The organism is Bacteroidota bacterium (assembly GCA_016722565.1).
Taxonomy (GTDB): Bacteria; Bacteroidota; Bacteroidia; order 2-12-FULL-35-15; family 2-12-FULL-35-15; genus 2-12-FULL-35-15.
On record JADKIU010000007.1, the window covers coordinates 1 to 57,671 of the forward strand.

Here is a 57,671-nt window from a genome sequence, read left to right on the forward strand (position 1 = left end):
CAAATACTTCCAAAGAACTAGCAGATGCATCTGCAATTCCAACAGATGTTGCTGTCAAAACAATATCATCAACAGCAAACGAAGGATCGGTTCCTGCACCATCATCATTGTTTGTCCAGTTAAAACCAATTTTCACATTTGCATTATTGTTTGCACTAGCTGGCAGTGCAAATGAATAGGCAGTCCACATTCCTTGAGGTGAACATGTTCCAAAAGCAGTTTTTACCATATTGATTAAAAGTGTCCAAGTAGTTCCACCATCTGGTGAATACCATAGACTAGCATCATCTATAGTGGTTGCTCCATTTTCAATATATGCAAATGTGATGGAGATACCTGAATAACCTGTGCAATTAATAACCGGTGATTCCGCTCTTTTGTTTGTTGTTACACAAATATTGAAAGGAGGTCCGCACAATCCACCAGTATTATAAGAAGCGCCATTATCAGCAGGCAAAGCAATCGGTGTTGTTAATGCTGAATTTCCAACATGTAAAGTTGCATCCACTGTTCCGGCACAACCGGTTCCGCAACTTCCAACAGGATTTCCGGCTTCTTGTGCTCCAATAAAAAAGGCATTTGCATTTGCATCATTTGTTCCAGTCGAGGAAACTGTCCAAGCACCATTTGCGCCCGTAAAAGCACTCGCTAATTGACCTTGATTACATCCGGTTCCGAAATCTTCGGTCCAGAATACTTGTGCATTGGCAACCAGTGCAGAAGTACATATTGATAGTAGTAAGTAGATTTTCTTCATGTTAATTTTTGTTTAGTTTAACCAAAGATAAAAAATAATTAGAAGGATTCCAATACTATTTACGGATTAAAAGATTCGTAGTTTTGAAGGTGTATTTAAAAACAAAATCCGGCAGTACGTGTTATACGTATATCTTATCAAAATAAGAACTATGAAAAACGCAGCCTTGATTTTCCTTGCATTTAGCTTAATAGCTTGTAATGGAACCGGACAAACCAACCCTAAACCAAAAAGTACCATGAGCGATTCAAATAAAGTTGTGAAAACAGAAGAAGAATGGAAAAAAACATTGAGTGCATAGCAATACAATGTATTACGGGAAAAAGGAACTGAAATGCCTTTTTCAGGTAAATATTATTTACATACCGAAAAAGGCATGTATGTATGTGCGGGATGCAATTCTGAGTTATTTACCTCCGATACAAAGTTTGATGCCGGTTGTGGATGGCCAAGTTTCTCGGATGTGGTGGATTCAACCAAGGTGGTATATACAAAAGATAAATCCCATGGCATGATTCGCACGGAGATTACCTGCGCAAAATGTGGTGGGCACTTAGGACATGTTTTTGACGATGGTCCTGCTCCTACCGGATTAAGGTATTGCATTAACTCTGTTTCGATCGAGTTTAAGAAATAATCCCTTCGGCTATTGAGAGCTATTCGGCTCGAACTGAATATATTGAAGCTTATTTCGGCTCTGACTGTTGGCAGACAGACAGAGCCGAGAAATCTTCCTCATTATGAGATTCAATTCCCCCTTCCCCTAAACTTTTGGGCATCATTTATGTTTTATACGGGCAGCTTTAAACCTTTTTTTGTTAAAAATGTTTAAACATTATATGTATATACATATAATTTTATATATTTGCAGTGTTAAACTTAAAAAACCCTAAAAAACAATGATTAGAAAAATGACATTTGGCTTAATTGCAGCAGCTGCAATCGGAGCATTTGCTTTTACAACTCCAAAAGCATCCAGCGTAAATTATTCAATTGACACCAAAGCAAGTACTGCTACTTGGTTGGCTAAAAAAGTAACCGGACAACACGAAGGTGGTGTTGCCATCTCTAAAGGAAACATTGTTTCTGACGGAAAAAACATCACTGGTGGTACATTTGAAATTGACATGACCAGCATTACTTGTACTGATTTAACAGACAAAGAATACAACGGTAAATTAATCGGGCATTTGAAGTCAGATGATTTTTTCAGCATTGAAAAAAATCCAACTGCTAAATTTGAATTGACAAAAGCAACCTTAAAATCAGGTAATGATTATACTGTTACCGGTAAATTAACCATCAAAGGAATTACAAACGAAATTACTTTCCCTGCGATGATTAAAATGGATGCTAAAACATTTGTTACTGTTGCTAAAATTATGGTAAACCGTACCAAATATGATATTAAATATGGTTCAGCAAGTTTCTTCGAAGGAATTGGCGACAAAGCTATCAACGATGAGTTTGAATTAAACATCAACGTTGTTGCTTCTGCGAAATAGGTGACTAAGTGACTAGGTAACTAGGTGACTAGGTGACTAGGTAACTAAGTGACTAGGTAGTTAATAGCATAAAAAAAGTCCCTGCTCCAATCGAGCAGGGACTTTTTTTATCTAATCGTATTCTTGATTAGAACGTCTCCCGATAGCTATCGGGAGCGAGGAGAATAGTCCCAATTATGAAAGATTGCTTCCAGTTTCTGCTACAGCGCAGAACTCGCAATGACGCTTCGTAAAATTCCCTAGTCACCTAGTCACTTAGTTACCTAGTCACTTAATAACTAAGTCCCCACTGACAAATAACACCACCCATAATACCAAGACATAGTATCCAGTAGCCGCAATTTACCGCGATGTATTTAAATCCTTTTCGTTCAAAAAGTGCATTGGTTCCCATTACCGGCAAAACAAGGAATAATCCCGCCAAAATTCCATGAAACATTCCATGTTTGAAGGTGCGGAAATTACTTCCATGCTTCATCATAAAGTCTTTGAAATATTTTGCTCCTTCCGAGTTGATAGGATCAGCCATGGTATCCGGAGTTGCAAGGGTTGAGAATACGCCCATTTGGTGAATGGTGATTGGCATAAGCGACATTGCCAATAAAAAACTAAGTACTAATGACACTCCGAAGATGACAGCCATGTTGCCGCCCTTCGTTTTGTCTTCAGTAATACCAGCAGCTTCCATCCATACTTTTCCTAATACTTTCGGATTATACCAAATAAAGCCGAGTATCATCGGGACAAGTGCTGCTAAAAAAACATACAAAAAATTAATTTTTATATCCATGAGTTTGAGTTTTGGTTCAATCAAAAATAAACCAATTGACTTGGTTTTGATTTACCGCCCATCACAAATTATTAAGAATGGAGTGTTTATAACAGAAAGAATTTGTTTTGTCTCTTGAAAGGCTTTGCTATTTAATAATGGTAAGTTTTTGTGTTTTTACGAGTTTGTCATTTACCACTATTTCATACAAATAGACTCCTGAAGAAAGATTGATTAATTCAATTGAATGATTCTTTGTTAAACTTTGCAATTCATTTCTTTTAATTAATTTACCTAATAAATCATACACATTTAATTGTCCCACTTCATTTTCTTTCAAAAAGTATTCGAGTATAAAATTTCCATTACTAGGATTTGGATAAAGTAAAATATCATCAGAATTGAAGTCTTTTACAAAAACAGTAATTGTATCAGCAAAGAAATTGGTACATGCTAATTGATTGGTATCAATTACGGTTAAGGTATAGGTAGTTGTTGCGATGGGTGAGGCAATTGGATTTAAGACATTCGGATTACTCAAACCAGCAACGGGGGACCAACTATAAGTGATATCCGGCCGACCAATCAATCCAAGTTGAGTTGAATCTCCGACACCCAATATTATATCCGCACCTAAAGAATATTGTGGTTCTTCGTATACACTTATATCATCAATATAATAGTAAGAATAATAATCATTATTAAATTTGTTCTGAATTCTAAAAGTATCAGTAAAATTATCATCTCTAAAATTTCCAATCGTAATATGGTTTTCATCTCCTTGCGCTTTAAATACTCCACTAATTAACACCCAACCAGATGTGTCGGCCATCATAACATCTGATTCTACTTGCGGAATATAATATGTAAACACATTGAAAGGAGGAGTTGGAATTGAAACAAAAGGATGAGGAGATAAAGTGTCCTTAGAAAAATATGCTCCTATTTTATTTACAGCCCATGTAGAACTATCAGATAAGGATACACTCAAACGGACACAATAATTTCTATCCTCCTCTAAGGTATTTGTTAACTGAGCAAAAATAAATTCTCGATAATTATAAAATGAGAACGGACTAATACCTGCATATGCATTTCCTGTTTTTGCATATTGATAACCAAAATCATTTTTAGGCACATCATAAACACTAACAGAAATTGAATCAGGAATAATACATTCATTAAAATAATCAGCAGATTCGAAAGAATACCAATCTGAAACATTGTCCATATAATAAACATCCAAAAGACAATCATAATGCATTTCAAAACTTGGGTTTTGGATAAAATTTTGAGCCTTTACTATATTAAATGTAAAGAGCAAAAAAAATAGTATGTAGATATGTTTTTTCATGAAACTAAAACGCCCTCACACAAAGTTAGTGTAAAGGCGCTGGTATTCAAAGCAGTTTAAAAACTATTTTATAATCGTCAATTTATTGGTTCTAATCTTCTTACCATTAACAATAATATCATACAAGTAGATTCCTGCCTCGAGCGATTGTGCATCGACAGTTACTTTTTTTGTACCATTAGCTAAAGTATATGTGCGAATCAACTTTCCGGTAATATCGTATATTGTTAATTTTCCATTTTCCGTATCAAGTAAATTGCATTCAAGTGTCATGACACCATTATTCGGATTTGGATATAGTTTTATGTTGTGTATGTCCTGTTCATTTTCATGAACACTAACAGGTGGCGGAGTTGTTCCTACATAAACATCATCAATGTAGTAATAGGCACCTAACGTATTTATCGTAGTTCCACCAAAATATTGTTTTACTGTACTTGCATCATCTCTAAAATTTCCGATTGTAATATATTGTTCACCCCCATTAGCAACAAAAGCACCATTCACCGCGACCCAATTATTTTTATCATTTAACATATTTCCAGCTGCGTTTTCTACTTGAGGAATTCCAGGAGTCCAAACACTAGAAGGATATGGATCAAACAGTGTATCCGTAAATAAAGCTCCAATATTTTCAATTGCATATTGCATTGTATCACCTAGGCTTACAAAAAATTGAACATAATATGTTTGTGCAGAAACAAGAGGACTTGCCAATTGTACTTCAATATACTCTCTTGAGAATACCGTTTGATAATATGCATACAGACCAATATATCCTCTAGCTGAATGAGCCTCTTGATAACCAATTATATTTTGAGGAACTCCCCAATAATTTGAAGTGTCACAGACATTATAATAATCCGCTGAATAATACTCAAACCAAGGTGGAACATCAATTATAATACCTGTAATAGTAGGGGGGGGGGCACAAATAACCGTATCCGTTTTTTCAAATTGAGGCACAGGTACAAGGTTTTGCGCATAATTTTTAGTTACAAAAATTACTAAAAAGAAAAACAATATTTTCAGTTTGAAAATCATTTAAAATAAACGCCTTTACACAAAGTTAGTGTAAAGGCGCTGAGAATCAAAGCTATTATGGAATATAAAACAAAAATGCCTCATCACTATTAAGCGATGAGGCATTTTATTATCTATAAAATATTTATTGTCCGTGACAAGCTTTATATTTTTTACCACTACCACAAGGACAAGGGTCATTTCTTCCAATCTTTTGTTCGACACGTACCGGTTGTGATTTCACTTTCGGTTGTTCTTCCTCTTGATTGTTGTTACTTGTTCCTACTTCTGTTCGGGTAGTTTGTGTTTGTTGCTGACGTTGCGGTGCTTGCACACGTGATTGCTGAACACTGTTCTGAACTTCGTTCGGTAAATTCGCACGCATCAAGAACGAAACAATCTCTTTGTTTACATCCGTTACCATTTGCTTAAACAATTGGAACGATTCAAACTTGTAAATCAATAATGGATCTTTTTGTTCGTATACCGCATTTTGCACCGACTGTTTTAATTCATCCATTTCGCGTAAATGCTCTTTCCATGAATCGTCAATCATCGACAAGGCTGTTCCTTTTTCCAAACCTAAAACCAATTCGCCACCTTTTGTTTCATAGGCACGTTTTAAGTTCACCACCACTTGCAATGTTTTTATTCCATCACTCAATGGAGTAACAATGTTTTCGTAAGTTGCTGCTTGGTTTTCAAAAACATCTTTGATAACCGGGAACGATTTTGTTTTGATGTGCGCATTTTTTGCATTGTAATGTGCTTCCGCTTTTTCGTACAATGCTTCAACCAATTGTGGTGTTTTTAATTCTGCAAATCCAACTTCATCCACCGGTGATTCAATCGATAATACACGCAACACCTCTACATTGAATCCGTCAAAATCTTTTACTTCGTGGTATTCACCAACAATCGATTCGCAGGTATCGTAAATGGAGTTGGCGATATCAATTGCCAAACGTTCGCCAAACAAGGCATGTCTACGTTTTTTGTAAATTACTTCACGTTGTGAGTTCATCACATCGTCATATTCAATTAAACGTTTACGTGTACCGAAGTTATTTTCTTCTACTTTCTTTTGTGCACGTTCAATGGATTTGGTAATCATGGAATGTTGAATCACTTCCCCTTCTTTGATTCCCATTCTATCCATCAATTTTGCAATTCGTTCGGAACCGAACAAACGCATCAAGTCATCTTCCAAAGAAGCAAAAAATTGTGATGATCCGGGATCCCCTTGACGACCGGCACGACCACGCAACTGACGATCTACACGTCTGGATTCATGACGCTCGGTACCAATGATTGCCAAACCACCTGCTTCTTTTACTCCTACACCTAATTTAATATCTGTACCACGACCCGCCATGTTGGTTGCAATGGTAACCGTTCCTGCTTGTCCGGCTTCCTGAACAATTTCCGCTTCACGTTGGTGCATTTTCGCATTTAACACATTGTGTTTGATGCCACGCAATTTCAACATACGGCTTAACAATTCAGAAATCTCAACAGAGGTTGTTCCCACCAATACCGGTCGGCCTTGTTCTACACATTTTCCAACTTCTTCGATTACGGCATTGTATTTTTCACGTTTCGTTTTAAAAACTAAATCTTCGTGATCTTTACGTGCAATCGGTCTGTTTGTTGGAATTGCAACCACATCCAATTTATAAATATCCCAAAACTCACCTGCTTCTGTTTCTGCAGTACCCGTCATACCTGACAATTTAGAGTACATACGGAAATAGTTTTGTAACGTCACCGTTGCATAGGTTTGAGTTGCAGCTTCTACTTTTACATTTTCTTTTGCTTCAATCGCTTGGTGCAAACCGTCAGAATATCTACGGCCTTCCATAATACGACCGGTTTGTTCATCTACGATTTTAATTTTACCATCCATGATCACATACTCCACATCAATTTCGAAAAGGGTATATGCTTTTAACAATTGGTTGATGGTGTGTACACGTTCCGATTTAATGGAATAGTCGCGGATTAATTCTTCTTTACGTTGTGCTTTTTCTTCCAACGAAGCAGATGATTTTTCTAACGCAGCAATTTCACTTCCTACATCGGGCAATACAAAGAATTTTGCATCTTCTGAAGAAGTAGAAATCAATTCCAATCCTTTTTCAGTTAATTCGATGGAGTTATTTTTTTCGTCAATCACAAAAAACAATTCCGCATCCACTTTGTGCATATCGCGGGATTGATCTTGTAAATAAAAATTTTCTGTTTTTTGTAATTGTTGTCTGATGCCGGGCTCCGACAAAAATTTAATCAAAGCTTTGTTTTTCGGCAAACCTCTGTAGGCGCGTAGCAAGGCAACGCCACCTTCTTTTTCTTTTCCTTCCGACAATAATTTTTTAGCATCGGTAAGTGCCGTGTTTACGTATGTTTTTTGAGCGTTAACAATTTTTTCGATACGTGGTTTCAGCGGAGCAAATTCCTGGTTATCGCCTTTTGGTGTTGGTCCGGAAATAATTAAAGGAGTACGCGCATCATCAATCAATACACTATCCACCTCATCCACGATGGCGTAATTGTGTTTACGTTGTACCAAGTCTTCCGGCACACGCGACATGTTATCACGTAAATAATCAAAACCAAATTCGTTGTTGGTTCCGAAAGTAATATCTGCTAAATAGGCTTGTCTGCGTTCAGGGGAATTCGGTTCGTGTTTATCGATACAGTCCACTGTTAATCCGTGGAATTCGAAAAGCGGACCATTCCATTCAGAATCTCGTTTTGCGAGGTAGTTGTTTACGGTTACCACGTGAACACCTAAACCGGTAAGTGCGTTCAGATAAACAGGAAGTGTACCCACCAACGTTTTACCTTCCCCTGTTCCCATCTCTGAAATTTTTCCTTGATGCAAAACAATACCACCAATCAGCTGTACATCGTAATGCACCATGTCCCAGGTCACATCATTTCCAGCCGCTTTCCAGGTGTTGGACCAAAATGCTTTATCACCTTTGATAACAACCGAGTCACGTTTCGCAGCAAAGTTGCGATCCATATCTGTAGCGGTTACTTCCAGTGTTGGATTTTCCTTGAGTCGTTTTGCTGTTTCTTTCACAACAGCAAACGCTTCCGGAAGAATTTCATCTAAAATATCTTTGTTATTTTTTACGATTGTTTTTTCGAGTTCATCAATCTCCTCGTATAATTTTTCTTTCTCTTCTACTTCCAACTCGGGGTTATCCTCGATTTTTTTGCGGATATCAGCAATTTGTCCGTTTTCTTTTGCAGAATGGTCGGCAATGCGTTTTTTGAATTCGATGGTTTTACCGCGCAATTGGTCGTTGGTAAGCGTACCCAATTTTGCGTATTCAACTAATATCTTGTCAACAATGGGTTGTATTTCTTTTAAATCTCTATCGGATTTGGTTCCGAAAAATTTAGAAATGCTTTTTGTAAAAATATCTAACATATCGTAATCGTTTTAAATAGTGTGCTTCCCGAATTTATCGGGATGTAAAAATAGCTAAATTTTGGCTTTATTTCTCGAAAATTCTTGTTCCGCTGAATGCCTTGTGAACAAAGGGCAAAAGGTCAAAAAAGGGAATTTAAACATCGGGAGGGAATAGTCAAAAGCTGTTCCGTTTATCAAAACCTGACAAATTAACAGCAGAGCGGGAAAATAAAAAACCCTTTGGTTGTTACCAAAGGGTTTTAAGGGTATTCATGTGAATGACTAATATTCATCTTCGTTGAAGAAGAAATCTTCTTTTGTAGGATAATCCGGCCAAATTTCTTCGATGGATTCATAAATCTCTCCTTCGTCTTCAATTTCTTGAAGATTTTCAATCACTTCCATGGGTGCTCCGGAGCGGATTGCAAAGTCAATTAATTCATCTTTAGATGCCGGCCAAGGCGCATCTTCCAGGTTTTTTGCTAATTCGAGTGTCCAGTACATTTTGTTCGTTTTAAAGGTAGAACGCAAAAACTTTTTAGTTGTTACATTCTGAAATAAATTTTTATACTTTTTTTATTACCAGTCTATATTTCTGCAAAAGTAAAAATTAATTCCACTAATCAAAGGCAGAAACTGTCTTTTTTAATAAACAGCTGTTAATAAAGGGTTACAGCGGGAGTACAGGTTTTACGATTATCTCTTGGAATCCCATTTATGTAGTCTTCGACTCCGCTCAGACTGACGCTCTAAATAAACTCAGATGTTCGTCTAAACGTCAGGCTGAGCGGAGTCGAAGCCTTCATTAAAGCATGAGAAACACTTACATTCTCGGTTTCCAAGGAATTTCCTTAGCATTCAGATCGTGTGATAGTTTTCGCGACAACACAAATAAATAGTCGCTTAACCGGTTCAGGTATTTGATAACCAATTCTGAAACAAAATCATCTTCTGAAAGGTGGATGGTGATTCGTTCGGCTCTACGACAAACACAGCGTGCAAGGTGGCAATAAGAAACAGTGGTATGTCCGCCCGGCAAAACAAACGATTTCATTTCGGGCAAGGATTTATCCATTTCATCCATTTCCTTTTCGAGTAATTCGATATCTGATTCTTTTAAATCAGGAATTTTCATTTTTGATTTTTCAGGATCAGAAGCAAGGGATGCGCCAATGGTAAATAATCGATCTTGAATTTCGATTAAAATAAGTTTCGAATGTTCATCAATTTGTTGGTCGCGAATTAATCCGATGTAGGAATTTAATTCATCCACCGTTCCATACGATTCGATACGAAGATGATGTTTCGGAACACGTGTTCCACCAATCAACGAAGTTTGACCTTTATCACCGGTTTTTGTATAGATCTTGAATGTCATGTTAGGCAGTAATTCGATTACTTACAATCGTAATGTTTTCATTTTTATAATCGCGCTCCACTACTCCATCTTTTAAACGAACAATGCGATGCGCATGTTGTGCAATATCTTCTTCGTGTGTTACTAAAATAATGGTGTTTCCGTTTTTATGAATCTCTTCAAACAGTCCCATAATTTCGACCGATGTTTTCGAATCCAAATTTCCAGTTGGCTCATCCGCCAATATGATTGCAGGATTATTAACCAATGCTCTGGCAATGGCAACACGCTGACGTTGTCCACCAGAAAGTTCATTTGGTTTGTGCATAATCCGATCACCCAACCCTACTTGTTCCAACACTTCTTTTCCGCGTTTGATTCGATCGGCTTTGCTGTAACCTGCATAAATCAAGGGAAGAATCACATTGTCCAATGCAGTTGAACGTGGCAATAAATTAAACGATTGAAATACAAAACCAATTTCTTTGTTGCGTACTTCTGCCAAATCATTGTCCAACATTTTTGCAACCGCAAGATTATTTAAAATGTATTCACCACTGGAAGGACTATCCAAACAACCTAAAATATTCATCAAGGTAGATTTCCCACTTCCGGAAGGCCCCATCAATGCAACGTACTCGTTTTTGAAAATTTCCAACGATACCGAACGCAAGGCATGAATTTCTTCTGTGCCAATTTTATAGGCTTTGGCAATGTTTGAAAGTTTGATTATGGACGTCATAGTTAATAATTGAAAACGCTATTCCAACGAATTACGAATTTAATACGAAATGTACGAATTACAAATAATCCAATGTGTGATACAAATTTACTAATTAAACATCACACATTCGTTTTTTCATAGATGATTTGTCACGATCGCTATCGGGATTAAAAGGTGATAACAAAATGTTCCTTCACTTGTTCTTTCCGGAAGAAAACAATTCCCATAAAAAACAAATCGATGGTGACAGATACTCTTTCATGATTTTTGATTTCTTGCCAAGCTTCTTTCATTTCATCTGACCAATTGATGTCGTCAAAAACGAATACCGACTGCTCATTGGCCTTTTCCAAACATTGCTTAAAATAATTGAGGGTAGGCTGTTTGCGATGGTTTCCATCAAAAAAGACAAAATCGAGTTGAGGGATATTTTTCAAGACATCGGGTAAAACATCATCAAAATTTCCAACCACTTGTTCGATATTTTTCAGTTCGAGTTCCTTAAAATTTTTCTTGGCAACGGTAGCCACCTCTTTGCAACCTTCGATGGTAATAAGCTGCGATTTTGAATTTGCCGAAGCCATGTACGCTGTGCTTATTCCCAAAGATGTGCCCAATTCAAGAATTGTTTCCGGCTGAAACTGATTGATGAGGCGGAATAAAAGTTGACTGTATTTGGGCGATTTAGCAGCAGCATGCAAAATGGTTGACACCGATTTGGTTGTATTGTTATTTACGGCAGAGCCGGCACCTAAGTCGATGCAGGTAATTTCTTGACGCGACAGAGAGAGGCTTCCTCTCAACTTTTCGATTGGAAGGTAGGCATAGAATTTTTTCTTGTTATAGATGGTGCTGAGGAGCAATTCGAATACAAAAGGAGAATGTACACCGTGTTCGTTTACAGATTTAAACCTGTAAATCAGATAGTTAAGAATAAAGCCCAGCCTTTTCACTCAGTAAATTTAGCTGAAAAATCGAATGGGTGGTAGAATTATCGGTTGCGGAAGGTTAAAAATACAATTTTATATAAAAGGAAAAACGAGCTATAAGTATTGATTTTAGGGAGAATAAACCCTAAGAGGGAGGAATTCAATGGCATTTATTTTCAAAATAAAGTGTAAAAGTTTTTGTCCTTTATAAAAAGTATTTATATTTGCACCCCGTTTAGAAATAAATGGATTTTCGGGAGCTTAGCTCAGCTGGTTCAGAGCATCTGCCTTACAAGCAGAGGGTCACTGGTTCGAACCCAGTAGTTCCCACGGAAAATTGAAAAGCCTTACAGAAATGTGAGGCTTTTTTGTTTTTAAATATTTTAGAATTTATAATAGTTGTCACGGTTCGTCCCGATAGCCATCGGGACCAGTAGTTCCCACGGAAAATTGAAAAGCCTTACAGAAATGTGAGGCTTTTTTGTTTTTAAATATTTTAGAATTTATAATAGTTGTCACGGTTCGTCCCGATAGCCATCGGGACCAGTAGTTCCCACGGAAAATTGAAAAGCCTTACAGAAATGTGAGGCTTTTTTGTTTTTAAATATTTTAGAATTTATAGTAGATGTCACGGTTCGTCCCGATAGCCATCGGGACCAGTAGTTCCCACGGAAAATTGAAAAGCCTTACAGAAATGTGAGGCTTTTTTGTTTTTAAATATTTTAGAATTTATAATAGTTGTCTCGGTTCGTCCCGATAGCCATCGGGACCAGTAGTTCACACGGAAAATTGAAAAGCCTTACAGAGATGTAAGGCTTTTTTGTTTTTAAATATTTTAGAATTTATAATAGTTGTCTCGGTTCGTCCCGATAGCCATCGGGACCAGTAGTTCCCACGGAAAATTGAAAAGCCTTAAACTAATGCTAACTTACTACCTAACCAACCTCTAAAATTAAAGTAATATTCAACAGTTTTTTCCATTGGGGTTTCCAAAAACAATTTATTTAAATCCAAATGTAATTGTGAAAACAATTTAGCAACATCGTTTTTTGTATCTAATTTACCTGCTTTCCGAATAAATTTTAATAAAAGGGTTTCTGTTTCATAATTACGTTTATTTCTGAGTAATATGCGATATGTAGAACGCAAGGCAGATTCAAGCCCTTCAATATTTTCACGTTCAAAGTAAATAATAATACTTAAAATGCGAGCAAAAATAAGTTCTTCTACTTCTACATCAGCCAAGTCAATAACTTGATTCACATATCGCAGTGCCGCACGAAAATCACCCAAACCAAAATGAGCAACTGCAACTGCATACAAAATATTAATTAAGCCCTTTTTAGAAATGCGTTTTTGCAAAATGGAAAATCTTTTATCCTTAGTAAATACAGCTAGTGCTTCAGCATGATTATCGTTGAGATTGTGATAAGAAATCTCTGCATGCAGAGCTGTTTCGTAAATCAATAATTCAACGGGGCTCATTTTCGGTGAAATCAATTTTTTATATTCATTTAAGTACTTTGTAAAATCAGGAAAGTGTTTATTCCGTAAGCACAATTGTAGATAATGACCAACTTCCACGTAATACGTTTTTTCGGCTTTAGAAACATTATATTGCTCCAATTTCTCAACAAGATCTTTGCGGATATAATAAAACGCCTTTGTAATATCGCCTATAGCATTATAATAATCACTCATCGCTTGGTTGTACATTCCTAAGGCAATTCGAGAAAGGATATGTTTCTCTTGCCACTTCATCATTGGCCGAATATTTTTATCTAAAATTTTTTTCTCATCGGGGGTACGAGCATAATTCTTGGTTCTTAGAAATAATTTTTGATTGTACAATATATCTCCTGCTAACGAGTAATTTTCAATAATTTTCAAAATCTCAAGTCGCTCGCGAGCAAGAGATATTGTTGGATTATAGGACACCGTTATTTTGGAAAATAAAATAACAATTATTTCTTCCGTAATAATATAATAAAGTCGCATGTACAAACCATTAGCGTATGCGAACTGCTTACAATGTTGCAAAAGTTCAGCTGCATCGCTATATAAACCTTTCTGACGAAGAATTTTATACGTTTCCAACTCATCATTTAGCTCGGATTCATAATCTTTATATGAACTATATGCTTTAAGTGCTGCAATTATCTGGGCATAGAGATACGATTTAATCATCGAAAAATTTGAACTATTCCTCGAATCACAAAATTTATTTTGCAATGCTTTTTCATTATACACTTTCTGTTTATCGATTGCATTAAACAGTAAGATGTATAGCTTTTCTTTCTTCCCATGCAAACCCGCAAAAAGTTTGAAATAACGTTTTTCGGCAGGAGTTAAACTTTTTACTAAATTAAAAAGTGATGTTTTATTACCCATCAGGAATTTATTTATTTATTGTGTAATTAACTGTTTATCAAAACTATAAAAAATTATGATACATTAAGAGAACTGACTTTAAAATAGTTATTTGTTTTTTAGTTGTCTTGCTATAAACGTACTTCGCAACATCAAAATCAAACAAATGATTAAACAACCGTTTTTCAAAATCAATGTAATTGTTTTATTGTGTGCTACTTGTGGATTTAATCTAATGGCACAAGAAGAAAAAACAAATCGATTTGCTTTTGGTATAGATGCTGGAACAACAGTTTGTCGTATCTACACCAAAGTAAAACCAGGTTTTACGCTCGAAAATGGGCCAGATAAAAACCAACAACCTAAACTAGGTTTTTATGCAGGTGCGGTTGCTACTTTCAAAATTAAAAAAAGGCTAAAACTTATTTCAAGCATTAGCTACTTGCAAAACACTTATAGCTATGAGCAACCAAACGGTTTTTATTTAAAACCAGATAGCTCCTACGCAGCTATGCATACTAAAGCTAAAGAAGTAATGAACAGTTTACTTTTACTTTCAGACGCACGTTACCACTTTAGTACCAATACATCCTCCTTCTTTTTACAAGCTGGCGGGGCTGCCGGGTATTATACAGGAAGTAAACAACACTATGCTTCATACCTAGATGAAGATGAAAGCTTACTTAACGAAAAGGAAATTAAAGGCCGCTACTCCACTTTTAATAGCTGGAATTACTACTTGCGTATAGGAAGCGGATATAGCCTAAAACTAAGCAAATCATTGGTTGCAACATTACAACTAAATGGAAATTTTGCTTTACGTAATATTCTTTCAGATAAAGTAGCATTTAATGCCAATCACAAAATTCATTTTATTCAAACAGGTTTACAAATTACTTATATACTTTAAAATATGAAACAGTTACACTTAGTATTCTTGATTTTGCTTATAGGACTTTGCATGTGTTTAAGCAGTTGTAGAAAAGAAACAGATGCACAAGAAACAATACAAAACGCATTATTGGAAGCTCATTATCAAGGTAAGGCATGGAGATTGCGCACATTTTTAAGATATAATGAGATGGAATTAAAACCTTTTCATTGGGAAACGCCTTTAACTACTTCAGTTAATGGTATAACTTTAGGTTACGGGCCGTCTGAAAAACGTTTTTTAGCTCGCGTTACATCATCCAATCCAAAAATTCATTTAGAACGAAAAATTGAAGCGGACATCAACAATTGCAATAATGGTGATTACTTAGTAAACGACATTTCCCCTGTTGCCCTATATGATGGGCAAAATGAACCAGAAGCGATAAATGATTTTATTTATTTATCGATTCAGAATCCAAATTTATCGATTTATAATCAAAATATGCGATACTCAAAGCGAAAATGGATGCAAGGTGATATCGTTTCAGATTCATCACACTTTTATTTGGAAGAGTTAATTTTTTTACCCAACGGTGAGTTTGAAAAATACATATTTGATGACTCAGCAGATGTGGTAAATTGTACACCAATAAAAATAACAGGCACCTGGATTTTTAATACCCCTTTTGCAACAACAGTTACCTATAATACTTATGAAAGCGAAATTATTCTAAACTATACAACCTCAACAGGTGCCAATGCGGAATCTGGACGTTATACCATTAAGTTGAATGATTTGGGGGATATTGACATTTATAAAAGCAGCGCAACAAAAAGCGAACGAAAAATTTGCGATTTAAGATTAGTATCATTCTTTTCAGAGTACATAGAACAGGTTGAATATAATGAAACGATGAACCGCTATTTCGGTAGAGTAATTAAATATATTAAAAATTTTTGCGGATTTGCAAATACAGACGATATGATAGTGCTGTACGATGAATTGTTCGTGGAGAAAATACTGAGCTCATATAATAAATCAAATTATGAATTAAATGATAGAATTTGCAGTAATACAGTCACTCAACCACCTCCAACTGGAATTTGCCCGGAATTTTGTGATGAATATACACCTTGCGGAAATCGTACATCATATATCACCGATGTTGATGAAATTCAAATTGGGGGCTCCTTTATTTCAAACTGCAGTGTTTCGGCAGATAGTTCGCTATTTACAGTTTCCAATTTTGCAAACCTTGGTGGTTCACTTCAAATTAACTTAAGCAACTATTTTTGGGATATGTGCCACGACTTTGTCGGATTTACAACAACTATTAATGGGCACACAGTTAATTATCAAAGCATTGTTTCGGAGGCACAAAATCCTGTTAATAGTAACAACCCTTGCATATTAATAAACGCAATTATTGATGGCAATACCCGAAAAATATATATGAACTATTAATCTTCAAAAACAATCTATATGAAAAAAATATTAATTCTTTTAATCGCATTTGCTGTCATATCTGCAAAAGCGCAAACCACAAGTCGTCCAATAGGAACTAATATTGATGAAGTAACCTATTATTCGACACAACTTATGTTTAAAAACTGCTTTTTACAGAGTTCGTACTGGTTTACCACAGATACTACAATGTTATTTAGTACTTGGAATACAGCTACTAATATTCCTATGCGTCCAGATGGTTACCCTACTCACGTACCTTATTTAGATAGTAGCAGCCAGTGGTCGTTAGTGCATACACTCATATTACGAAACATTGGTGGATATTATCCTAGCGGAAACTATTACATCTTTTGGGAAGGTACAGGTCGGGTGTCATTAGAATTTGATAGCGGTAATCATACATTTACACTATCGGGGGGCTCCTTTGCAGTAACCGCTCCCAGTCAAAATGGAATACATGTGATAATTCGTAATTCGCAGTTAAGCGACCCTATTCATAATATTCGTATTGTACATCAAAACGATTTGCCTACTTATCTATCCCAACCTTTTAATGATACATTAATGAGTTTTCTTTCCGATTTCTCATGCTTGCGATTTATGTGGCCAATGGAACCTATGAGTGCTGCTCTTGTAAATTGGAATGACCGCACGCGTGCAGATAATTTTACGCAAGCGAATACGAGTCGCGGAATTGCATATGAATACATTATTCAAATGGCAAATCTTTTACAAAAAGATGTATGGATTTGTGTGCCACACAGAGCAAATGATGCGTTTATTGATTCATTAGCTAATCTTTTTGAAAATACACTTAATCCTAGTCTTAAAGTATATGTTGAATACGGAAATGAATTATGGAATTCAATTTATTCGCAACAGGAAAATTACATACAACAACAAGGCAACACACTTGGTTACCCAGGCCCACTATGGGAAAAAGGTTGGCTTTTTGGAGCTAAACGTGCTGTCGATTGTCATCGCATTTTTGAAAATCATTTTGGCATTAACTCTCCTCGTGTTGTTAAAGTGTTAGCAGGTTTTACAACAATACCCTGGCTTTCTGGGTTTTTATTAAATGCCTATAACAACACTGCATATAACCCCAGCGGAGTAACAGTTAATGCATTCGCCATTGCGCCCTATTTTGGTGGTTGGGTAGCTGATGCAATTGGAAATGCTGGTCAAATAGATAGTATTACAGTGCCTCAAATTGTTGATTCCCTCTACAAAAGCATTCGTTATACTGAAACATCACCAGATATGAATGGGCAAGTTGCTGCGACATCAGCTTTTGGAATTCCGCTAATTTGTTATGAAGATGGTCAACACCTTGTTTCAAATCTATACCAAAACGACACTACTTTAACCAATAAATTAATTGCAACAAATGCTGATCCTCTTATGGAACAAGTGATGTGCGAATATCTTGATTCGGTATACACCATCAATCCTGGAAACTTGTTTGTTTATTACTCTAGTATAAATTATCCAAGTCAATACGGCAGTTGGGGTATGAAGGCAAGTTTATATCACACTGATGCTCAATCACCGAAATATCGTGCAATTAAAAACTGTGTATTAAGTTACGGTATTCCTACCAATATTCCTGAAACGACAACCAATACTAATATTGTTGTTTTTCCAAATCCAGCAACAGACTATATACAACTTCAAAGTACTGAACAAATCAAATCTATAGAAATAATGAATGCTATGGGACAAAAAGTATATACTACTGTGACTAAATCAAATCAAATTGATTGCTCTAAGTTTACAAATGGAATTTATTTCATCGCAATTGAAACAGAAAAGTCAAAATTGATAAAAAAATTCATTATAAATAAATAAACGATGTCAAAAATAAAAATGATTTTTCTGCTCCTATTTATAGCAGATACAATGAGTGCTTTAAATAGATATGTGACTGTAAGTGGTTCAGGAAGCATGAATGGAACTAGCTGGTCGAATGCATATCCAGGCGCATCCTTACAAAACGCAATTAATTTATCCAATACAGGTGACGAAGTATGGGTTTCAAACGGAATTTATTATCCTACAACATCCGTTTCACGAACAGCTTCCTTTAATCTAAAAAACGGAGTGATACTTTATGGAGGATTTGTTGGAACAGAAATTCTTTTATCACAAAGAAATTTAGCAACGGCATTTCAAAGTATTTTATCAGGTAATATTGGAACAGCTGCGTATTCTGACAACAGTTATCATATTATTTACAATACTGGATTAAACAACACTGCTGTTATTGATGGTTTTGTAATTACAGATGGAAACGCGAATGGTGCTAGCGGGAGCATCGATGAAGGCGGTGCAGGCATTTATAATTTCGGAGGATTTGGAGGCACCTGCAATCCAACCATACGAAATTGCATTTTTAGAAATCATACAGCAACTTACGGTGCGGCTATTTTTGATCACGGCTCTAATGGTGGAAATGCCAGTCCAACCATTTCACATTGCATTTTCGAAAACAATGTTGCAACTGGAGCTGCAGGTGCAATCGACAATTATGGTTATTCGGGAAATGCTAGTCCGCAAATTATCAATTGCATCTTTGTAAATAACTCAGCAACACTAACAGGTGGTGCAATTCATTGTTGGGGCGGTGGTGCAGGAAATGCCAGTCCGTTTATAAACGCTTGTACTTTTTTTAACAATACTGCTAATGTCGGTGGTGGTGCGGTGGTAGCTGACAATCAAAACACGGATGTTGGATTTTCCGGTAATGCTTCCATTGTTTTATTGAATTGTATTTTATACGGGAATGCAGCGCCTACTGGCCCCCAATTCTATATTATTGGAACAGCCACTATAAACGCAACATTTTCAAACATTGATGTAACCGGGCAAACCACTCCACATGTATTATCAGGGGCAGGCACAGGAAATTTAACCAGTGTTCCGTCATTTTTGAATCCATCAGATATGGATGGAGCTGACAACATTTATAGAACTTCGGATGACGGTTTAGTTTTATTAAGCTCTTCTTTAAATATAAATAGCGGAAATAACACCAGTGCCCCAGCAGTTGATTTAAAATTTATACCAAGAATTGTTGCAAGCACAATAGATATTGGAGCATATGAAACCACTATAACTACCTCAGTAGAAAAAGAAAACAAAACACTTCTTTTTGAGATTTTTCCTAACCCCACACATTCAAACTGTACACTTAATATTGATGATGCTATACCACATATTTTACAAATTTATGACATGCAAGGTACTTTACTAAATGAATTAGAAATTAACCAAAAGCAAATACTAAATCTTGATATTTACCCTAAAGGTGTTTACCTAATAGTAATTGATAAGAAATTTTACAACCGTATTATTAAGATATAGTATTCTAAATAATAAACCGTTTTTACCTACATAAGATAAATAAGTTACATGGTGTATGTAAATTCTGACGATAAATACTTTCCTTTTGAAGGAAATATACTACTGCTAAGATATAAGGATTAAACGAAATTCGGCAAACTATGTTTCAAATCAAACCGTTGCTAAGCTAAACGTTATTAAATATTTTATAATTTATAGTAGATGTCACGGTTCGTCCCGATATCCATCGGGACCAGTAGTTCCTAAGGAAAATTGAAAATCCTTACAGAAATGTAAGGCTTTTTGTTTTTGTCTTTTCTATAAACGGAGAATGACCTCTTGTTAATAAGATGTTATTGTTGTTATTCCTATTCCAAATTCCAGTACTTTCATCAAAAAGTATTTTTCACTGTATCTTTTGGGAATAACCCAAGTTATAGATGTGAGTAAAACAATTAAACTTTTCATATGAAAGTAATGCTCTCAAGTTCTTGTAAAATTTTATTTTCCCTTTTTCTTTGTCTATCAGTTCATTTTACAAGTGCTTCCCAATGCGCTATCAAAGGAACGGTGGTTGATACGCTGCAAGCTGCGCTACCTTTTACTCCTGTTGGTTTACTCAACAGCAAGGACAGTTCCATTTATAAAGGTGCTGTAAGCGATCAAAATGGGAATTACTGTTTTGAAAATATCCGCAAGGGTGACTATATTATAAAGATTAGCGCTGTTGGATTTAACACATTCTACACAACAAAAATGGAGTATGATAGTGTGCATCCAATCAACATGCCTGTGCTTAGTTTGAGTGCCAGCAATACCGGTTTAAAAGAAGTAGAAATCACTGCATTCAAACCTACCATGGAATTCAAAAAAGGGATGATTGTTTTAAACGTAGAAAATAACCTCATCGCAAAAGGCAACAGTGTTTTGGATTTGTTAAAACAATTGCCCGGTGTGCAAGTGGATGCGCAAAACAATATTACCGTGAATGGCGTGGGTGGCGTTCGCTTTTTAATGGATGGTCGACTGCAACAAATGTCTGCTTCACAAATGGCAACAATCTTAAGCGGCATGAGTGCAGAAACAATTGTTTCGATTGAACTCATTAAAAATCCACCGGCTAAATACGATGCTGCGGGCACAGGAGGATTGATAAACATTGTTACAAAAAAAGCCAAACTAAAAGGCATTAATGGAAGTATCAGTCAATCCTACAGTCAAGGCAAAGAAGGAAGATCCTTTTCTGCACTTACGCTTAATTTTAAAAACAATAAACTGAGTGCATTCACTAATTTGAATTATAGCTACCTCCACTTTTATGATCTCAGTCAATTAGACAGAATACTTAATACTACCAGTACTACCAATGTAATTAATGCTGATGGAAACATTTCAAACATCATCAATGAATTAAATTTTAACGGTGGAATAGAATATGAGTTTACTCCAAAAACTATTGTGGGTTTGTACTTTAATGATCATTTAACAGATATGAATGCGATTCAGGAAGCAACAACAAACGTGCTTGAAGGCAATGCATTTAATTATAATTCATATACCTACCGTTCAGATTACAAACAAAAATATCATTCCCCGAATGTCAATTTTAACATCCTTCAGAAATTAGATACGCTAGGTTCACAGCTTCAACTTTCCTCTGATTATTTTGATATTAAAGGAGACGAAAACAAGTTTGTGGAAAATCGTTTTTATGATGCATCGCATTCCGAAATATTAACACCCAGCAAGTATCTAACGGACACCAAAAGTAAATATGGCATCTTTTCTCAAAAATTGGATTATACCAAAAACATGAAAAAAGATTTTACAATTGAAGCCGGTTTGAAAGGAAGTTTTATTGATATTAAAAGTGATGCGAATTATTTATTGTTCAATGCAACTAGTGACACAACCCTTGAAAATAATTATACATACAAGGAACGTGTGCTGGCAGCGTATACTACTTTATCAAAAACGTATAAAAAAGTGAATGTTAGTTTAGGAGTAAGAGCAGAACAAACCGATGTGAATGCAATCAATACAACAACAGGTTTTACTTTGCACAGAAGCTATTTGAATTTTTTCCCAAGCTCCACGTTGGATTATAAAATAAATGATAAAAATAGTTTTTCAGGATCGTATAGTTATAGAATTGATCGTCCGGGTTTCAACAGAATGAATCCTGCAAGAGTGTATAATGATGAATTAAATTACACCGTTGGAAACCCAACCATTCGTCCGCAATATTCACATAACTCGTCTTTAAATTACTCATACAACAATTTTATAACAGCCACTATTGACCATTATCGAACGAATGATTTTATGTACTGGTATACTTATACAAAATCGAACTCGCAAATAAATATTGACACTACATTTAATTTTCGTTTGCGTGACGACTATAGTTTCAGTCTTTACATTCAGAAACAAATAAAATGGTTTAATTTTCAATTGTATGCGGCCTATCAGTTTCACGATTATAAAGGAACCATCAATGGAGAGAAAGCGGAGTCGGCCACCTCACAATTTTATGGAAATCTGAATGCAGAGTTTGCGTTGCCGAAAGATTTTAAAATTCAGCTTTCCGGATTTTATGTGACACCTTTTATCGATGCCGTTCAATTTTACAGTCCGGTAGGTGCGGTCAATTTAGTAATTAACAAAAGTTTTTTAAAGAACAAGCTGGATGTTTCACTTGGTTTTTTCGATATCCTTTATTCTGAGAATGGATATATGAGTACGACCTTATCCGATCAATATTTTTATTATGCACAGAAAGCAGATACACGAAGAGTGAGGTTGAGTTTAAGTTATAAATTCGGGAAAATGCAGATTGAGCAAAAGTTAAGAGGAGAAGGTGCAGATCGCAGGTTCGGGAAATAATTGACCTTACAACTTCATTGTTTTCTTTACATGCTTCAAAAATTCTTTGTCGGCTGAAGAGTGTTTCATTCCAAATAAAGCAATGGATTCAAGAACCGGTTTTAAATCCATGCCCTTTTTAGTCAGCTCATATTTTTTTCGCTTGGCGGATCCTGTGTAGGTAATGAATCCATCTTCGGTGAGTTGTATCAATCGATCGTTGAGGATATTGGTGGAAATATTTTCTCTGGAGCTTAAAAACTCATTGTAGCTCGTTTTTCCAAGATACATCAGATCTCTGATTATCAGCAACGACCATTTATCGCCTACCACATCCATGGTGCAGGAAATTGGGCAATCCGATCGTTTTTCAAGGGTATCTTTTATCCGCTTTTTCATTTATAAATGTAAAGGTAAAAAAAATAATTTAGACTAAACTTGCATTTTGCAAGTTTAATTCTTTACCTTTGATTCCGAAAACTTAAAAACAGATAACATGGAAGTACAAAAGCAATTAGTAGTAAAATCGGTTTTGGATGCCTGGAACTCAAGAATCGAGGCCGCAGACAAATTATTTAACGGACTTACAGACGAACAATTAGAACAAGAAATTGCTCCGGGCAGAAATAGAGGGATCTATTTATTGGGGCATTTAACTGCAGTGCACGATAAAATGTTGCCCCTACTCGACTTTGAAGGACAAGCGTTTCCTCATCTAGACGAACCTTTTTTAATCAAAGCAGATAAAACGGTTTCATCTATTCCTTCAACAAAAGAATTAAGAGAAAACTGGAAAACCATTAACACAAAGTTGGCGACACACTTTCAGAAATTGAGTCCGGATGATTGGTTTAAAAGACATACATCTGTATCCGAAGAAGATTTTGCAAAAGAACCACACCGCAACAGAATAAACGTTGTTGTAGGCCGCACCAACCATATGCAATATCATATCGGACAAGTTGCACTTTTGAAAAAATAATACTACAAAAAGTTAAAACTCAATCATTAAAAAAGAGCATTCTATGAACCTAACTGATTTTACAACAACAATCGTAGTTGAGCAAAGTCCAAAGGACGTTTTTCATGCAATCAATAATCCTGCAGGATGGTGGCAAGGAGAAATAAAAGGCCCTACAGCGAATGTCAATGATGAGTTTACGTATGAGATGGCACCCTTCCATTTTTCAAGACAGAAAGTGGTGGAATTAATTCCAAACAAAAAAGTAGTATGGTTGGTGACGGAGAGTAAGCTTAGTTTTACGAATGATCCAAGCGAATGGACGGGAACAAAAATTTGTTTTGAAATTTCAGAAGTAAACAATAAAACTGAAATCCATTTGACACATTTGGGTTTGAATTCAAAAGTTGAATGTTATACCGATTGCTCCAACGGTTGGACAGCATTGATTCAAAAAAGTTTGTTGAGCTTTATTACAACAGGCAAAGGCCAGAAGGTATTTTAATGAAAAAAGCCTTACAGTGATGTAAGGCTTTTTTGTTTTAAATAGAAAAACAATTCACTTTTTAATTGAATATTACCAAATTCAACAAACTTTCACATAAAATTTATTAGAAATTTAATATTTAGAGTTTCTTAAACTACTTTGTAAATTTAAATTCTGTCCTTCTATTTAATTGATGCTCCTTATCAGAACAATCAACCCCATTCAAGCATCTATTCAAGAGTTGAGCTTCTCCAAATCCCTTAGCTGTTAATCTCTCTTTCCTAATACCCTTTGAAACAAAATAATCCAAAACTTTTTGTGCCCGTTTTTGAGATAAAACAAAATTACTTTCATCATCACCTTTAGAATCTGTAAAACTATTGATTGTTAAATAAAGTAAAACATTTTTCGACATTGCAGCAGCAATCTCATCAAGTTTTGAGAATGACTCGGGCTTAATTTCGATAGCACCTTCTTCATAATAAATATTCTCTATTAAAATCAATTCTTTGTTTTTTGATGAACTAAAAATATTTACAGCAAGCTTAGTATCTTCCTCTTTTTCTTTAGATAAAGAAATTATTTCAGTTGGTAATAATTCATAAACAAAAGTCTCACCATTTCTTTTCATTTCCTTAACGACAACTCCATTTGATTTTGCCAAATAAACAGTATTGTCTATTATATTTGAACCACTAGCAACTTCTATACTGTAATTATTGTATGGATTTAAATTTTGAAATGAAAAATCCCCATACTTATCGGTTGTTGCAGACTGAATTTCGGAAGTTTTAGCGCTTTTTATTGTTACCGTTTGGTTTATTAGGGGCACCTTAATCTTAGTGCCAGTTAGGAGTTTACCTTCAACTGTAAGGTGTAAAGGCAAAAGATTCCCTTTTGCACATTTTTTTGTTTTAGATTTATATAGGGTTATAGAAGGGATATCAATTTGAACACTTTTGTTATCAATTATAGAAGTCCCTTTAATGCTATCAATTACAATCTTTTCAAGCATTTCAGCATAAACAGTTTCTAACTCTGCCCATGATTTTGAAGTTTTTTCATACAGGTACATTGGTTTTCCTTTATAATAAATTGAAATTTTGTAAGAAGACAAATAAATATCTCCTGTTTTTTTCCAGACATCTTTTTCATCTTTAAGTAAAATCAATGTAGATTTTTTAAAAAAAGCAGTTGATAAAGAATCGCCATCAGTATACTGCTCAGTAATTTTACCTTTTAAATCTGTATTGACAGCAAAAAGTTTAATAGAATTGTCTTGTGAAAAAAGTTTAGCAGATAAAAAAACAAGTATAAATGTAATATTTATCCATTTGTAGTTAGAGCTCATTTTATATGGTTAGATTAATTTTTTATTCTTGTTTAGATTTACAAACACTCTTAAAGACATTTGTATACAATAGGAGATTTTGTTTGAAAATAAGTTAATGCACTTAAAAGCATAAGAAAAACAAAAAGAAGGTTGTTGTTCATTTCATGTTGCGTTTAAGATAGAGCTAATATAAGAATTTATCTTTTCTTTAGAACTATCTTACGAAGGAGAAATTTGGTTTCAATTTATTATTAACTCATATAAAACAGATTTTTAAACTCATCAAAATAGGTTATCCTGAAGGCAAAAATACAATATGCCGAACGTTTGCCCTTAAAAAAAGCATTCTAAAACCAAAAGCCCTACATCAAATTAATATTCGTTTGCTAATTTCTCAGAAAATTTTACAAAAAAAAGCCTTACATCGCTGTAAGGCTTTTTTGTTTTAACATTTATAGCTAACTATTTATTCCTTCACCAACTTAACAAGTTGAATCGAATCGTCTTTTATGACTCTTAACATGTAAACGCCTTTGGTGAGATCAGAAAAGTTTTGTTGTTCAATTGCATTCCCTTTCCAAATAATTTGTCCGAGTGCATTCATCAACTCATAGTTTTCTTTTCCGGTAGTATTTGCAACCGTTATTTTATTGATAAATGGATTTGGAAAAACAGCGAGTGTATTTACTGTTTGTGATTCAATACCAGTTGTTGTCCAAGAAATGATTACATATCCCGGTGCCCCATTCATGTAAACGCCACCGTTACCATTTCCACCACCGCCACCACCACCGTAGTTGACACCAACGGCAGCAGCATCTGTAACATTACAAGCAGCATCGGTAAAACCTGCACCTTTTCCACCATTCCCTCCTGGAGCACCACCACCGATGCCAGCCGCCCCACCGGGAGTCATGCACATTCCTGTCCACGCAATTGTATTTCCTCCATTCGAACCATTGCCGGAAGCACCTGCAGCACCTGCACCGCCACCACCAAAATACGTCCAATAGCCACCACCACCGGTTCCTCCGGTAAAGTTAGAAATCGTTCCACCGGTTCCTGTTCCTCCTGTTCCACCGCCACCAATGGTTGGATTCGGAACAGAACCGCCATCGTTGCCTGCAGATGCAGTAATTCCTAAACTAGAAATACCAGATAAGGTTCCACTGCCGGTACCTACCAAAACAGCAAGAGTGGTTAATGGAGTAACGGTATACACTCCTTTGGCGTAGCCACCGCCTCCACCTCCGCCACCACCATTTCCGCCACCGGCACCACCGGCACCAACTACTTCAATAGTAACAGAAGTAACACCGGAAGGAACAACAAAAGGTCCTGAGCTGGTGAAAATTTGTGGCGATGTTTGCGCAAAGGCAAAAGCGCCAATAAAAGCAAATCCGAATACGAGTATGTTTTTCTTCATCTTATGTAGTTTTAGTGTTCTATCAAATGTACGCTATAATCCCTCGATTAAAAAGAATTATAATAATATCTTCGTATACAGTTAATCAACAATGAAAGAAAGATTTTTTTGCACAACAAAATCTATCTTTTCAGTAATTTGCACAAAGGATTTAAATTGTCGATGAGCCATATTATTTTATTAAAATAAGCGTTATTGGCATAAGATATGCTAACCTAAACCGTGCGAAACATACTCCTACTTCTTCTGTTATTTTTCACCGTTAGTCTTGCTGCACAAGAAGAGCTATCGTTCCCTAAACTAGAATTACCGAATACCAAAAGAATCGATCGCGACCCGGTAAAGCTTATTTTCAAATTAACAGAAGGCAAGAAAAGTGACAAGGAAAAATTTGATGCCATCTTCACCTGGGTCGCGCAAAACATCCATTACGATTATGGAACATATTATTCACCAAGAGGTGCATCAGCTCCTAAACTAAAACGAATATTAAAGTATAAAACCGGTATTTGCCTCGACTATGCCTATCTGATGGACACCCTCTGCACCTTGGCCGGCATACGAAATGTTTCAGTGTATGGCTATGCCAAGGATGAGTTATTTGATATTGGTGATTCACTTTATGTAGATAACCATGCATGGAATGCCGTGAAACTCGAAAACTATTGGTATGTGTATGATGTAACGTGGTCGGCCGGACAATATATTCCAAAATTCACACGGTTCAGCCAGTTTATTATCAACTGGGAAAAGCGACTTTGGAAGCGAAAAAAAGTACGAACCATCACCTTTCGTCCAAAATTTAAATTAGAATGTAATCCCAAAACCGGCAAATTCAAACAAAGCTATACCACAATTCCTCGTTGGAGCATTATGCTTCTAAAAATACTTTCACATGTTAAACTAAGAGTGCATTATGTGATGGACAAAAATATAAATCAGGATTATTATCTGACCAATCCAGAACTTTTTGCCATCACACATATCCCTGATAATCCATATTGGTCGCTATCTGGTGAATACCCAACCATTCGTTATTTCGAAACAGACAGCGCTTTCTACCATTTGGATGATAGCACATTTGTAAATCAAGATAGACAAAGCAGGCACTGTGGTGAATGCGACAGCTACTTTGCTCTTGATCCGAAAACGAAACAAAAAGAAATGAAACATAATAGTTGGGAGTTTAATCCTCGTAATCATTTTGTTCCATGGTTGGCAAATTATAATCTCGGAAATATTTTTTATACAGAATCAATTCCCATCAACGACTCTACAACCAAGATTCAATGCATTGATTCGGCACTTAGTTATTACGACATGGCAAGGAATGATTTAAAACAATCATACAGAGATGTTGTAAAAGAAAATCAATTGCTACGAGCAAAAAATGCAACTAAATTAAAAAACTTATTAGCAGAGAACAGAATTCACATCTCTTACATCCATGCATTGCTTGCAGAAACGAATAAATCAACCAGCAAGATGAAAAAATTTATCGGGCGAACAAGAGTCACAGAGGTTGGACTAAGAGCTGATAAAAATAAACTCCATAAACTGAATGTAAAAACGATTCCCTATAAAAACAAAGACAATGTTCTTGTGATGCAAAACAAATACATTCAACTATCAGAAAAAATTGATTCTCTAAATCAATCCATCAGTATCCTTCGTGGACAATATGATGGTATGTTGATAATACTTTCAAACAATCTCTGGCAAAAAGACAAAATTCAAGATTCACTTGCAGGTCCTTTTTATCGAGGAATGTACAATCGACTATACTATCAGATGGATGGGCGAAAAAAAACTATTGTAGAAGACAGAAAATCTATTGAACCAATAAAACAATTGTATGCTTCCGATTTAGAAAGTACGATCTATCGTCTATCCGACAGCTGTGGTGATTTAGGCATGCAAATTTTTCGTTTCATGGGAAAACGAGATGCACTGCTGCTGGAGGCAGGAAGGCTTTTAAATGTGCTGGTGAATGAAAAAATGGTTGGCAAAGATTCGCTTAAAGATTACATTCGCTCTTACAATGACATTATTCAAGAGAATATTTGCTGGATTACTTCCGGTTCCTCAAAACTAAAATCAGTGGTGGTTGGTTATAAAGTGATGCTATTGCACCAAAAAGAATTAAAACTGTTGATTCAAAAAGAGAACAGAGCTGAAGCAACCCGATACCGAATCGTCAACAAAGAAATTACAAGAAGAAAAATAAAATACAGCAGCATTCCTGCCAATAATCTTCGCGTTTGCTCCTTTACAAAAAGGATGGTCACTTATTACAAAAGGGATTATTTGAAAAGCTTAAAAGACAAAAGGAAAAAAGAAAAGGAAAAGAACAAGAAAAAGAAGAAAACAATATAATCCATTGTCAATCCTATTTCTGCAAAGAAATATATTAATATCTTCGTATACATTTAATCAATCATGAAACAAGGATTTTTTTCAGCACTTTATCAAAGCTCGGCTACCATCGACTACTTCCTTGGCAACAAAAGGAAGTTTATGAATTTGGGATACGAGGGCATTGTGTCTAAAGAAATAAAACCGGAAGATGATAACGACCGTCACCACATTTCGCTTTACATAAAACTGATTGGCAATGCTCTTATTTCGGATGCCAAAAACAAAGCAGCTTTAGAAATTGGTTGTGGCAGAGGAGGCGGTTGCTATGTGCTGAAAAACTACTTTCATTTTACCGATATCACTGCCGTTGATTTAAGTTCCGCCAACATTCGTTTGGCAAAACGGTTTGTTCCGGAAGGGAAATTTATCGCAGCCGATGCAATTGCCTTTCATACGGATAAAAAATTCGACCTTGTTGTGAATCTAGAATCTTCACATCGGTATTCTTCCCGATTACTCTTTTTCAAGAATGTTGTATCCATGATGAAGGTTGACGCCAGTTTTGTATTTGGTGATATGATTCGAAAAAATGAATTAGAGGACGTTGAAAAAATGATTTTGGAAAGCGGACTAACCATAAATACTGTTGAAACTGTCAATAAAGAAGTGGTAGCTGCGATCGAAAAACACAGTCGGAAACAATATCCACTGGCTACAAAATTCCCTGGTTTATTTCCTAGAAGGATTCACAGCTTTTTTGTGACGGTTCATTCCAGAGCGTATAACCGTTTAAAAAATGGGGATGTATTGTATAATTTATACGTACTTAAAAAAGCGTAATGTAAATTACTTACAATTCTCTTTCATCAAGGTTATTACTTCATCGTCATATTCTTCGGTATAACCTAGGTCAATTGCTTTTTTCAATTTCACACAAGCTTCTTGTTGTTTTTTCTCAGCTAAAAGCAATTGTGCAAACGTTTTATAGGCATAGGAATTTCCGCTGTACAACTCCAATGATTTTGTAATGTCTTTTCGTGCTCCCTTCAAATCATTCAATTGAATTTTCGCATATCCTCTGTTACAGTAGGCATAAGCAAATGTTGGATTTAATTTTATCGCCTTATCAAAAAGTTCGATTGCTCCCTGGTAATCCTTCTGTTCAAACTTAACAAAGTAGGCGATGTTATTATATCCGATCCATCTTTCAGAAGAATCAATCTCCATTCCCCGATTTATATCAACAAGCGCCTTTTCAAAATCTTTCATGTGTGCATACGAAATGCCTCGATCGTAAAACGCAGCAATATTTTGCGGGTCAATTAAAATGGTTTTACTGAATGCTTCAGCTGCCCCTGGATAATTCTTTTGTCGCTGCAATGCAGAACCTTTCATATTCCATGCTTCAATATTCAGTGGGTTTATTTTTAAAAGCGTATCCGCATCATTCAATGCCTCCACATACATTTTTTTGGAGATTTTCGCTTTTACTTTCATTAGGATCAAATCCTCGTACTCCGGTTTCAGAAGAAGTCCTTCGTTTGCCCACTTGATGGATTCATCATATTGTTTTGCACGCAAGTGAATGATCGTTCGGGCAAGGTATAATTCAGAAAATTCTGGTTTTAATTTGATCGCATCTGAAATATCAGAAATGGCTGCTGAAAAATTCCCCAACTCCATTTTACAAAAAGAGCGAGCTTTGTAGGCATTTGCGATGGCATAATCATTTTTTGCAGAGTTCTTATTTTTTAGTGCTGAACTAAACGCAGTAGCTGCTTCATTGAAATTGCCGCTTACAAATTTCTCCTGACCTTGATTATAGAAATAGGAAAAATCACTTTGACTTTTCAATATTGAGCCGAAACAAATGAATAAAATCAAAAAGGTTATTCTCATAGTTTTTCCAAAATTAAAACCACCTTATTAAAATCGGCAGCGGCATTGATAACCGTTCTGAATTCTTCAAACTTTTCTTTCGGATAGGTTATTGCCTGATAATCCTCATAAACATTGATTTTCAGAACATCCCCTTCCAGCTTGTATCCAGAAACGAAACTGGAAACCACCTTACCATTTGCTGTATATTTTTTATCGATGATGATATCATCCATATTTTTAATCTTGTACCCTTTGGGTATTTTGATTTCCAATACACGTGTAAAACTATGGGTGTAAGTAATTTCAGCATCTGCCTGACGCGCTTTATCCTGATATAACTCTTCTTGTGAACCAATCAATGCTCCAACTTTAAAAAGGTACTTATTTCCGGCACTTTCCATCAATTGGGGTGTTTCCACCACCGATTCAATTACAAAAGGGTTAACAAGAATATCGGCTTGTTCGGCACCGGAATATTTTGATGATTTAACAATGCTTTCCGTTCCAATAAATTTGGAAAGGTTATCCATTAATTCAGCGATCTGATTTTTTTCGATATAAAAAATACTTGGCTGAATATAAAAAGCTGAATACCCCACAAATTCCTGTTTAATAGAAACCGTTGGTGTCAAGGTTTCTTCATTGAACACAACAGATTCTGTAAGATTATTATAGGATTTTGTATATACAGGTGGTTCAATAAATTTCACTTTTGAAATTCCAGCCTTAATATCTCCGACAACTGTTTCCTTAATAAACAACCCTTTGTTGTTCGTTAATTCCGGAGGAGGAAAACCAAGTCTGCTCGAATAATTAGAACAAGAAAGATACATATCAACACTAGGATAATATGTTAAGTACTCTCTTAGATTATTCCAGGAAGGAAAATTACTATCAAATTTTCTGCTTGTGCGATCTGTTGTAAGCACCAACTCGATCGGAATGTTTAATGCTTTAGCGGCTCCGATGTATAAACGTTGCAATGCTGCTTCATTTCCATATTTCAAATCCAGCATCTTATCAACAGATACGCGCTCGGAAGCAAGACTAATATTTGTTTTCATGAATTGCTCCAACGCTCTTATCTTCAACTCATCCGTTTTCATATTCGCCAGTCCTAACTTAGAAATGAGTTTATCAATGGCTTTGGTTTCTGATTTTTCAAAACTGAACATTCCGGAATACATATCCGTTCCGCAATATTCCCAAGAATATAATCTTGCTTTTCCTTTTGATGTATTGTATGTTAACTGATAATCAAAACGCATTTTATTGGCATCATACGTTGAATATTTTTCTTCGTTTAAAGCATTAATATAATCAACGGAGGTGTAGATGTGATTTTTATCTTTCAAAGCCGTATCCTTTTCAAACTGAGGAAAACCATTATAGCCTTTTGCTTCGTAAATTAAATTTGAAGGAGAATAAATATCAACGGAAACATTTTTTCGGATAACTTCATCTTGTAATGTCCAGGAAGAGCTACCACTAAAAGATTTTTTATTTGTATACAAATATTCAATCTCCCCGCCTTTATCAATTCCTTCCATTGCAAAAATGAGGAATGCACCTGCATTTTCAATATTGTCTACTTTTTTTACAGAACTTTTATTCAAAGGAATAATTTTTCCTTCAGAGGTGATGGTGCGTCCTTTCAAATCCATTTCCTCTAATATATTTGCATAGGAAACATAAATTTTATTCATTTCTTCAATTCCTTTTTCATTATTGAAATGAACAATGGTGTGGCGTGTGGAATACTCGACTAATTGGCCGGAAGCTTCATACACCTGTTCAATCATAATTTTATCTTTCAGGATGATGTAGTTCCCTTCTTTTTCTTTGTCAGATAACGTATGCAATTTGGGATTCGGATCCCAGGTATACTTTTTATATGCAAAATCGGTGCTGACTTGTGCAACAGATAGCAATGTCATAAGGAGCAACAGCAATGTGATTAGTTTCGTTTTGAAAATCATGGGATTATTGTTTTATAAGTGATACAGCTTGTTTGTTTGATTTAATTAACTCGGATAAGACTTTATTATACTTATCAAAATCAGCCACTTCGAGCATTAAAATATTGAAATAGATCTCATTCTTAAGAATGATTTGATTGTTTTTAAAAGTATACTCCGATGAAAATCCGGCTACATCGTTTTCATAACGTTTGTTTTCGGGTATAAATTCAGGTTTATAACCTGGAGGAACGTTTAAAATGGTCACCACTATTTTTTTAGTTTTATGTTTAATGTTCAGTGGTACTTTTCTGGATGCAGGAACTTGTTCCACTCCTAAACCTAAATCCATATTTAAATTAATGTACAATTCATTTTGATTTTTTCGGGCATAATCCGGCACGGAAAATTTGTAGTGAATCGTAAGCGGTTTTGTTCGGTCAAACGGACTTTGATTTATATCAGAGAAGCTAACCTTATTACTTCCTTTTGCGAAGTATCCTTTAAAAAAGACCTCTTTTTCATCTACATTCAAATGTTCGGTCGCGTAGATGTATTCCAGTTGATCATAGCCGGAAAGTACTGCTTTGCCTTTACCATTCACAAAGTTATCTTTAATATCAATTGTAATCGAATCGATTGTTTGACTCACGCTTGCATCTTTGATTGGAACCGTCACAATCAAAAAACTATCTGCAGAAACTCCAATTAAAGCCTGTTTTCCTTGAATAAAAGAAGTATACAAATCTTGTGGTGCGTGTTTCCCTGTTGCATCTAAAAAATTCCAAACACCATTTTTATCCAGATAAGAAGTAATCATATGATTATCCACACTAGGTGTAGGAACATCGGTATAGGTATATGGAATATCTCTGGAACCAATCCACGTCAAATACGATTTTACATTTGCAAATCGGAGCATTTCGTTAATAATGCTTGCCATATCCTTACAATCTCCAAATTTCCGAGTACAAACCAATCCTGCATCACGCGGAATAAATCCACCCAATCCATCTTCAAAAGCCACATACGAGATATTATCTTGTACCCAATAGAATATTTTATTTACCTTTTCAGCTTCCGAAGTAGTATTTGCAACCAGACTATCCGTAATCTGTTTTAGTTTTAAGTCTTCTGTTTGATTGAGATTTTTTTGCAAATCGCTGTACCATTTGTACAAGTTCATCGGTTTCCCCAGAAGCTCCACATTTTTTCCGTCCACCATATAATTGGTAACATAAAAAACAAGGTGCGGCTCATAATATCTGAAATTGGGCGCATCGTCATAATAAATCCCGGAGCCATCCGATTGAAATGTCCATCGGTAGATGGTTTCATTCTTCTTCTCTTCTTTTGTAAAAACAATATTTTTATTTTCACAATTAAAAAGTTTATACGCAATAGTGATGTTTTTCTGAACCGAAATAACCAATTCATTTTTTAAACAGGGAACAAAATCTAACCAATAATGTGTACCCATAAAACGAGGTTCGACATATTTCAACTGATATGTAAGATCTAAAACGGCACCCGGTTGAACAGAAGGATATACAAAATCATAAGATTTCTGATCATCATAAAATGAATTTCTTCCCAGATCATTATTTAAATCAATTTTCTGCACTTCTTTCTTTTCATACTTTTTGTTATTGGGAACAAATGTAAAGGCTTTGATGTCGGATGCAACAACAAAACTATTAGAGGGAATAGATTCTTTTTGAAAACTTAATCCGGATTCTTTATTTATAAAAATCTGTTCGCGCATCGTGCATACACCTGTTAACTTGGTGTTCTCAACAAAAATCTTATACTCTTGCGATTTATTGAGATAAACAGCACTTGCATCCGGATAAAGCGTGCGCGCTTCAGCAACACCCGTAATTTGGGCGAAACAAGGAATACTACTAAAAAAGAAACTTGCCCAGAGGACAAGTTTCAAACCATTTCCCAGCCTATTTTTCATCAATCAATTCATCGTTATAATAAACATGGGTATGTGTTAATTTACCCGTTGCATCGTAATATTTAGACGTGCCATGTTGTTTTCCGCTTACAAAATATTCTTCGCTCTTCACTTTACCATTCTCATAATAGCTGGTTGCTTTTCCAATCTTTTCTCCGTTATCATAGTTTTCTTCTTCCTTTATTTTACCGGAAGGATAATAGGCTTTTCTTGTTCCGGAAAGTTCGTCATCAACATAATTCTCTTCTTCTTGTTTGGCACCATTGCTATGGTAAACAATTCGTTTTCCAACCAATTCGCCATTTTTTAAAGAATATTCGATAGCAGGGCTTCCGGTTTTAAAGAATGTTTTTATTGTAGCGGTTTCATTCTTCACATCTATTTTAGGAACCATCACGCCATTCTTGTCAAAATAGCTATAAGAAATCAAGATTCCATCTCTATAATCTCTGGAGATGATCAAATCACCAGTTTCAGAATAGATATTCGCTTTCCCATCAATTTCATCGTATTTATATTCATAGTCACGCTCAATCGCTTTATTCGGATAATACAAGATTGTTTTTCCTTCTTGACTATCATAAACAAAATTCGATTCTTTTTGTAGCGTACCATCTTCGTAATAAAAAAGATGTTTCCCATGTCGATCTCCATCAATAAAACCTCTTTGGGATTGTAATTTCCCATTCGGAAAATAATATTTTACATCCCCATTTGCTTTATTGGTGATGTAATTTTTTTCACTCAACGGTTTTCCACTTGGAAAAAACTCAACAAATGCGCCTTCGCGAAGATTGCGTTTGTATTCAACCTTTTGTTTTGTTTTACCATTTGTATGTTTTGTTTCAAGCATTCCCTCACCTAAGTTAAACACCATCTCTTTTGAAACAATTCCACTGGTATCGTAATACACTCTTTTTTTAACATACCCCAATTCGAAAAATTCTTCGTAAAAAAGTTTTCCGTTGATTGCAAAATACTGTTGCCAACCATCTAAATTTCCATCATTGTAAAAATTCAACTCCTCCAACTTTCCATTCATATAATACGTTTTCCATTCTCCAATTTCTTTATCAAGAATGTAGGCTCCTTCCATGTTCAACTTCCCATTGTTAAAATATTTTCGATAATAACCGTTTGTTTCACCTGCAGAATAATCGGTTTCTGATTTTACTTTTCCATTCGGATGATAATCGATGGCTTTGCCTTCTCGTTTTCCTTCAATATAATTTGTTTCGGAAGTGATATAACCATTGACATTGTAATTTTTCCATACACCGGTAAGATTTCCTGCCAACACTTTCCCTTCACGCTTCTTGTTTCCATTTGGGTAGTACAAATTAGCATCATAGTTATTTCTACCATCTTTTTTGTTCTGGTAGACAACTTTTCCGTTTAAGTCGTAAGCGATGTATTCCTGAAGAATATCATTTTTGTAAACAAACTCTTCAATCAATTTCCCTGAAATATCATAATATTTGGATGTTGCTGTAAGTTTACCATTGGAGTAGGTTTCCTCTAACTGCAATGTTCCGGTATCAAAATAATTTTTCCAAACACCATCTTTTTCACCACTTTTATTATAGTTCCCTTCAGCATCCACTTTACCATTTCGGTGATAACTTTTATACGCTCCCACCAAAACACCTTTTTCATAGTTCACCTCAATTTTTAATGTGTTTTCGGGAAAATTATAGAAGTTCTGGTATTTACCAAATCTGAAACCATCTTTAAAAGTAGATTTTTCCATAAGGTGTCCATTATTGTGATATTGTACCAACGGACCTTGATATTTTCCGGCAACAACATCAATTTCATATTTTAATTTCCCGTTTTGATAATAGTTGGATTCTTTCCCTTCTTGCACACCCATTTTATAATTTTGCACCATTTCTTTTCCACCTGTTGTATAATAGGTGGTGCGTGAACCATCCAATTTACTTACCGAAAAGTATTTTTGTTTTTCGATACTTCCATTTGAATAATAATTTTCAACTAAACCTTCAACCGATCCATCTTTATAATTTTCAACCGTTTTAAGCAAGCCCGAAGAATAATAAAATTTCCAAATGCCTTCACGTTGTGCATTTGCATTAAAAACACCTGAAGCACGAAGAATACCATTTGAATAATAAAAGTCCCAACTTCCAACATTTTCTCCTTTTGCATTCTTATTTCCAACAGATTGGATTTTACTATTTTGATACCAATGACGCGCAACGGTTTGCTTTCCGCTCAACAAACATTCATAGGTAGAAATATTTTCACCAATATAATCGACCACCCAATTAGAAAATTTTTCTGTTTCGTCTTTATTTTTCTTAAGCCAAGAATTAATATCTGGATTTTCGAACTCAGCAAGAATGCCATAAGCATACGGTTCAAAATAATTATTCTTATTCATGGCTTGAAACAACGGAGCATAAAATTCCATATAAAATCCTTTGTCGCTTTTATTCACTTCAATCTTCTCAAAATAAGTTGCATTTGTTTGGTGATATTGAATTTCAACTTAATCTTTGATTTGTATTTATCAGTCAACGCAACTTTTGATTTCACTAAAGCCTCTAATTCAGAAAAATCATCTTGCTCACTTAATCCATCGATCTTTATTACATCTTTAAACTCATATTCGTTTTTAGCAATTTTCTCTAGCTCAGAAACAATTGATTTTGCTCTGGTGGATGAATTGTCGAGTAATAAATAATATTGCCATGCCAGCATTGCAGGAATCAATTTCCCTTGTTTAAGCGCCAAATTGGCCATTACATGATGACTGGAAGCATGGTATGGATTGCATTTGATAGACTGAATCATCAAATCATGTGTTTCTGCATACTTTTCCTGGCGGTATTTCAAAATACCCAATTCAAAATAAAATGAATTATTCAAAGGGTATTTTTTTATTCCCTCGTTGTAAAGTTTCATCGCTTCATCACTTTTTCCCATCTTATCCAGCGCGTTTGCTTTGTAAAGCAATAAACTTGGAGCAAAAGAGGAAGGCAACACAGAAGCTTGGTCACAAACAATTACAGCCATAGAATCCTGTTCACTGGCGATATATGTATTTACCAATTCAACACATGCTAACACATAATTGGTATCGTTTGGATTTACTTTTTTAAATTCCACTATCGCTTCCGCGTATTTTTCTTCGTCATGTAAAGCGACACCTTTTTGGATAATTTTTTTTGAATCGACTTCAAGGGAAGTTTGTGCATAAGAAAATGACACAACAGAGCAGAGCATGCTCACCAGCGTGATAATTTTGTTCATAGGAATAGAGTATTTAGAACCTCAAGATAGGCAATAATTCCGAGAATTCAGGTTTTTTCTTTTCGCACTGGAAAAACTCATCATTTTGAGTGCAGGATGACAAAAATAGCCGAAAGCGATGTTCGCTAGAAACCCAATATAGATATGCTATAGCAGCTAATTAGACAGGAAAACACAATTCAAAACGCATTAAATCGTCCATGTATTTTTTCCGCGAATCAATGCATCCAAATCACCATTACCTTTCGCTGCAATTGCCTCCGTAATTTGAGCATTCATTGCATCTTCATAGCAAAAACGATCTTCCGTATAAAACACACCAAATGGACGCGGCAATGGATTTTCATCAGCAGGTGAAGAAAAGAAACGCACTAAAATATTGGCTTTCACTTGGTCTTTTTCATCGTGAATCCATAAATCGTTTGCTGATACGTCTGCAATATTTACAACAACAGGTTTGAATCCATCCAACTTAAATCCTTTATCGGCATGCTCTCCAAAAATCAAAGGCTTGCCATGCTCCACCATTAAGGTATTTATTTTTTTTGTTCCTTTTTCGGTAAAAACTTCAAATGCTCCATCATTAAACACATTACAGTTTTGATAAATCTCCACCATCGATGTTCCTTTATGACCGTTTGCACGTTTTAAAATTTCACGCAAATGAATCGGATCACGATCCATCGAACGGGCAACAAATGTTGAATCCGCGCCAAGGCATAATGCCAGCGGATTGAACGGATGATCAACAGAACCGGTTGGGGTGGATTTCGTTACTTTTCCTAATGGAGAAGCCGGAGAATATTGTCCTTTTGTTAAACCATAAATTTCGTTGTTAAACAACAAAACGTTCACATCAAAATTCCTGCGCAACAAATGAATTAAATGATTTCCACCAATCGATAATGCATCACCATCACCGGTAACAATCCACACACTTAAATCAGGACGTGTTGCTTTAAGTCCGCTTGCAATGGCTGTAGCGCGACCGTGAATACTGTGCATCCCAAACGTTTCCATGTAATATGGAAAACGTGAAGAGCATCCGATTCCGGAAATAAAAACAATTTGCTCACGCGGAATTCCAAGTTCAGGTATTACCGTTTGCACTTGTTTTAATATAGAATAATCACCGCAACCCGGGCACCAACGAACTTCTTGATCAGTGACAAAATCTTTAGCGGTTAATTTAGTAGTAGCTTCCATTATTTTAATAACTCGATAATTTTATTTTTTAACTCCTCACTCGTAAAAGGCATTCCTTGAATTTTATTTAATCCTTTCGCATCAATAAAATATTTGTCGCGAATAATTTTTATTAATTGTCCGTTATTCAATTCAGGAACCAATACTTGGTCATAGCTCTTTAAAATCTCACCTAAATTTTTAGGAAACGGATTTAAATATTTCACATGTGCATGGGCTACATCGTATCCGTCAGCAATCAATTCGCGTATTGCAGTTTTAATGGAACCATAAGTGGATCCCCAACCCAAAACCAATAATTTTCCTTTTGCACCCGCCTGTCCGGCAGGCAGGTTCCCATTATCAATTGTTTGCAATGGAATATAATCCGCAATTTTATCCACCTTCGCTTGACGCAATTTCACCATCAATTGATGATTTTCGGGATCGTATGAAATATTTCCTGTTTCATTTTCTTTTTCAATCCCTCCTACTCGATGCTCCAATCCTTTTGTTCCGGGGATTGCCCAAGGGCGTGCTAACTTTTCGTTGCGTTTATATGGTAAAAAGGATTCGCCTTCTTTCAATTCATTTTTCGCAAATGTCACTTTCAATTCAGGTAAATCTGCTGCAGATGGGAATTTCCAAGGTTCAGCACCGTTGGCAATGTATCCATCACTTAAGAAAAATACCGGAGTCATAAATTCAAGTGCTAATCGGCATGCTTCAAACGCTCCGAAAAAACAATCGGAAGGCGTATATGCTGCAATTACAGGAACAGGTGCTTCACCATTTCTTCCATACATGGCTTGTAATAAATCCGACTGTTCAGTTTTTGTTGGTAAGCCAGTACTTGGTCCACCACGTTGCACATTGACAATCACCAATGGAATTTCAAGCATCAACGCTAATCCAATCGCTTCACCTTTTAGAGCAATACCGGGACTGGAGGAAGCGGTTACACCGAGTGCACCACCAAAAGAAGCACCAATAGAAGAAGTGATGGCAGCAATTTCATCTTCTGCCTGAAATGTTTTTACTCCGAAATTTTTATGTTTTGATAATTCATGCAAAATATCTGAAGCCGGTGTGATGGGATACGTTCCGTAAAACAATGTCAGTCCGGCTTTTTGAGCCGCTGCAATCAATCCCAAAGCCGCAGCCTGATTACCCATAATGCTTCGGTAGGTGCCTTTTTCAACGGGAGCCGGTTTCACTTCAAAACGGTTCATCGGTGTTTCCACCGTATCGCCATAATGATAACCAGCCTTTAACACTTTCACATTCGCATCAATTAATTCCGGTCGCTTTTTAAATTGTTCTTTTAAAAATTCGATAGAACTTTCGATGGAGCGGTTGTACATCCAATAAATATATCCGAGAACGAACATATTTTTAGAACGATCCATTTCTTTTGTTCCTAATCCGGAATCAGCAAGGGCAGTGCGCGTAATTTTTGTAACGTCAATTTCGTATACCTTATATTTTTCGAGCGAGCCATCTTTTAAAGGATGAACGCCATCCGGATATTTCGCCAATTTTAAATTTTTAGGATCAAATCCATCGGTATTGGCAATAATGATTCCGCCCGGTTTTAATTGTTTGATGTTTGCTTTAAGAGCAGCAGCATTCATCACCACCAATACATCAAATGCATCACCTGCTGTAAAAATTTCAACACTACCAAAATGCAATTGAAATCCTGAAACACCTGCTATTGTTCCTTGCGGAGCGCGAATTTCGGCTGGGAAATTCGGGAATGTACTAATGTCATTACCATACAATGCGGCTGTGGTGGTGAATTGAGAGCCTGTTAACTGGATACCATCACCGGAATCGCCTGCAAAAAGAATGACTACGTCTGTTTTTATTTCTGTTTTTGAACTCATTTGAAGTACAAAGTTAATTTAAAGCAAAAAGGTTTTCCCACTACTGGAAAAACCTTTTAAATACGTATTGTTAATATATATTAAAAATCAATCCAGATAAGCATTACGCTTACAGCACATCAAGCAACACATTGGATTATATTGAAGGGATTGAATCATTTTGTTTTCCTTTATTTCGGTTACAAATGTACAGAATAATATTATTCTGACAACAAAAACTTGATTTGTGTAAAGAAAATGGTTTATTTTGTTGTAATGAAGAAATTAGCGGTTTTAGTTGTCGTTTTTGTTTTTGGCACTTCGGTGTTAACAGCAGGTGGTTTTCAAATTAATTTGCAGGGACAAAAACAAACAGGAATGGGACATGCAGGCACAGGATTGTGCTTGGACAATGCCAGCATTTTATTTAATCCGGGGGCACTTTCTTTCCTTGATTCATTAAAAGGAATATATATTGGGGCGAGTTTTATTATGCCCAAAACCACCTATGCAGATTATGCTACCCATTATGTGGCACATCCGGTTAAACACATTGGAACCCTTTTACCTTATATGGTGTTTATAAATTCAAAAAAGCAAAAAACTGGAATTGCGGACTGGGCATCTATACCCCTTTTGGCAGCAAAGTACAATGGGAAGATGATTGGAAAGGTCAGTTTCTGATCCGTGAAATCGATTTAAAAACCATTTTTATTCAACCAACCGTTTCTTACAAAGTAACCGACCGGCTTGGTATTGGAGCCGGATTCATCTATGCCACAGGAAGTTTCTCTTTAAGAAAAGGCGTACCATTGCAAGATTCACTTGGAAATTATGGTGAAGGAAACTTGGAAGGAAAAGCAAGCGGGTACGGGTTTAATGCCGGTATCTATTTCAAAGCCACAGAAAAATTTTCAATCGGATTCGATTATCGTTCCGAAGTAAAAGTTTCTGTCAATGGCGGAACGGCTGAATTTAACGTTCCATCGTCATTGGGTTACAAATTCCCAAGCACCACATTTTCTACACAACTTCGTTTGCCTCAGGTAGCAACACTTGGTTTAGGATATACTCCAAATAACAAATTAAAATTAGCATTTGATGTCAACTTTGTAGGTTGGAAATCTTATGATTCATTGGTAATTGATTTTGCCGACAATACAGATGCGTTAAAAGATATTCATTCACCACGTATGTATAAAAATTCATACATTTTTCGTTTGGGTGCACAGTACAAGTTAAATGAAAAGTGGACCATTCGTTGCGGGACCTATTACGATATGACTCCTGTAAAGGCAGGTTACCTAACACCGGAGACACCAGATTCAGATAAACTTGGAATCACAGCAGGTGCCTCGTTCAACATCACGAAAAAAATTCATTTGGATGCTTCCTTTTTATATATAGAAGGCAAAAAGAGAACCGATACAAATCTGGAAACAGAATTTACAGGAACTTACAAAACGAGAGCCTTGGTTCCGGGTGTAAGTTTAGAATATGTTTTTTAATTTTTTTATTTCAACCACTTTACTATCTTTATATTAAATCCTAACTAAAAAACTACATGAGAAAACTTTACTTATTTATTGCCGGAGGTTTAATTTTGGCATCTTCAGCATCATTAAACGCGCAATGTGCAGGCAATCGCTATCACGATTATATTTTCCCTGCGACTCCTACTAAAACAGCCGATGTTGTTTATGGAACTAACATTAAGGAGACTGGTTCATCCCAAACCTTATTAATGGATGTGTATCAACCAACCGGTGATGTTTCTACATCACGTGCTTTGGTTATTGTTGCGCATGGCGGAAGTTTTATTGGAGGATCAAAAACAGGAACAGATGTTGTACCTCTTTGTAATGACTTAGCAAAATTAGGATACGTAGCTGTTTCTATTGAGTACCGCTTGGGAATGAATAACTTTCCAATACCGGGACCAGATTCATCGGATGCAACAGAAGCAGTAATGCGCGCTGTGCATGATGGAAGAGCTGCTGTTCGTTATATGAGAAAAAATGCACGCGTTGGTGGAAACACTTATAAAATTGACACGAACAATATCTTTTTTGCAGGTGTTTCTGCAGGAGGATTTATTGCATTGCACTTAGCATACTTAGATCAATTGGCCGAATACCCAAATTATATTGACACACTACAACCAGGATTACTTGGTGGTGTTGAAGGATTGAGTGGAAGTCAAGGTTACCCTTCCAATGTAAAAGCTGTTGTAAATATATGTGGAGCGCTTGGTGATACCACTTGGATTAAACCGGGCGATGAACCTGTGTTGAGTTTCCATGGAACAAATGACAATACAGTACCTTACGGCTCAGCGATTATTGTTCTTTCCGGATTTTATCCGTTGTTAGAAGTAGATGGAAGTTCAAGTGTTCATGAACAAGCAAACGCTATGGGTTTAGAAAATTGTTTTGTAACATGGCCAGGACAAGATCATGTTCCTGAAGTAGGAACAAGCGCATCAGCCTTGGCACATTATGATTCAACCATTACCATTACACGTAACTTCTTGGAACATTACACCTGTGGAGTTCCGCTCAATTGCAATTACACAGCAACGCCTGCTTTAGGGCTGGATGAACTTTCTGCAGAGGCTGCATTTGCCATCTATCCAAATCCGGCAAATACTTCTGCAACAGTTGACCTTTCTCAATTTAACGGATACGAGGTAGCAATTGAATTGTATGATGCAATGGGACGTCAAGTAAAAAGCATCAGCAACATTAAAACAGATACCTACATTATGCAACGCGATAATTTGCAAAGCGGTATTTACTTTATGAATGTGATGGTGGACGGAAGACGCTTCAGCAAAAAAATTATTTTTGAATAGGATTTTAATTCCTAATTCTAAAAAGATCCTCCTTGCTATTGCAGGGAGGATCTTTTGTTTTAAGGGATAGATGCAGTATCTTTGAAGGAAAGTGCATACAAACAATTAAATAAAGAATCAATTATTCTGGCTATAAAAATGTCACTAGCCAGATTGAGCAATTGATGAAAAATGACTTTTTCCTAGTTAATAATTTCAAACACAATGAGTCCACAAGAAGAATCTAACCAAGAGATTGAAACAGGTAAACTAAAAATAGAAAGACTATTAAAATCGCAACGGTCATTTTATAACTCACACCAAACAAAAGATATCACTTTCAGATTAGACGCATTAAAAAAGCTCAAAAAAACTATTTTAAAATACGAAAAAAAAATACTTGATGCTTTGTGGCAAGATCTGCACAAATCTTTAGAAGAAGCCTATTTAACAGAAGTATCTATTGTTATACAAGAGATTGACAATCACTTGAAGCACCTAAAAAATTGGAGCAGAACAGAAACCGTTCCAACACCAATCTATTTATTTCCTTCTAAAAGTAAAATCGTTACTGAACCTTTAGGTGTTTCACTGATTATTGCTCCATGGAATTACCCCTTTCAACTATTAATGAATCCGTTAGTTGGTTCTATTGCAGCAGGAAATTGTGCAATATTAAAACCATCCCCTGATGCTGCTTGCATAGCAAAAGTAATGGAAGAATTAACTCTTGAAGCGTTTCCTTCTAATTACAATTGTGTAATTCAAGGCGATCGGATGATAAATGAATTACTATTAAAACAACATTTCGATATCATCTTTTTTACAGGAAGTTCTGCTGTAGGTAAAATAATTATGAAGGCAGCTGCTGCAAACTTAACTCCTGTAGTTCTAGAGTTAGGTGGCAAAAGCCCATGTATTGTTGACAAAGACGCCAATCTTGATATTGCAGCAAAGCGCATTGCTTGGGGCAAAACCATTAATGCAGGTCAAACTTGCATTGCTCCCGATTATTTGTTTGTGCATGAAGATGTGAAAGAAGAATTACTAAAAAAAATCGGCTTACACATAGAAAAAATGTATGGTAAAGAAATAAAAAGTAGCAAATTTTATCCAAGAATCATTAATCAAAGAGCCGTTGAACGATTGCAGAAATTAATGCTGGATGGGAAAATCATTTATGGAGGAAATACGGATATAGCTGAAAATTTTATTGAACCGACAATCATCGATGAAATAAAATCAGAGCATCCAATTATGCAGGAAGAAATCTTCGGTCCAATATTACCCCTCCTTTCATTCCAAAATATAAATGAAGTAATTGATTATGTAAATTCAAAAGAAAAACCATTGGCTTGTTATTTTTTTGGAAACAGCTCACAAACCCAAAAAATAGTCGCAACAATTTCGGCTGGAGGCATGTGCATTAATGACACAATAATGCACGTTGCTAATCATCATTTACCATTTGGAGGAGTAGGGAATAGTGGCATAGGAAAATATCACGGTAAACAAAGTTTTCTAGCATTCAGCAATCAAAAAGCAGTTGTATATGCTTCCACTTGGATTGATTTACCAATGAAATATCCACCTTTCAAGTATTTTAATTTTATTAAAAAATTTATCTAGAGAGCTAAATTTTCTTACATCAAGGAAGAGCTTGTGTCTCCCACAACCAATTTCATTCTTCGTCCAAGCACCAACCCTAGATTTCTATTAACATGTCCTGCAGGAAAGTTAAAACAGACAGGATAATTATAATCTTTTACTGCGTCCAAAATAATTTCTTCTGCCGTTTTTCCAAACGGAATCTGATTGTCTTTCATATCAGTCATGCCTCCAACAACCAATCCTGCTAAGTCGCTTAACTTACCATAGCGTTTTAAACTCACCATCATCCGATCGAGATGATATAAATACTCATCCAAATCTTCAATGAATAAAATTTTTCCTTTGGTATGAATGCTCGAAGCACTTCCTGCTAATGCATAGAGTAAGGATAAATTCCCTCCTACCACTTGGGCTTCCACAACGCCTGTTTTATTTAAAGGATGTTTTTCTATTTGATACACTAACTTTTCACCAAACAACAGTTTTTGCATCGTCTCCACCGCCTCCGCATTTACAGAAAAATTAATGGGCATTGTTGCATGCAACGTTTCTATTCCGAAATTATGAATGTGTGAATGTAATACAGTAATGTCACTGTAACCAATTATCCATTTAGGATGTTGTTTAAATTTTGTAAAATCAATTTGATCAACAATACGCATCGTCCCATAACCACCGCGAGCACTTATAACTGCTTTAATGGAATCATCATCCAATGCTGATTGCAAGTCCGCTGCACGTTCGGCATCAGCACCTGAAAACTGATGATCGCTGCCAAATAAATTTTTGCTCAATACCACTTCCAAGCCCCATCTTTTGAAGGTATCAATTGCCGTTTGAAGTTCCTGCAACGTAATTTTGCGAGCGGAAGCTACAATGGCAATTTTATCGCCTGGTTTTAAAAATGGAGGTTGAATTAAATTCATTGTTCGTGATTATTTTAACAAAAGTAATCGGATATTTGCAGAATGACAAAAACGGACATTCATTCACCATCAGATGTAACAAAGCTAATCAAAACTTTTTACGATAAATTATTGACGAGTAGCATCAATCATCACTTCGTAAATCTGAATTTAGAAGAACATCTGCCACGCATCGACAGCTTTTGGAATGCCACGCTCTTTCCAGACCACACCTACGCACAAAATTTAGTAGAAAAACACATGCATTTGCCCTTAAAAAAGGAAGAATTTGCAGTCTGGTTGAGCTTTTTCCATGCTACTGTTGATGAGTTATTTGCCGGAACAAATGCTGATATTACCAAAAACAGAGCCTCCAGCATTGCTTATATTATGCAAAAGAAGCTACTCAAGGATTAATTTGTATTTTTGTTAGCCTTATTTCGAATACGCCTATTCGAAGAGGAAATTGAAAATCAGTAAAAGAATTTATGAAGTTTAAAAGACATACCGTTACTGCCGCTTTGCCCTATGCAAATGGCCCTGTTCATATTGGTCATTTAGCAGGATGTTATTTGCCTGCCGACATATACGTTCGTTTTCTCCGCTCAAAAGGGGAAGATGTAAAATTTATTTGCGGCTCGGATGAACATGGCGTTCCCATTACCATCAAAGCAAAAAAAGAAGGCATCACACCACAACAAGTGGTGGATAAATATCACAAGATGATGGGCAACTCTTTCAAAGAGTTTGGCGTTTCGTTCGATATCTACTCACGTACTTCTTCTAAAACTCACCATGAAACTGCTTCTGCATTTTTCAAAAATCTTTACGATAAAAAAGTTTTTGTAGAGGAAATTACAGAGCAGTACTTTGATGAAAAAGCAAATCAGTTTCTAGCAGATCGCTATATTGTAGGAACATGTCCGAAATGCGCCAATGAAAATGCTTACGGAGACCAATGCGAAAAATGTGGAAGCACTTTAAATGCAACCGACTTAATAAATCCGAAATCAACATTATCCGGAGAAAAACCTGTTCTGAAAAAAACAAAAAATTGGTTTTTGCCCTTGGATAAAATGCAACCACAAATTGAAGCATATATTGATTCTCACAAAGAATGGAAAAGCAATGTGTTTGGCCAATGTAAAAGCTGGTTGAATGCAGGATTGCAACCTCGCGCCATGACCCGCGATTTGGATTGGGGCGTAAAAGTACCTGTTGAAGGTGCCGAAGGAAAAGTATTGTACGTTTGGTTTGATGCTCCTATTGGCTATATTTCTGCAACAAAAGATTTAACAAAAGATTGGGAATTATACTGGAAAGATAAAGAAACCAAATTGGTTCACTTTATTGGGAAAGATAACATTGTTTTTCATTGCATTATCTTTCCTGCCATGTTAATGGCAGAAGGTTCGTTCATTTTACCTGAGAATGTTCCGGCAAATGAATTTTTAAATTTAGAAGGCGATAAAATTTCTACTTCCCGCAATTGGGCTGTTTGGTTGCACGAATACTTGATTGAGTTTAAAGACAAACAAGATGTGCTTCGTTATACCCTTTGTGCAAATGCCCCGGAAAGTAAGGACAATGATTTTACCTGGAAAGATTTTCAGGCAAAAAACAACAATGAGTTGGTTGCCATCCTTGGAAATTTTGTTAACCGCACCTTGGTGCTAACACATAAATATTACGAAGGAAAAGTTCCGGTTGCAGCAGAATACACCAAAAGTGATTTGTTGTTATTAGAAGAAATCACCAAATATCCTGCAAAAATTGCTGCAAGCATCGAACAATATCGTTTCCGTGAAGCATTAGGAGAATTGATGAACTTGGCACGCTTGGGTAATAAATATTTAGCAGATAATGAGCCGTGGACATTGATTAAAACAGATGAAAAACGCGTACAAACCATCATGAACCTATCATTGCAAATTTCTGCAAACCTGGCGGTATTGATGGAACCGTTTTTACCGTTTACTGCAAAAAAATTAAGCACCATGCTCAACCTGAACTCCGGTTTAAAATGGAACGATGCAACACGCACCGATTTGTTATTAGCCGGACATCAGATAAACACTGCGGCATTGTTGTTTGATAAAATAGAAGACGAAACCATTACCGCTCAAGTTCAAAAATTAGCAGACTCAAAAAAACTGAACGAAGAAAGCAATACATCCGAAATTGAGCCATCAAAAGCAGAAACATCTTTTGATGAATTTAGCAAAATGGATATTCGTATTGGAACCATTTTAGAAGCTGAACGCGTTCCTAAAACGGATAAACTTTTAAAATTATTGATTGATACAGGTATTGACAAACGCACTGTTGTTTCCGGAATCGCAGGATACTACAAACCGGAAGATATTATCGGGCAGCAAGTTTCAATCCTTGTCAACCTTGCTCCTCGAAAAATAAAAGGAATCGAAAGCCAGGGTATGATTTTGATGGCAGAAAACAACAAAGGAGAATTGAGTTTTGTGGCGCCAACAAAAGACACCATCAACAATGGCGGGGCTGTAAAATAGTTCAAAAAATAACTTATCTTTATTGGTGCATTCTGTCGTTTCAGAATGCACTTTTTTATTTAATCCACTATTATGAAAAAAATTACACTCTTCGTTTTCTTGCTTGCTGTATTTTTTCAAACAAGCATTGCTCAGGAAAAACTTTTAACAATGGAAGAAGCTGTTGTGAAACAGCGCAGCACGCTCGCGCCATCCAGGCTAAGTCAGTTGATGTGGGTAAAAAACACCGACTCCTACTCTTATGTAAATCCAGGCGAAGTGCAAGAATTATTTATTTGCAATGCTTCTGATGGAAAAGTAACTCAAGCAGTTTCTTTGGCAATTCTGAATGAAGAAGTAAAAAAAATCGATCTGACACCCTTCAAAAACTTTCCACTACTCAAGTGGAAAAACGAGAAACAATTTTCATTTGAGGCTTTCAAAGAGGAGAAACACTTGTTTTTAGTTTATGACATTAAAACAAAAAAAATCATCAACGAAGGCACAATCGAATCTACAGCAGTGGGAATAGATGTTGCAGACAAAACACGATTTATTGCATTTACCGTTAAAAATAATTTATTTGTGTTTGATGGTAAGAACAATTTAATCGTCACAAACGATAAAGATGAAAACATAGTAAATGGACAATCTGTTCACCGTGATGAATTCGGAATTTCCAAAGGTACTTTTTGGTCGCCAGCAGGTAACTTACTTGCTTTTTACCGCATGGATCAAACGATGGTAACCGACTATCCAATTATCGACTGGACATCCCGTCCTGCAAAAAATGTAAACATCAAATACCCAATGGCTGGAGATAAAAGTCATGAAGTAACTGTGGGTATTTATAATGTGAGCAGTGGCAAAACGGTTTTCTTAAAAACAGGCGAACCGAAAGAACAATACCTCACCAACATTGCATGGAGCAAAGACGAGCAACACATTTACATCGCAGTTTTAAATCGTGAACAGAATGAAATGAAATTAAACTCTTACAATGTTGCTACCGGATTATTTGAAAAAACATTGTTTGCAGAAAAACACGAAAAGTATGTTCACCCCATGCATCCGATGGTCTTTTTACCGAATGCTTCCGGACAGTTTATCTGGCAAAGTGAACGTGATGGATTCAATCATCTCTATTTGTATAATGCAGATGGAACACTTGTAAAACAATTGACCAAAGGAAATTGGATCATCACCGACTTAGCTGGTTTTGATGCAAAAGGCACTAAAGTGTTTTATTCTTCCACAACTGAAAGTGGCATTACCCGAAATTTTTATTCCGTAGAAGTGAAAACCGGAAAAACAACACGGATCACATCCGGTGAAGGAACGCATACAAGTGCATTGAGCAGTAAAGGAAATTACATCATCGACAACTTCCAAAGCACAACGATTCCGCGCAACACAAACATCGTAAGCACCAACGGGAAAAAATCTAAAACAATTCACACCGCAAAAAATCCATTAGCAGATTATAAACTCGGACAAATGAGTTTGTTCACTTTAAAAAGTGAAAGTGGTGACGATTTATTTTGCAGATTATTTAAACCCGTTGCATTTGACTCAACAAAAAAATATCCGGTGATTGTTTATTTGTATAATGGCCCTGGAGCGCAAATGATTAACAATACCTGGAATGGTGGTGGCGATTATTGGTTTCAATACATGGCAGAAAGAGGTTTTGTAGTTTTCACGATTGATGGAAGAGGAAGTGCCAATAGAGGATTAGCATTCGAGCAAGCCATTTTCCACAATTGCGGTACAGTAGAAATGAAAGATCAAATGGTTGGTGTGAATTTTTTAAAATCTCAAAAATATGTGGATGCAAACCGAATGGGTATTTTTGGTTGGAGTTATGGAGGATTTATGTCGACCAGCATTATGACACGCTATCCGGAGGTGTTTAAAGCAGGTGTGGCAGGTGGACCGGTTGTCGATTGGAGCTATTATGAAGTGATGTATACCGAACGCTACATGGGAACACCGCAATCGAATCCAAAAGGGTATGCCGAATCAAGAACAATAAATCATATTGACAATTTAAAAGGAAAATTATTAATCATTCACGGTGCACAAGATGGCACTGTTGTTTGGCAGCACAGCATCCAATATATCAAAGCCTGTGTTGAAAAAAATAAACAAGTCGATTATTTTGTCTATCCCGGTCACGAACACAATGTTTTAGGAAAAGAACGTGAGCACTTATATCAAAAAGTAACGGATTACTTTATGCAAAATTTGTAAGACATTTTTGACAGGCAGACTTCTCGACTCCGCTCGAAGTGACAGTGCTAAAGGCAAGTTCGAGCGGAGTCGAGAACCGCACTAACTATTAAAAACAATACCATGACCAATAGCGAAGGAACAATCATTCAAAAAGCAGAATTCAATTCTGTTTTACGCACCTACATTTTATTGTATGTTGCATTTTTTCTATTTATTTCCATTATAGGTATCCCGCTTTGCATTATTTGGCTTTGTGGCGTGGGACAATGGTATTCACGTCATTATTTTGACAAGTTGGAATGTGTATTAACAGATAAAAATTTACGTTTTAAAAAAGGGATCATTGTACAATTTGAAAAAACGATTCCATTGGAAAACATTCAAGATATGGCATTCATTGAAGGTCCCGTTTTGAGACATTTTAATTTATGTGTTTTAAAAGTTGAGACAGCTGGAGGCTCAGCACATATGTCGCATCAAATGAGTTTAGTTGGAATAAAAGAAGCACAAGATTTTCGATTAAAAGTATTGGAACAACGCACACTGCTAAAAAACACACAAGGCAATCACGACAACCAAAATGTATTAGTAGAAATAAAAGAAAGCTTATTACGAATTGAAGGCTTGTTGAAGGACAATAAAAAATAATTGGGCTTAATCTAAATATTATTTGAATGAATTTATTGGACAGTCAACGCTATTAATTATTAGGAAACGGCCTATGTGGTCTCGCCCAGAATCGAACTGGGATCAAAAGTTTAGGAAACTTCTATTCTATCCGTTGAACTACGAAACCTTGATTTTAAAGGATTACAAAGGTACCAAATTTTGCAAGAGTTCCTATATTGCCAATTCCTGAATTATTAGTATTTTTAGGTGCTAAAAACACCATTTTCACATGAAATTTACAGCAAAACAAATAGCCGATTTATTGGGAGGAACTGTTGAAGGAAACGGAGAAGTTGAAGTATCCGGACTTGCTAAGATTGAAGAAGGTAAGTTAGGAACCTTGTCGTTTCTCTCCAACCCTTTGTATACACAGTATATTTACGAAACTGATGCCTCAGCTGCCATTGTAAACAAATCCTTGGTGCTTGAAAAACCGGTAAAACCAACACTTACACTGATCCGTGTAGAAGATTCTTATTCAAGTTTCGCAAAGCTTTTAGAAATTTATCATAAATTCAAACACGATAAAAAAGGTATCGAACAACCATCCTTTGTTGCAAGTACTGCCAAATTGGGTAAGGATTGTTATGTTGGAGCATTTGCCTATATCGGTGAAAATGTAAAAATCGGGAACAATGTTAAAATTTATCCGCATTGTTATATTGGCGACAATGTTACCATTGGTGATGATTGCGTTTTCTTTTCAGGAGTAAAAATTTATTACGATTGTGTTATTGGAAACGATTGCACCATCCATGCCAGCACTGTTGTTGGTAGCGATGGATTTGGTTTTGCTCCAAACGCGGAAAACAATTACAAAAAAGTACCTCAGATCGGAAATGTGATCATCGAAGATCATGTAGAGATTGGATCAAATACCTCTATCGACAGAGCAACAATGGGATCAACCATTATCCGCAAAGGCTCTAAACTGGATAACTTGGTGCAAATTGCGCACAATGTTGAATTGGGTGAAAATTGTATCTTGGCAGGAGGTTCATTTGTTGCAGGCTCAACCAAACTCGGAAAAAATGTGATGATGGGTGGACAAGCCGGAGTTATCGGACATTTAAAAATTGCGGATGGTGTAAAAATTGCCGGACAATCCGGTGTTGGAAACAGCATCGAAACAGAAGGATTGGTTGTGCAAGGATCACCGGCTTTTGCCATTGGAGATTTCCAAAGAAGCTATGTGCTTTTTAGAAGTTTTCAAAAAGTAAACGATAGAATTCGCACCCTTGAAAAAGAATTAAAAAAAATAAATACTCCTGAATAGGATTGTTCCCAATTTATGACAACGCCACAAAAATTTATAGACGTAGATAAAGTTCTAAGAGAGAAAGCACCCGGACTAAAAAAATGGATGCCTCGCTTTGTTCTGAATTGGCTAAAACGCAAACTTCATGAAGATGATATCAATACACTCATGATTGATTTGAAAGATGTGTATGGTGTTGAATTCAATAATAAAGGACTAGAAAAATTAGGCGCTAAAATTGAATCCACCAACTCACATTTTATTCCAAAAGAAGGAGGAATCATTTTAGCTGCTAATCACCCACTTGGCGGATTAGATGGAATGGCCTTTGTGAAAACAATTGCCGAAGTTCGACCGGATATCCATTTTGTGGTAAATGACGTTTTAAAAAATCTTAAAAATTATGGTGATGTTTTTATCGGCATCAACAAAATAAAATCCACCTCTGCAACTTCTTTAAGAACTATTGAAAGTGTTTTACTTACGGATGAAGCCATCGGATTTTTTCCTGCAGGATTGGTTTCCAGAAAACAAAATGGGAAAATCATGGACTTAGACTGGAAAAAAAGTTTTGTCACCCAAGCCATTGACCACAAACGAATGATTGTTCCAGTTTTTATTGAAGGACAAAACTCAAAATTCTTTTACAACTTTGCTCAATTCCGTAAACGCATTGGTATTAAAGCAAATATCGAAATGCTTTTTTTACCGGATGAAATGTTTAAACAAAGAAATCGTACCATCAAAGTGCATTTCAGCAAAGCTTTCGACCCAGCCATTTTAGATAAACGTAAATCACACAAAGGTTGGGCTGATCACATCAAAAAATATATTTATTCAGATGAATTTAAAAAAGGAATTCCATTTGAAGAATATATGAACATGGATTAGAATTCACTTATACCAACCAGCAATTCTTTGTTTTCACTAATCCACAATACCAACGAATTATTACGTGGAGGTAGTTGCAATTTCTGACAAATTTTTGACCGATAATTTTCGATTGTTTTTTCAGACAAGAACAATAACTCTGCAATTTCTTTTGTTGTCTTATTCTGGCTCACCAATTTCAAGGTTTTTAACTCTGCCTGACTGAGATTTTTCAATAAAAATAATAATTCAATTTTCTTTTTATCCGACTCTACAAAATCTGAGTAATAGGCTTGCAATTCGGGACCAATGTACTTTTCGTCTTGAGAGACTTTACCTATACAATCGATGATTTCGTTGGCAGCAAAATCTTTTAGAATATAACTGTAAGCGCCCGAATCCATCGCTTTTTTAACCATTTCTCTATCGCGATACATGGTAAGAATCACAATCCGAGTTGATAATTTTTCTTTTGTAACAATCGTAGATACTTCGATTCCATTTAATTCCGGCATATTGATATCCAAGATGGAAATCTCCGGTTTCTCTTTTTTTATTGCATCCAACGCTTCTCTCCCATTCCTACACTCGATAATCTGAATATCCGAAAATGAACCCTCCAGAATATCTTTCAGGCCCTTTCTAAAAATAGGATGATCATCGGCAATAAGGAGTTTCATTTTTTTCACTTTAGGCTACCTTAAATTTAAGAATTAATTTGAATCCTTTCTCCACTTTATCATCAATATCAATAGAACCATTGATAATTTTTGCACGTTCCTGCATCGAAAGTAAACCGATTCCCAGATGGTGCTTCTTATTTTTTAGACCCATACCGTTATCTTGGTATAGCAACACAAACTCTTCTCCCTTTTCTGATATGGATAGTTTTAATCCGCTTGCTCCGGAATGTTTAATGGTGTTGTTCGTGCATTCCTGAATAATCCGAAACAAATGCGTTTGAATTGAAATGGGCAATGCTTCTACTCCGTTTGGAATTTCAAAACTACATTCCATTTTTGTTGCCGACTGAATACTTTCCATCAATGCAGCAACAGAACGTCCCAAACCAATTTTTTCAAGATTGGTAGGATATAAGTTACGTGAAATCTCTCTCGTTTGCTCAATCACCCGTCCCAACTCAATCTCCATTTGATGAGAAGGCTCCTTAGAGCCTTGCTGTTCTTTTATCATTTTTGCTTTGATAACAGACAACGATTGACCGATATCATCGTGCAAATCTCTTGAAATGCGCAATCGCTCCTCCTCAATGTTTTGAATCAGTTGCTGACTAAATTGTTGCTGTTTTTCCTTTATCTTTTTAGAATATCGCCACGACAAAATACTTATCAGGAGAATAATCACAATTAGCGCACTACCAATACTAATCCATTTAAGATAACGTTCCTCTTGCGTTTGTTTTTCCAAAATAATGGAGTTCAATTTTTCCTTCTCAAGTTCAATTTCTTTTTTCTGAATCTTTTGATTTTGCTGCAATTGAGCAATCACCTTATCGTTAATTTGGCCGGATAAACTGTCCTTCAATTTCGAATACTTCAAATAACTTTCCAGGGCCAGTTCGTACTTTTGTTGGCTCGATTCAACGCGGTATTTCATGAAGTAATAGGAAGATAAATCTTCCAAATTCCCGGTTTTACTTGTCAATTGCTCAATCTCTAAAAGTAAAGCTTCAGCTACCGGAATTCGATTCATCATTACAAAAACATTGGCTTTATTTAAATATGCCTTGGCAAGTTCTTTATCAAAATGGTGCTGTTTCAACACGACAATTGCAGAATCAATGTACGAAATGGCTTTATCATTTTGTCCAGCATTCGAAAAAGCTGAGGCGAGGTTAATAAAATTGCTGGCTAGTTCTTGGTGCAAGTTATTCTGACGAGAATATTGAATTACTTTTTCAAATAATGGATAGGCTTTTTCAGGTTTATTATCCGAGACATAGGCCAAACAAATGTTCATTTGAATGTGACCTGCTAGGCGTTTGCTGTTTTCTCTTTCTGCAATTATCAATCCCTTTTCAAAATCTTCTAATGCTTCTTTGGTTTGTCCAAGTCCTAATTTTATCAACCCTAAATTATTTCTAAAAACAGCCGGATAATAATTTAAATTATGAATTTCAGAAATTGTTAACCCTTCCAGATAATACTTAACAGCAGCCTGAGCATCACTTTTATCTTGTTTGATAATGCCCAACAAGTTATACAACTCTGCTACATTTTCAAAATCACCAATTTGTTTCGACTTTTCTAATAAAGTGTATAAATCTTTCTCCACCTGTTCTGAACTTCCTGTTTCAAACTCCAAAAACAACAATCGAATTTCAGAAAGAATTTCAATATGTGAATTCTTCCATTTTTTTGATTCTTCTAAAGATTGTTCAAAATATTTTTTTGCCTTTTCGAGATTGCGGACATAAAAAAAATAGTTTCCATAATACAAATGTACTTCCGCAACCGCATCCTGAGAAGAAGAGGCGATTGCCTGTTTAATTGTTTGTTCACCTACCTTGAACAATTTAGCAGAATCATAATAAGACGCTTCCTTTACTTCCCGTATCAACTTATTGATTGCAGGTGAATAGCTTGCTTTAGAAGGCAAAACAAATAATAAAAAACAGAAAAAAAGGAGTTGGACTTTTCTCATGGATGAAATTAAACACGTTTCATTTCTTAAATATAACAATAAAAAGAATTCATTTTTTTGCCAACCACAAATTTGGACAGATAAGGGGGCAGCCCCCTTGTTTGGATGTTTTTGAAAATTGAAATTTGTTCTACGTAAACTCTTCGACCATGAAACGAATTCAAAAAATTTTATTATTAGTATTTGGACTATTTTTTTGCATTGTATTGAATGCACAAACATTCACCTGGGTAGGCTATCCAAGTAATGGAGCTACTTGGAATCCTTCTGCTACTTTCAACATGACCATGTCAACAGCAGGCGGAGGGTCGAAAGATGTGCGCGCTAGTACAGCAGGTGGTACTTCTCCTATTTCTGGTACTGCGGGTAATATTGCTCAAAATTGTTCGCCTTACACTGGTTTACGTTTAGAAATGAGTGGAGCCGGAAATGGCGCAGGGACTGCAGTTTGGAACAACAGCATCACTGTTACAATAACATTCCCTACTCCACTTTGTGCTCCTGTTACGTTTAACATTTATGATGTTACTGAAACATTTTACAACGATGGCTCTTTAAATTATGTAAACTATCAAGATAAAGTTAGCATTTCAGCTACCGACAATTTAGCAGCTGCTGTTTTGCCAACAGCAACCACCACTGGACCAATAGACAACACCGTTG

The 57,671-nt window shown here is 35.9% G+C and carries 43 protein-coding genes, 2 tRNA genes and 2 pseudogenes (1 of these 47 running past the window's edge); 23 read left to right on the plus strand and 24 right to left on the minus strand.

Annotated features, from left to right (window positions below):
• A partial coding sequence (locus IPP64_14760) for a hypothetical protein (GenBank protein MBL0330632.1) occupies positions 1-757 on the minus strand: 757 nt, incomplete at its 3' end.
• A 238-nt stretch (positions 758-995) separates the two neighbouring features.
• On the opposite strand from IPP64_14760, the pseudogene msrB reads away from it, so the two are divergent.
• Both msrB and IPP64_14770 read left to right on the plus strand, forming a co-directional pair.
• A pseudogene (gene msrB, locus IPP64_14765) lies at positions 996-1,394 on the plus strand (peptide-methionine (R)-S-oxide reductase MsrB).
• Between the two features lie 262 nt (positions 1,395-1,656).
• On the plus strand, positions 1,657-2,262 hold the full coding sequence (locus IPP64_14770; protein ID MBL0330633.1) for a YceI family protein: 606 nt from the start codon (positions 1,657-1,659) through the stop codon (positions 2,260-2,262).
• 271 nt (positions 2,263-2,533) lie between these two features.
• On the opposite strand, the gene IPP64_14775 is transcribed toward IPP64_14770, so the two are convergent.
• The 8 genes from IPP64_14775 to IPP64_14810 all read right to left on the minus strand — a co-directional run bounded on the left by IPP64_14775 (position 2,534) and on the right by IPP64_14810 (position 11,866).
• Positions 2,534-3,046, minus strand: a complete 513-nt coding sequence (locus IPP64_14775) for a DUF1761 domain-containing protein (protein ID MBL0330634.1) — start codon at positions 3,044-3,046, stop codon at positions 2,534-2,536.
• 133 nt (positions 3,047-3,179) lie between these two features.
• Positions 3,180-4,295: a T9SS type A sorting domain-containing protein gene (locus tag IPP64_14780; GenBank protein MBL0330635.1), complete on the minus strand. Its 1,116-nt coding sequence runs from the start codon at positions 4,293-4,295 to the stop codon at positions 3,180-3,182.
• Between the two features lie 153 nt (positions 4,296-4,448).
• A complete protein-coding gene (locus tag IPP64_14785; protein MBL0330636.1) occupies positions 4,449-5,429 on the minus strand; it encodes a T9SS type A sorting domain-containing protein in 981 nt (326 codons plus the stop codon).
• 124 nt (positions 5,430-5,553) lie between these two features.
• Positions 5,554-8,850 carry a preprotein translocase subunit SecA gene (gene secA, locus IPP64_14790; GenBank protein ID MBL0330637.1) on the minus strand — a complete coding sequence of 1,099 codons (3,297 nt, stop codon included), beginning with the start codon at positions 8,848-8,850 and terminating at the stop codon, positions 5,554-5,556.
• A 264-nt stretch (positions 8,851-9,114) separates the two neighbouring features.
• Positions 9,115-9,336 carry a DUF2795 domain-containing protein gene (locus tag IPP64_14795; protein MBL0330638.1) on the minus strand — a complete coding sequence of 74 codons (222 nt, stop codon included), beginning with the start codon at positions 9,334-9,336 and terminating at the stop codon, positions 9,115-9,117.
• A gap of 319 nt (positions 9,337-9,655) precedes the next feature.
• Positions 9,656-10,210, minus strand: coding sequence for a cob(I)yrinic acid a,c-diamide adenosyltransferase (locus IPP64_14800; GenBank protein ID MBL0330639.1), 555 nt, complete (start codon positions 10,208-10,210; stop codon positions 9,656-9,658).
• A gap of 1 nt (position 10,211) precedes the next feature.
• Positions 10,212-10,922 carry an ABC transporter ATP-binding protein gene (locus IPP64_14805; GenBank protein ID MBL0330640.1) on the minus strand — a complete coding sequence of 237 codons (711 nt, stop codon included), beginning with the start codon at positions 10,920-10,922 and terminating at the stop codon, positions 10,212-10,214.
• A gap of 158 nt (positions 10,923-11,080) precedes the next feature.
• The gene (locus tag IPP64_14810) at positions 11,081-11,866 is read right to left on the minus strand and encodes a class I SAM-dependent methyltransferase (protein ID MBL0330641.1); all 786 of its coding nucleotides are present in this window, start codon (positions 11,864-11,866) and stop codon (positions 11,081-11,083) included.
• A 231-nt stretch (positions 11,867-12,097) separates the two neighbouring features.
• On the opposite strand from IPP64_14810, the gene IPP64_14815 reads away from it, so the two are divergent.
• A tRNA-Val gene (locus tag IPP64_14815) sits at positions 12,098-12,172 on the plus strand.
• Between the two features lie 582 nt (positions 12,173-12,754).
• On the opposite strand, the gene IPP64_14820 is transcribed toward IPP64_14815, so the two are convergent.
• Positions 12,755-14,233, minus strand: coding sequence for a hypothetical protein (locus IPP64_14820; GenBank protein ID MBL0330642.1), 1,479 nt, complete (start codon positions 14,231-14,233; stop codon positions 12,755-12,757).
• 214 nt (positions 14,234-14,447) lie between these two features.
• Between IPP64_14820 and IPP64_14825 the strand changes: the two genes are divergently transcribed.
• From IPP64_14825 to IPP64_14845, 5 genes are all read left to right on the plus strand, one after another.
• Positions 14,448-15,122, plus strand: a complete 675-nt coding sequence (locus IPP64_14825; GenBank protein MBL0330643.1) for a PorT family protein — start codon at positions 14,448-14,450, stop codon at positions 15,120-15,122.
• A 3-nt stretch (positions 15,123-15,125) separates the two neighbouring features.
• Positions 15,126-16,550 (plus strand): hypothetical protein, encoded by a 1,425-nt coding sequence (locus IPP64_14830; GenBank protein MBL0330644.1) that lies wholly within the window; start codon positions 15,126-15,128, stop codon positions 16,548-16,550.
• A gap of 18 nt (positions 16,551-16,568) precedes the next feature.
• A complete protein-coding gene (locus tag IPP64_14835) occupies positions 16,569-18,404 on the plus strand; it encodes a T9SS type A sorting domain-containing protein (GenBank protein MBL0330645.1) in 1,836 nt (611 codons plus the stop codon).
• Between the two features lie 3 nt (positions 18,405-18,407).
• Positions 18,408-19,919, plus strand: a complete 1,512-nt coding sequence (locus IPP64_14840) for a T9SS type A sorting domain-containing protein (GenBank protein ID MBL0330646.1) — start codon at positions 18,408-18,410, stop codon at positions 19,917-19,919.
• 447 nt (positions 19,920-20,366) lie between these two features.
• Entirely contained in the window at positions 20,367-22,784 is a 2,418-nt protein-coding gene (locus IPP64_14845) for a TonB-dependent receptor (protein MBL0330647.1), read from the plus strand.
• A 6-nt stretch (positions 22,785-22,790) separates the two neighbouring features.
• Here IPP64_14845 and IPP64_14850 read toward each other — a convergent pair whose 3' ends face one another.
• Entirely contained in the window at positions 22,791-23,162 is a 372-nt protein-coding gene (locus IPP64_14850; GenBank protein ID MBL0330648.1) for a helix-turn-helix transcriptional regulator, read from the minus strand.
• Between the two features lie 97 nt (positions 23,163-23,259).
• Here IPP64_14850 and IPP64_14855 point away from each other — a divergent pair, with 97 nt between their 5' ends.
• Together IPP64_14855 and IPP64_14860 are read left to right on the plus strand one after the other, a co-directional pair.
• Positions 23,260-23,745, plus strand: coding sequence for a DinB family protein (locus tag IPP64_14855; protein MBL0330649.1), 486 nt, complete (start codon positions 23,260-23,262; stop codon positions 23,743-23,745).
• A gap of 43 nt (positions 23,746-23,788) precedes the next feature.
• A complete protein-coding gene (locus IPP64_14860; protein ID MBL0330650.1) occupies positions 23,789-24,229 on the plus strand; it encodes an SRPBCC domain-containing protein in 441 nt (146 codons plus the stop codon).
• Between the two features lie 136 nt (positions 24,230-24,365).
• Here the strand turns inward: IPP64_14860 and IPP64_14865 are convergent, their stop codons facing one another.
• Positions 24,366-25,562, minus strand: coding sequence for an OmpA family protein (locus IPP64_14865; protein ID MBL0330651.1), 1,197 nt, complete (start codon positions 25,560-25,562; stop codon positions 24,366-24,368).
• A 448-nt stretch (positions 25,563-26,010) separates the two neighbouring features.
• Complete coding sequence (locus tag IPP64_14870) at positions 26,011-26,970, minus strand: T9SS type A sorting domain-containing protein (protein ID MBL0330652.1); 960 nt, start codon at positions 26,968-26,970, stop codon at positions 26,011-26,013.
• Between the two features lie 222 nt (positions 26,971-27,192).
• On the opposite strand from IPP64_14870, the gene IPP64_14875 reads away from it, so the two are divergent.
• Positions 27,193-29,346, plus strand: coding sequence for a transglutaminase domain-containing protein (locus IPP64_14875; GenBank protein ID MBL0330653.1), 2,154 nt, complete (start codon positions 27,193-27,195; stop codon positions 29,344-29,346).
• 63 nt (positions 29,347-29,409) lie between these two features.
• Positions 29,410-30,168 (plus strand): methyltransferase domain-containing protein, encoded by a 759-nt coding sequence (locus IPP64_14880; GenBank protein MBL0330654.1) that lies wholly within the window; start codon positions 29,410-29,412, stop codon positions 30,166-30,168.
• Positions 30,169-30,174: 6 nt separating this feature from the next.
• Here IPP64_14880 and IPP64_14885 read toward each other — a convergent pair whose 3' ends face one another.
• From IPP64_14885 to IPP64_14915, 7 genes are all read right to left on the minus strand, one after another.
• Complete coding sequence (locus IPP64_14885; protein ID MBL0330655.1) at positions 30,175-31,227, minus strand: tetratricopeptide repeat protein; 1,053 nt, start codon at positions 31,225-31,227, stop codon at positions 30,175-30,177.
• The gene (locus IPP64_14890) at positions 31,224-33,188 is read right to left on the minus strand and encodes a DUF3857 domain-containing protein (GenBank protein MBL0330656.1); all 1,965 of its coding nucleotides are present in this window, start codon (positions 33,186-33,188) and stop codon (positions 31,224-31,226) included. The genes IPP64_14885 and IPP64_14890 overlap by 4 nt, the downstream gene beginning before the upstream one ends.
• A gap of 4 nt (positions 33,189-33,192) precedes the next feature.
• Entirely contained in the window at positions 33,193-35,130 is a 1,938-nt protein-coding gene (locus tag IPP64_14895) for a DUF3857 domain-containing protein (protein ID MBL0330657.1), read from the minus strand.
• A complete protein-coding gene (locus IPP64_14900; protein ID MBL0330658.1) occupies positions 35,120-37,591 on the minus strand; it encodes a toxin-antitoxin system YwqK family antitoxin in 2,472 nt (823 codons plus the stop codon). The genes IPP64_14895 and IPP64_14900 overlap by 11 nt, the downstream gene beginning before the upstream one ends.
• Entirely contained in the window at positions 37,588-38,406 is an 819-nt protein-coding gene (locus IPP64_14905; protein MBL0330659.1) for a hypothetical protein, read from the minus strand. The genes IPP64_14900 and IPP64_14905 overlap by 4 nt, the downstream gene beginning before the upstream one ends.
• Positions 38,407-38,595: 189 nt before the next feature.
• Positions 38,596-39,612: a 2-oxoacid:ferredoxin oxidoreductase subunit beta gene (locus IPP64_14910; protein ID MBL0330660.1), complete on the minus strand. Its 1,017-nt coding sequence runs from the start codon at positions 39,610-39,612 to the stop codon at positions 38,596-38,598.
• Complete coding sequence (locus tag IPP64_14915) at positions 39,612-41,480, minus strand: 2-oxoacid:acceptor oxidoreductase subunit alpha (protein MBL0330661.1); 1,869 nt, start codon at positions 41,478-41,480, stop codon at positions 39,612-39,614. Before IPP64_14915 ends, IPP64_14910 begins: the two co-directional genes overlap by 1 nt.
• A gap of 255 nt (positions 41,481-41,735) precedes the next feature.
• Between IPP64_14915 and IPP64_14920 the strand changes: the two genes are divergently transcribed.
• The 4 genes and pseudogenes from IPP64_14920 to IPP64_14935 all read left to right on the plus strand — a co-directional run bounded on the left by IPP64_14920 (position 41,736) and on the right by IPP64_14935 (position 45,921).
• On the plus strand, positions 41,736-42,143 hold the full coding sequence (locus IPP64_14920) for an outer membrane protein transport protein (GenBank protein ID MBL0330662.1): 408 nt from the start codon (positions 41,736-41,738) through the stop codon (positions 42,141-42,143).
• Positions 42,029-42,967: pseudogene (locus IPP64_14925) on the plus strand (outer membrane protein transport protein). Before IPP64_14920 ends, IPP64_14925 begins: the two are co-directional and overlap by 115 nt.
• A gap of 56 nt (positions 42,968-43,023) precedes the next feature.
• On the plus strand, positions 43,024-44,313 hold the full coding sequence (locus IPP64_14930; protein MBL0330663.1) for an alpha/beta hydrolase fold domain-containing protein: 1,290 nt from the start codon (positions 43,024-43,026) through the stop codon (positions 44,311-44,313).
• 204 nt (positions 44,314-44,517) lie between these two features.
• Positions 44,518-45,921, plus strand: coding sequence for an aldehyde dehydrogenase (locus IPP64_14935; protein ID MBL0330664.1), 1,404 nt, complete (start codon positions 44,518-44,520; stop codon positions 45,919-45,921).
• Positions 45,922-45,935: 14 nt separating this feature from the next.
• Here the strand turns inward: IPP64_14935 and IPP64_14940 are convergent, their stop codons facing one another.
• Complete coding sequence (locus IPP64_14940) at positions 45,936-46,829, minus strand: LD-carboxypeptidase (protein ID MBL0330665.1); 894 nt, start codon at positions 46,827-46,829, stop codon at positions 45,936-45,938.
• Positions 46,830-46,871: 42 nt separating this feature from the next.
• Between IPP64_14940 and IPP64_14945 the strand changes: the two genes are divergently transcribed.
• From IPP64_14945 to IPP64_14960, 4 genes are all read left to right on the plus strand, one after another.
• A complete protein-coding gene (locus IPP64_14945) occupies positions 46,872-47,225 on the plus strand; it encodes a group III truncated hemoglobin (GenBank protein ID MBL0330666.1) in 354 nt (117 codons plus the stop codon).
• 71 nt (positions 47,226-47,296) lie between these two features.
• Positions 47,297-49,333, plus strand: coding sequence for a methionine--tRNA ligase (metG, locus tag IPP64_14950; protein MBL0330667.1), 2,037 nt, complete (start codon positions 47,297-47,299; stop codon positions 49,331-49,333).
• A 72-nt stretch (positions 49,334-49,405) separates the two neighbouring features.
• Entirely contained in the window at positions 49,406-51,565 is a 2,160-nt protein-coding gene (locus IPP64_14955; protein ID MBL0330668.1) for a S9 family peptidase, read from the plus strand.
• 102 nt (positions 51,566-51,667) lie between these two features.
• The gene (locus tag IPP64_14960) at positions 51,668-52,195 is read left to right on the plus strand and encodes a PH domain-containing protein (protein MBL0330669.1); all 528 of its coding nucleotides are present in this window, start codon (positions 51,668-51,670) and stop codon (positions 52,193-52,195) included.
• A 76-nt stretch (positions 52,196-52,271) separates the two neighbouring features.
• Here IPP64_14960 and IPP64_14965 read toward each other — a convergent pair.
• Positions 52,272-52,343 (minus strand) — tRNA-Arg (locus IPP64_14965).
• A 102-nt stretch (positions 52,344-52,445) separates the two neighbouring features.
• Here IPP64_14965 and lpxD point away from each other — a divergent pair.
• Together lpxD and IPP64_14975 are read left to right on the plus strand one after the other, a co-directional pair.
• Entirely contained in the window at positions 52,446-53,492 is a 1,047-nt protein-coding gene (lpxD, locus tag IPP64_14970; GenBank protein MBL0330670.1) for a UDP-3-O-(3-hydroxymyristoyl)glucosamine N-acyltransferase, read from the plus strand.
• Between the two features lie 15 nt (positions 53,493-53,507).
• Entirely contained in the window at positions 53,508-54,365 is an 858-nt protein-coding gene (locus IPP64_14975; protein MBL0330671.1) for a 1-acyl-sn-glycerol-3-phosphate acyltransferase, read from the plus strand.
• On the opposite strand, the gene IPP64_14980 is transcribed toward IPP64_14975, so the two are convergent.
• Both IPP64_14980 and IPP64_14985 read right to left on the minus strand, forming a co-directional pair.
• Complete coding sequence (locus IPP64_14980) at positions 54,362-55,024, minus strand: response regulator transcription factor (protein ID MBL0330672.1); 663 nt, start codon at positions 55,022-55,024, stop codon at positions 54,362-54,364. The two genes, IPP64_14975 and IPP64_14980, sit on opposite strands and share 4 nt — an antisense overlap.
• Positions 55,025-55,034: 10 nt before the next feature.
• On the minus strand, positions 55,035-56,963 hold the full coding sequence (locus tag IPP64_14985) for a sensor histidine kinase (GenBank protein MBL0330673.1): 1,929 nt from the start codon (positions 56,961-56,963) through the stop codon (positions 55,035-55,037).
• A gap of 194 nt (positions 56,964-57,157) precedes the next feature.
• On the opposite strand from IPP64_14985, the gene IPP64_14990 reads away from it, so the two are divergent.
• Positions 57,158-57,671, plus strand: the start of a protein-coding gene (locus IPP64_14990) for a gliding motility-associated C-terminal domain-containing protein (protein ID MBL0330674.1). 3,725 nt of this gene lie beyond the right edge of the window; only the first 514 of its 4,239 coding nucleotides appear in the window; the start codon lies at positions 57,158-57,160; the stop codon falls past the right edge of the window.

Bases quoted from the DNA above. Each gene is read 5' to 3' on its own strand.
- IPP64_14770 (MBL0330633.1), top strand. From the start codon at position 1,657: ATGATTAGAAAAATGACATTTGGCTTAATTGCAGCAGCTGCAATCGGA.
- IPP64_14780 (MBL0330635.1), bottom strand. From the start codon at position 4,295: ATGCATTATGATTGTCTTTTGGATGTTTATTATATGGACAATGTTTCA.
- IPP64_14785 (MBL0330636.1), bottom strand. From the start codon at position 5,429: ATGATTTTCAAACTGAAAATATTGTTTTTCTTTTTAGTAATTTTTGTA.
- secA (MBL0330637.1), bottom strand. From the start codon at position 8,850: ATGTTAGATATTTTTACAAAAAGCATTTCTAAATTTTTCGGAACCAAA.
- IPP64_14795 (MBL0330638.1), bottom strand. From the start codon at position 9,336: ATGTACTGGACACTCGAATTAGCAAAAAACCTGGAAGATGCGCCTTGG.
- IPP64_14800 (MBL0330639.1), bottom strand. From the start codon at position 10,210: ATGACATTCAAGATCTATACAAAAACCGGTGATAAAGGTCAAACTTCG.
- IPP64_14820 (MBL0330642.1), bottom strand. From the start codon at position 14,233: ATGGGTAATAAAACATCACTTTTTAATTTAGTAAAAAGTTTAACTCCT.
- IPP64_14825 (MBL0330643.1), top strand. From the start codon at position 14,448: ATGGCACAAGAAGAAAAAACAAATCGATTTGCTTTTGGTATAGATGCT.
- IPP64_14830 (MBL0330644.1), top strand. From the start codon at position 15,126: ATGAAACAGTTACACTTAGTATTCTTGATTTTGCTTATAGGACTTTGC.
- IPP64_14835 (MBL0330645.1), top strand. From the start codon at position 16,569: ATGAAAAAAATATTAATTCTTTTAATCGCATTTGCTGTCATATCTGCA.
- IPP64_14840 (MBL0330646.1), top strand. From the start codon at position 18,408: ATGTCAAAAATAAAAATGATTTTTCTGCTCCTATTTATAGCAGATACA.
- IPP64_14845 (MBL0330647.1), top strand. From the start codon at position 20,367: ATGAAAGTAATGCTCTCAAGTTCTTGTAAAATTTTATTTTCCCTTTTT.
- IPP64_14850 (MBL0330648.1), bottom strand. From the start codon at position 23,162: ATGAAAAAGCGGATAAAAGATACCCTTGAAAAACGATCGGATTGCCCA.
- IPP64_14855 (MBL0330649.1), top strand. From the start codon at position 23,260: ATGGAAGTACAAAAGCAATTAGTAGTAAAATCGGTTTTGGATGCCTGG.
- IPP64_14860 (MBL0330650.1), top strand. From the start codon at position 23,789: ATGAACCTAACTGATTTTACAACAACAATCGTAGTTGAGCAAAGTCCA.
- IPP64_14865 (MBL0330651.1), bottom strand. From the start codon at position 25,562: ATGAGCTCTAACTACAAATGGATAAATATTACATTTATACTTGTTTTT.
- IPP64_14870 (MBL0330652.1), bottom strand. From the start codon at position 26,970: ATGAAGAAAAACATACTCGTATTCGGATTTGCTTTTATTGGCGCTTTT.
- IPP64_14880 (MBL0330654.1), top strand. From the start codon at position 29,410: ATGAAACAAGGATTTTTTTCAGCACTTTATCAAAGCTCGGCTACCATC.
- IPP64_14885 (MBL0330655.1), bottom strand. From the start codon at position 31,227: ATGAGAATAACCTTTTTGATTTTATTCATTTGTTTCGGCTCAATATTG.
- IPP64_14890 (MBL0330656.1), bottom strand. From the start codon at position 33,188: ATGATTTTCAAAACGAAACTAATCACATTGCTGTTGCTCCTTATGACA.
- IPP64_14895 (MBL0330657.1), bottom strand. From the start codon at position 35,130: ATGAAAAATAGGCTGGGAAATGGTTTGAAACTTGTCCTCTGGGCAAGT.
- IPP64_14905 (MBL0330659.1), bottom strand. From the start codon at position 38,406: ATGAACAAAATTATCACGCTGGTGAGCATGCTCTGCTCTGTTGTGTCA.
- IPP64_14910 (MBL0330660.1), bottom strand. From the start codon at position 39,612: ATGGAAGCTACTACTAAATTAACCGCTAAAGATTTTGTCACTGATCAA.
- IPP64_14915 (MBL0330661.1), bottom strand. From the start codon at position 41,480: ATGAGTTCAAAAACAGAAATAAAAACAGACGTAGTCATTCTTTTTGCA.
- IPP64_14920 (MBL0330662.1), top strand. From the start codon at position 41,736: ATGAAGAAATTAGCGGTTTTAGTTGTCGTTTTTGTTTTTGGCACTTCG.
- IPP64_14930 (MBL0330663.1), top strand. From the start codon at position 43,024: ATGAGAAAACTTTACTTATTTATTGCCGGAGGTTTAATTTTGGCATCT.
- IPP64_14935 (MBL0330664.1), top strand. From the start codon at position 44,518: ATGAGTCCACAAGAAGAATCTAACCAAGAGATTGAAACAGGTAAACTA.
- IPP64_14940 (MBL0330665.1), bottom strand. From the start codon at position 46,829: ATGAATTTAATTCAACCTCCATTTTTAAAACCAGGCGATAAAATTGCC.
- IPP64_14945 (MBL0330666.1), top strand. From the start codon at position 46,872: ATGACAAAAACGGACATTCATTCACCATCAGATGTAACAAAGCTAATC.
- metG (MBL0330667.1), top strand. From the start codon at position 47,297: ATGAAGTTTAAAAGACATACCGTTACTGCCGCTTTGCCCTATGCAAAT.
- IPP64_14955 (MBL0330668.1), top strand. From the start codon at position 49,406: ATGAAAAAAATTACACTCTTCGTTTTCTTGCTTGCTGTATTTTTTCAA.
- IPP64_14960 (MBL0330669.1), top strand. From the start codon at position 51,668: ATGACCAATAGCGAAGGAACAATCATTCAAAAAGCAGAATTCAATTCT.
- lpxD (MBL0330670.1), top strand. From the start codon at position 52,446: ATGAAATTTACAGCAAAACAAATAGCCGATTTATTGGGAGGAACTGTT.
- IPP64_14975 (MBL0330671.1), top strand. From the start codon at position 53,508: ATGACAACGCCACAAAAATTTATAGACGTAGATAAAGTTCTAAGAGAG.
- IPP64_14980 (MBL0330672.1), bottom strand. From the start codon at position 55,024: ATGAAACTCCTTATTGCCGATGATCATCCTATTTTTAGAAAGGGCCTG.